Source organism: Pseudomonas capsici (assembly GCF_017165765.1).
GTDB lineage: Bacteria > Pseudomonadota > Gammaproteobacteria > Pseudomonadales > Pseudomonadaceae > Aquipseudomonas > Aquipseudomonas capsici.
Genome location: NZ_JAFGZD010000018.1, coordinates 55340 through 107733, shown reverse-complemented (window position 1 = coordinate 107733; position 52394 = coordinate 55340). Strand labels below are relative to the sequence as shown.

Below are 52394 nucleotides of genomic sequence, written 5' to 3'. Positions count from 1 at the left end.
CGTCAGGCGGGGCCGAACCGGAGCCCATGGTTTCCCCCCTTTGCCGAAACAAAGGGGGCCGCCGTAAAGGCGGAACCAGTAGAACCAACACATACCGATAATGGATATGCCCACCGGAGAGCGTTTTTACTCCCACGAAAAATACGTTTTAACTCATGGTCTTGCGTCTTGTTTGATGAGAGACGGCTTGCCAGCGACAGTTTTCAAGCCGCCAGCAAGCTGTCTTCCACAGAATGCGTTACAGCACGTAAAACCAGATGGCTACAAAGTGCATCAGGCTTCCGGCAATCACGAACAGGTGCCAGATCCCGTGCCAGTGGCGGATGTGGTCGTAGGCAAAGAAGATGATGCCCACGGTGTACAGCACGCCCCCGCCTGCCAGCCAGATGAAACCTGCCAGTCCCAGCGCGGCCAGCAACGGCTTGACCGCCACCAGCACGATCCAGCCCATGACCGCGTAGATCACGATGGACATGATCCGGGCCTCGGAGCGTGGCTTGATCTCTTGCAGGATGCCGATCAGCGCCAGCCCCCAGACCACCCCGAACAGGCTCCAGCCCCACGGGCCTCGTAAAGTCACCAGACAGAATGGCGTATAACTGCCTGCGATCATCAGGTAGATCGAAAAATGATCGACCTTCTGCATGATGACCTTCGCCCGTCCACGGACGCTGTGATACACCGTCGAAACGCTATACAGGCTCACCAGACACAGACCGTAGATGGCCACGCCGACGATTTTCCAGACATCGCCATGCAGGCTCGCCATCACCAATAACCAGATTGCACCGACAGCCGCCAACACAGCGCCCACCAGATGTGACCAGGCGTTGAATTTTTCTCCGTAGTACATCCGCACATTACCTCTGGCTGCAAGGAACACCATTTGTAGAGGCTCGCGGTTACAGATGTAAAGCGCAATGCAGATATTTGCAGCAGTCATCGTCTTCGGGGTCAGGCACAATTGCCCACACACCAACAACAAGCGCCACGACATGCAGATCGATGACGAGCTGACCCTGAAAAAACTTGAAATCTTCCTGGCCTTCATGCGCACCGGCAATCTGGCGCGGGCTGCCGCGGAGTTGCAGACCAGCAATGTCAGCGTGCATCGCGCCATTCACTCGCTGGAAAGCGCCCTGCGTTGTCCGTTGTTCAAACATGAAGGCCGTAACCTGACGCCGCTGGAAAGCGCCTATGTGCTGGAAGAGCGCGCCCAGAAGCTGATTCAGGACGTCCTGACTACCGTAGAAGTGACCCGACAGGCTGCCGGCTTTTCGGCTGCACGCTTCAAGCTCGGCGCGCTGTATTCACTGACGGTCAAGACGGTACCGCAGCTCATCATGGGCTTGAAGATCCGCCGCAGCGAACTGAATATCGACCTGATTCTGGGCTCGAACATCGACCTGTTCTACAAGCTCAAGAACATGGAGGTCGATGCGATGCTGGTATCGCTGGATGAAAGTCTCAATGACCCGGACTGCGAGCACTTGCCACTGTTTTCCGATGACATTTTCCTGGCCGTGCCTGCCGACTCCCCCCTCTCGCAGCACAGCGAAGTCGACTTGAGCGACCTGCGGGAAGAAACCTTCATCACCCTGACCCAAGGCTTCGCCACCCACCGCGACGGCATACGGGTATTTCAACAGGCGGGGTTCGAGCCCAAGGTCGCGATGCAGGTGAACGACATCTTCACCCTGTTGAGCATGGTCAGCTCCGGCGTGGGTTACGCCCTGCTGCCGGGACGCATCGCAGCGGTCTATGAAAACCGCGTGCGACTGATCCCGCTGCAGGAACGCTACCGCATGCAACAGCACATCGGCCTGGTGTTTCTCAAATCCAGAGAACGCGACCCGAACCTGCTGGCACTGATTGCCGAATGCCGGATGTATGCCAATCGCCTCTCCAATACCCCGTAAAAACGAATTTATTCGCGGAGGCGGAGCTGCAAGCTGCAAGCTGCAAGCTGCAAGCTGCAAGCTGCAAGCTGCAAGCTGCAAGCTGCAAGCTGCAAGCAAGCTTTTGACTTGAAGCTTGCAGCTTAGAGCTTGCCGCTACAACGTCTTATCCCACTATTCCACGCACAACAAAATAAAACAGCGACGGCCCGAGCAGGCAGCCGAGCCCGGTGTGGAAGGTGGCAGTCAGTGCGCCATAAGGCACCAGACGCCGGTCGGTAGCCGCAAGGCCGGCTGTCACGCCGCTGACAGTGCCGGCCAGGCCGCCGAACACCATTGCGGAGCGCGGGTTGTCCAGGCCCATCCAGCGTGCCGCCATCGGTGTGCCAACCATCACCACGATCGCCTTGATCAAGCCGGTGGCAATGGACAGAGCCATGACATCCGAGGTCGCGCCCAGTGCCGCGCCTGTCACCGGGCCGACGATGTAGGTAACTGCACCGGCACCGATGGTGGTCATACTGATGGCGTCGCGATACCCGAACAACCAGGCCACACTCGCCCCCACGATGAACGGCAGAATGGTGCCCAGCAGCAGGGCAACCGCACCGATCGTCCCGGCCTTGCGGGCCTCGGTGGCCTGCACTTCGAAGGCTGTGGCGACGATGGCGAAGTCGCGCAGCATTGCGCCGCCCATCAGGCCGATCCCGGAGAACAGCGCCATGTCGGCCAGGCCTTTCTGCCCGCCAGTCAACGTACCGCCGACCCAGGCCAGAATCAGGCCGATGACAATCGCAATGGCCGAGCCATGCACTCGCCCGAAGGTCAGTCGTCTGGACAGAATGACTGAAACCCACATGATGACGCCGACGAAGGCAAAGGCTGTAATCAGGCCGTTGTGCTCAAGACCTTTCTCGATGAGATCCCACATATCAGCGACCTCCCACAGGCGTTGCCGTCGGGATCACGCCCGGCTCTTCCTTGGGCAGCGGCTCGCCCCGATTGGTACGGCTGATCAAGGCAATGGTGCAGGCACACAACACCACCGAACCGATGGCTGCCAGCACGGCAACAGGTCCGCCCTTGAGTGCAGTCACCACATTCTGTTGAGCCGCCATGGCCACAACCACCGGAATGTACATGGCGCCCCAGAAGCCGACGCCCATCTCGCATTCCTTGCTCATGCCTCCGTTTTTCTCCATCCACAGACGGGCGCAGATCAACAGGATCATGGCGATACCGACACCGCCCACGTTGGATTTGACCCCCAGCAGAACGCCGAGCATGTCACCGAGAATCACCCCTGCAAGGGTGCAAATAGCCAGCAAAGCCACACCGTAGATAATCATTGTTGTTATTCCTCAATTGCGTTGCCGAAGTTGTTGTTTTTGTCCTTCGCAGCAGCATTGCGCTCACACTCTATGGATTGCGGGTTCCCTCCTCTCGCGACAACGCGACCAGACTGTCCAGGCGAGCGCCTTGAAAGGCGATTGCCGTTCCTTGTTCAAACACCTTGCGCGCCAGCCCCGTCAGTACGGTGCCGGGCGGTAATTCGATCTGCAGACGCACGCCACGCTCGTAGGCGGTCTGCACAGTGCTGCGCCAGTCAATGACCCGGCACATGTTGAAGGTCAGGTCATCACGCAGTTTTTCGACGTTCACGATGGGGCGTGCCGTGCTGCCGCTCAGATAACGCACCCTGGGTGTCTCAAGCCGAACGTCGGCGAATGCCCGGGCCAGCACCTGCGCCGGCTCTTCCAGCAGAGCGCAATGGGACGGCACGCTCACGGCCAGACGTTTGACGGCGGCCGCGCCTGCCTCTTTTGCCAGCCGCCCGACCTGCTCCATCGCATGGCTGCTGCCGGCAATGACGCATTGGTTATCGGCGTTGATATTGGCCAGGAAAACCGGCGTCTCATGGCTGTGAACCCGATCAATCGACGCCTCGATGCAGGCTTGATCCAGACCGATAATGGCGGTCATGCCATAGCCTTCGGGATAAGCGTTCTGCATCAACTCGCCGCGCAGGGCCACCAATCGCAACGCATCTTCGAAAGCCAGAGCCCTGGCGACGACAGCTGCCGGATAAGCGCCGATCGACAGACCGGAGACGTAATCGGGCTGACAACCGTGATGCTGTAAAACACGGGCGCAGGCTACCCCGGCAATCAACAGGCAGAGCTGAACGGATCGGGTGGATTGCAGCGCGTCGGCACAATCCAGCGCCAGTACATCCTCGCCCAGAACCTCGGCTGCTTCGTGCAGGCAATCATGCACCACGGTCGAGTCCGGCAACTGATGCAACATGCCCACTTGCTGCGCGCCCTGGCCGGGAAACACCCAGAAGCTGCTCATGCGCTCATCCCTGGCTGCTGCCATGGATCACTGACCAGTCGGGTATCTGTAGAACTCTTGAACAGAATCTGGCGGGAAGGCCCGGCCCATTCCCGCAAAGCCACCGCCCCTTCGGCCAATTGCAACTGGACATCGACCCGGCAGATGCTGGTTTCCAGCGCCTCCACCAGTTCGGCAGCCCAGCCGCGGCTCACAGGCTCCGGCGTACGCAGAATCAGATCCAGGTCGCTGCCCTGATGCAGCGCGGCAAAACCGCTGGCCAGTTCGAAGCCTGCACTGCCACTGACGCCCCAGCTCAAGTCCAGCACGTCCATCACCGGACGAACCTGAGACAGGGCCTCCAGCGCAGGCCAGCGCTGGGGATTTCTGTCGGTCAGATGAGTCAGTTGCTCAGGACGCACCTGACGCTCGATCGCCGAGCACGCCATGGTTGTGGCATAGCGCTGCTCGCGACGCGGCCCGCGAATACCGACCGCCACCTGACCCGCCGCAACAGACGCACGGCGCACCACCACAGGCTGTCCCTGACTGACCACTTCAAACACCCAGTCAGGCGCATCCCCAGGCAAATCGGACAGGCGCATGCCCCACAACAGATCATGGGGCTGCACCGCCAACGGGGTATGCATTACCACTGAGCCCGCAGCAGTTGGCGCACGTTCGACGAAGCCGCCCGATTGCCGGCCCCCAGACGACCGCTCAAATCGACACCTCCTGCCTGAACGTCCTTGATGGCGCTGCTCAACACACTCAACACCTGAGCCACATCCTCGGCTCCTGGCTGCTCGATCTGGCTGACCGACAGGGTTTCCCACAGCAGCCCCAGGCTCGCGTAATTGTCGATGTCATAAGCCATGGGCGGGATGCTGGCAGCGAGCTTTTCCAGTTCCTCGACGCTGCGCAGCGTTACACGGGCGGCGGATGCCTTGCCCATGGCATGGACCATCACCCCCGGATCGCGCAGGGCAATCAGCCGGTTGGCCTGATAACCATGAGCCAGAAAGGCACCGGACATGGCTTTGCCCACCAGCAGACCAATCACCGGATGCCCGGCCAGACGCGCCCGGGCATAACTGTCCACAGCACCAGCCAGTGCCTGATGAATTCCCAGCGCCTCTTCGCGACGGCCATAGGCCTGGCTCGGCACATCGATAACCGCAATCAGCGCACGCTTGTGTTCTGCCTCGCGATCCAGCTCGATGGCATCGTCAACGGCCTTGGCCAGCCCCCAGCCCTCCAGCAGCCCCACCTCGCCCTGGCGAGCACGAGGAAAACGGTTATCGGCATCCGCGACCACGGCCAGAAAGCGTACCGGATGATCACCAAGCACAGCGTCTGCCGCCTTGACCGAGGCAGGCAGGCCCACCACTTCCCGGGCCTGTGCGCTCAAGGCATTGAACCAGTTCAAACCACGTGGCGAATCGCTCATGACAGATCTCCTTGATAGAGGTTGCGCACGGCCTGCGGGTCGATCTGCGCCGTGGTGTCCAGGCGCGAGAGACGCTGCAGGAACAGGTCGTACTGGCTGCTGCGATGCTGGGCGGGTACGCCATCACCGAGCCAGTCACTGACCTGCTGCCGGATATCCGCCACATCGTCGGCAGCAAAGCCATCCACCAGTTCGCTGGCGAAACGTTGTTCGCCGCCGGTCAGGCTCCAGATAAAAGGCCGGTCGCGTGAGTCGTACTCTTCGATACCCGCTTCCTGCTCGATCACCTGCGGGCCATTGAGGCCCAGGCGCGCTTCTTGAGTGACCAGCAGATAACTGCACAGGCCTGCGGCGATGGACATGCCGCCGAAACACCCGACACTGCCTGCCACGACACCGATCACCGGCTGGTACTGGCGCAGATCGACAATCGCGGCATGAATCTCGGCAATCGCGGCCAGCCCCAGATTGGCCTCCTGCAAACGCACGCCACCGGTTTCCAGCAACAGAATCGCAGCGGTGGGAATACCTTTGCGGTTGTCCTCGGCAGCCAGCTCCAGCGCGCCGGCCATTTTCGCGCCGCCCACTTCACCCATGCTGCCGCCCTGAAAACTGCCTTCGATGGCCGCAATGACCACGGGGCGTCCATCGACCGTGCCTTTGGCGACCACAACACCATCGTCGGCCTGAGGCACGACACCCTGACGCGCCAGCCAGGGCGACATGACCCGAGCGAAAGGATCGAGCAGCTCGCGAAAGCTGCCCTCATCCAGCAAGGCTCGGGCGCGCTGACGGGCACCGAGTTCGATAAAGCTGTGCTGGCTCAGCAAACGGGCGGTATCAGTCATGGCCGATCTCCTCGAAACCCTGTTCCAGGCGCAGGCGCACCACGCCCGGTGTCGCACCGAAATCATGAATATCGATACTCAGCGCGGGCGGTGTCTGGCCTTCGAACATGCGCTCGAACAGATGCTGCCAGCGTGCCGACGCACCGTTGACCGAAGTCACCACCTGAATCGACAGCTTGCCCGGCAAGCCCGGCTCCAGAAGCACTTCAAGGTCGCCCGAGCCGACACAGCCCACCAGCGCACGGCCAACAGGCGGCTGACCGGCAGGAAATTCAAAAGACAGGGTTTCCATGATCAAAGATTCCTCGATAAATGGCCGAGCGCAGGCTCGAGGCCATCGATAAACAGGCAGGCGGCGAGCAGATCGGCAGCGCCACCGGGCGATGCGTTCAGGCTCAACAGTTGCTGATCCAGCGCTTGCAGATGACGGCGACCCGCCAGGCTGGCGCTGCCACCGGCATCCAGCACCCGTTGCGCGCCACGCTGCATGGCTTCCAGACCGGTCATGCCGGAGCGATGCAACACGCAGGTGTCGGCCAGGGTGGTCATGATCGCCAGCAAGGCATCCAGCCGGGCATTCTGCTCACCGCTGCCAGAGGCACGGCTGTGTTGCAGTTGCGGCAGACCGAAGCGGATTACGGCGGGGAAACCCAGTTGCGCCTGCTCCCTTGCGCCCATGACGCCATACCGGCGGGCAACTTCGCGGCCATGGCTGGGCTGAGCGACGACATGCCGGTCTTCGATCAGCGCCAGCCGTGCAGCCCGCAGACACAGCGCCGCAGGCGTGCAGTTATCCGGTTCCAGCGCAGCAGCCGTCACTAACAGACCCAATGCCCAGATCGCACCGCGATGGGTGTTCACCCCGCCGGTGGTGCGCAGCATGTCCGCTTCACCTTCACGGCCAAGGCTGCCCAGGGTTTCACGCAATGGCTGGCCTGCTTCACCGAACGCCAGAGCGGCCTCGGCCATCTGCTTGAAGGTCGGCCATAACGACAGGGCCGAGGCGTGCATCAGGCCCAGGTGCAGATCGGTATGGGCACCGCTGCCGCGCCGGTCGACCAGAGCCGGTTTGGGTGACAGGTCGGCCTCGTCGATCAAGGCCTCGACGGCAAGATCGGCCAGGTGCTCGCTGAGGGTGACAGGCGGCGAATCCAGTTTGAGTGCGCGCATCACCAGCTCCTGAATTTCGCAGGCGGGTTGTACAGGCCGCCAGACCACTGAACCAGCTCGGCAATGCTCTTGGCGGCGAGCAGTTCGCGGCTGGCGTCGGTGCGACGGATGCCCAGATCTTCCGGCAGAGCGATCAGGCCTTCGCGGCGCATGCGGGCGGTGTCCTTGGGGTTGTGGCGCATGCCGATCACGGTCACACCGGCCACGGCGGCAATCATCGCCTGACGCTCTTCCAGGCTGCGGGCCTTGTACAGATAAGCAATGCCCTCTTCGGTCAGCAGATGGGTAACGTCGTCGCCATAGATCATGATCGGCGCCAGCGGCATGCCGCTCTTCTTCGCCACGTCCACTGCATCGAGGGTTTCGACGAAGGTGGGTTTGCCGCCCTCCTGGAAGGTTTCGACCATCTGCACCACCAGCTTCTTGCCGCGCTCCAGATAGGCCTCGGGAGCATCGCCACTCTGCTGGCGCATATCGAGCCAGGCAGGTGTGGCATGACGGCGGCCACGGGGGTCGTGGCCCATATTGGGAGCGCCACCGAAGCCGGCCAGCCGTCCACGGGTGACGGTCGAGGAATGGCCATCGCCATCGACCTGCAAGGTCGCGCCGATAAACAGATCCACCGCGTACTGCCCGGCCAGCTGACACAACTGGCGGTTGGAACGCAGCGAGCCGTCGCGCCCGGTAAAGAACACATCGGGCCGGGCCGCGATGTAGTTTTCCATACCCAGCTCCGTGCCGAAGCAATGCACACTTTCGACCCAGCCGCTTTCAATGGCAGGAATCAGCGTCGGGTGCGGATTGAGGGTCCAGTTGCGGCAGATCTTGCCCTTGAGGCCCAACGACTCGCCGTAGGTCGGCAGGATCAGTTCGATGGCCGCCGTATTGAAACCGATACCGTGGTTCAGCGACTGAACATTGTGTTTTTCGTAGATACCGCGAATAGCCATCATCGCCATCAGCACATGCACCGGCTTGATATGGCGCGGATCGCGGGTGAACAGTGGTTCGATGTAGAACGGCTTGTCGGCCACCACCACAAAATCGACCCAGGAAGCCGGGATATCGACACGCGGCAGTTCGCTGACGTCGTCCACCAACTGGTTGACCTGGACGATGACAATGCCATCGCTGAAGGCAGCAGGTTCGATCAGTGCCGGGGTGTCTTCGGTGCTCGGGCCGGTGTAGATATTGCCGGCCCGGTCGGCCATGAAACCGGCAGCCAGCACCACGTTGGGAATCAGGTCCACCACCAGCCGCGAATACAGTTCGATGTAGGTATGGATGGCACCGATTTCCAGCAGCCCGTCTTCCAGCAACTGGCTGATGCGCAGGCTTTGCGTACCGGCAAAAGAGAAGTCCAGCTTGCGGGCGATGCCCTGCTCGAAAAGGTCCAGATGCTCGGCGCGCCCCACACTGGGCATGATCATGTGCAGATCGTGCACCTTGCCGGGATCGACTTTGGCCAGCGCACGGGACAGAAAGTCAGCCTGTTTCTGGTTATTGCCTTCCAGTACCACACGGTCCCCGGAAACCAGCAAGGCCTCCAGCGCCGCAACAATCTTGTCGGTCGGCAGAACCACACCATCGGCGAGGGTTCGCACCTGTTCGAGTCGCCGCTGTTTCTCACTGCGACGACGCGACCAGCGCGCGTCGGGGTTCGTTGTTGTTGTCATGATCACTCCACGAATTCGCTGTCGTGGGCCACCTTAGGAGCGAAGGGGGTGGAGCATCAATCAAGCTGGGATCAGGATTGTTACGCTCAGAGTAATGAAAGTCCGAGGCTGCCCACACCACTCACTCATCCCGTCTATCCATTCCGATAACACTGTTCCAAACCTTCGATTATCCCCAAACAGTCTACTGCCCTGGGTCCAGAACAATAACTTAACCACTAGACTGAATCAGGCAAGGAAAGCATTGATAACAAGGACCACGATAATGAACCCTGTTCAAAAACAATGGGCATATAAAACTGTCAGAACATGTCTTATATCGCTGATTACCGTATTCTTTCTGCTGGGCCTGACCGCCCACGCCGCAGATGACGCTATATATGACAATAAAGAAGAGCTGTTACCTTCGGTCAATACTGCACACAGTATAGCCAGCACTTCGACGTCTACTCGTGGAGTCCTGACTGAACTCCTTACCTGGCGAATACGGCTCGGTGAAATATATGGTACCGGCGAAAACACTTATAACGTACCTGTTCTCGAAGAACAGGAAAATGAAATGCGGCGTAAAGGTGGCTGGCAGCGCAGAGATATCTACATACCGACTCATGTCTATCTGGCGGTCGGGGACAGTATCAACCTTGACGTCAAAGACTTTCCCAGCCTGCTGACTCGTTGTTCTGCACACACCTTTTCCAACTTTGACAAGCCTTATGGCGACAATGAAACCAACAAGATGGCGTTGAGCCGAAACTCGAGCCATACCTATACGGCCGACCGCCCTGGTATATTGATGCTTGCCTGCGTAGACGCGGGCAAGAACATGAACAACTGGAACAGTTGGGGAAAAGCCGTCACGATCAGTACCTCAACGCCCACTAAACAATCGGCCCTCTATCTTTCCGGCATCACACCACCGGGCGAGTGGTCCACACTGGCAAAATCGCCCGATCCCTCGGGGCAGGTCTACCTGTTCAATGGCAGAACCGTGATGAACTTTCCTGCCGCCGTCGCCTTGTTCCATGCCGATAAAGATATAGAAAGCATGATGCAGGAACATCTGATCATCACGACCCGTTATGATCAGTTCAATGGTTTCAGCTGGCAAACCGATAATCCTCTCGATACATTGGCTCTTTCCATGTATCAGGCCAGTTTCAATACATGTTGTGTGTCTCATTATTATAATGGCCTGGTCGGCATAGACTTCGGTGGGGACCGGATAGCCAGTCACTGGGGAGACTGGCATGAATATGGTCACCAGAATCAATTGGCATGGAAATGGAACCATCTTACCGAGATCAGCAATAACCTGTTTTCACTCGAAGCCTGTCAGATGCTGACCGGCAAGAAAACCGCAAACTTCGAGCGGTGTCATCCGCGATTCGGGGCGTTCGTCACTTCTGATCCAGAAGCTGTAGGGCGCTTTCTGGCAGCGGATGGTCCACCTGAAGTTCCCGATAATCCCGCCGACAGAACATTGTTGATGCTCGCCCAGTTGTACACTTCCTTTCCTGACTGGCATGCGCAGCTCGCAAAAGACTTTCGCACTGCCTATAACCGTGGCGAGAATGCTAACGACTTTTCCACAGACCAGAAAAAGATCGACTGGTTTGCGCTCAATAGCAGCAGGATAGTTGGCAGGGATCTACGTGGTTTCTTTGACAAATGGTCGTTCACCTACAGCGACACGGCGAAGCAGGCCATCGCCGACCTCAAACTACCCGAGCCGATAAAACCGTCCGTTCAGTACTCCTCGCAATGGACCATTTCTGCCAACCCGGTCATCGAAGGAAAGATCCCCGTTCCCCTGCTCAAGCATTCCATCGGACTGGTTGCCTACGGCCATGAAGAAGGACCGACCGCACTTCAGATGGTGGAGGGGGAAAGCTACACACGATTGACCACCCTGGTCGTCGGCAGCAAAAGGGTGCCTTACCCGGTCGTCCTGCGCGGTACCCTCAGGCATGGAGAATGTCCTGGCGAAGGCCCCATGCATGGAATTTCTACCTGTCTGGGCAATGATCACAATGTCTACTGGAAGCTGAGCTATCACCAAATAGACAATATATTGCCTCTGCCCGACGATGATTACGAAGGCGTCCTACGGCTGGGCATAAGGGCAGCTTATGACCCGAACTGGGGAGGAACCCTGACGGTACCGCTCAAGCTCAATGTTGCAAAAAGCCAGTAATCTGCTTCGCGAATGAAGAGGACAAAGCCGATTCATTCGCGAAACAGGCTGATCGTTTAACCCCGACTCACCTCATACCGCGTACTGCGCCCGCCTCCCGGCAGTTTCTGTAAACAGCCTTTTGCCAGCAGGTCGGCCAGATGCCGGGTGGCCGTGGCTTTACTGACTTTGGCAACGGCCTGATATTGCGCGGCACTGATGCCGCCTTCAAAGCCCGGCTTGTCGGCCAGCAGGTTCCCGTCCAGCAAGCGGTTCAGGACTTTGACCTGCTCCGCTGCAAGGCTTTTATCCCGGTGCTGTTGCCAGAAACGTGCTTTTGCCAGAACCCGGTCGATGCGGTTTATCGCCTGCTCCAGAGTATGCAGCAAGGTCTGAAGGAACCATTGCAGCCATGGCGTGATATCCAGGCCGTCTTTCTGGCTGCGCTCCAGAATCAGGTAATACTCCTTGCGGGCGGCAAGAATGCTGGCAGACATGGCGTAAAAACGAATCGACTGGTTTTCAGCCTGAGCCAGCGCCAGATCGGTGATTGCTCGCGTCAGACGTCCGTTGCCATCGTCGAAGGAATGAAGAGTCACGAACCAGAAGTGCGCCAGCCCTGCACGCAATAGAGGATCAAGGCTGACATCGGAACGACTGGTATTGAACCAGTCCAGAAATGCCTGCAATTGTCCTTCCAGACCCTGACGTGGCGGCGCTTCAAAATGCACGGTGGGTTGATCGATGCGTCCGGAAACCACCTGCATGGGCTCTTCGCCTCGCAGGCTTCCCACCCGAATACTGTGAGTCATGAGCGATTGCGGCTCTGGAAACAACAAGGTATGCCAGTGCAATAGACGTTCAAGGCTCAGCGCGGGCTGATGTTGTTGCGTGGCATCGAGCATCAGTTCTGCCAGGCCTTCGCTACGCGGGTTGGTCTGTTGACCACCCTCAAGCCCAAGACGTCTGGCAAGCGAGGAACGCACCGAGCCTACATTCAGTTGCTCGCCCTCGATGGCCGATGAAGTGATGATGTTCTGCAGCAAGGCATCCAGCTCAGTCTGCGCGCTGGTATCCGCACCGGCTGCATTGAGCATGCCCAGCAACCGGCCCTGAGCCTGGGAGCAAGCACGCAGCAATGCCACCAGAGGCTCCGCTTGCCAGCGAAAATGCGGCCAGTCCGGGTGTTGCCAGATCCAGTTGAGGGGTTCGTTCATGGGAAAGCTCTCGGGTGTGAGCCGAATAATAGCGCTATTCGGCTCATAATATGAGCCGAATAGGCAAAATAATCGGCTCAGCTTCCCGGAAGACATTGCGTCTTCCGTGTACCGTCAAGTCCTCATAACCAATCCGCCATCAGGCGGGTTGGCTATGAGGCAGAGTGCTTACTGCCAGTTGGCCGCAATCACCGATGACAACTGCTCCTTGTAGTTATCCGGCAAGGTCAATTGACCAGCCGCAGGCGGCGAGAACGCTGCCATCGCATCCACCAGCCCCTGCACCTTGCTGTCGAGCAGTGTCTTGCCATTACTGGTCTTGAACTGTTCGACATGAGTGGCATTACCTGCGTACCAATCCTTGATTACCAGTGCATCGGAGGTTCCGATGATGCTGACTTCCAGGTTGTTGGTACCGGACACCTTGCGGAACCAGAGCTGATCGGCAGCGATGCCCTCCATGAAAGAAGCAACGTCGGTATTGCCGCTGGTCGAATCATTCTCGACCACGGTATCGACGCCATAGCCTCGTCCCAGAATATAGGTGTCGTTGCCCGCGCCACCGGTCAGGATATTGGCCGCAGCGTTGCCACTGAGGACGTTGGCAAGGGCATTGCCCGTGCCGTTGATGGCTGAAGTGCCGACCAGAGTGAGGTTTTCCAGGTTGGCGCCCAAGGTCCAGGTCACGCTGGATTCGACGGTGTCGGTTCCCTCATTGGCATTTTCGGTGATGATGTCGCCGGTATTGTCCACTACATAGGTGTCGTTACCCGCTCCTCCGATGAGCCTGTCGGCACCCGCCTTGCCGTCCAGGCGGTCGTTGCCTGCTCCCCCCGTCAGGGTGTTGACCGCACTGTTACCGGTAAGGATGTTGTCCAGGGCATTGCCTGTACCATTAAGCGCGGCAGTACCTGTCAGCGTCAGGTTTTCAAGGTTGTTGCCCAGAGTCCAGGTCACGCTGGATTCGACAGTATCGGTTCCTTCGCTGGCATTCTCGGTGATGGTGTCGCTGGTATTGTCCACCACGTAAGTGTCGTTACCCGCACCGCCGATGAGTCGGTCAGCACCGGCCTTACCGTCCAGACGGTCGTTGCCCGCGCCTCCCGTCAGGGTGTTGACTGCACTGTTACCGGTGAGGATGTTGTCCAGAGTATTCCCCGTACCGTTGATAGCCGAAGTACCGGTCAAGGTCAGGTTCTCGACATTGGCGCCCAGGGTCAAGGTCACGCTGGATTCCACGGTGTCGTTACCCTCTGCTGCGTTTTCGGTTACTACATCGGAGGCCGAATCCACCACATAGGTATCGTCGCCGGTACCTCCCCGCATCGTGTCGTTGCCCGCGCCACCATCGAGTCGGTCATTGCCCGCATTGCCGGTCAGAGTGTCGTTGCCAGCTCCCCCGCTCAAGGTATCGTTGCCCGAGCGACCGGTAAGGGTATCGGCTCCAGATGTACCGTTCAGCGTCAGGTTCTGAACGGTCACAACGATGTCCATGACATCCGAAGCGGTCAGCCCGCCCTTGTCTCTGGCAACGACTTTGACGCTCGTCGTACCGGTGGCCGAGGTCGGTGCCGTACCGCTGAACTGACGGGTAGACGCATTGAATGTCAGCCAGGAAGGCAATGCGCTGCCATCTGCCAGAGTCGCGGTGTAGGTCAACGTATCGCCGCTGTCGGGGTCGGTAAACGCGCCGCTTGGCACGGTATAAGACAAGAGCGCTCCCTCTGCCACGCTCTGGTCCGCCAGCGCGTTGGCAACTCTGGGAGCCTGGTTGGGCAGCGTAACGGTCAGGTTGGCATAGGTGCCGGCGGCATAGCCGTAGTTGTCCGTGCCCCACAGGATGAACTGCAGGCTTCCCACGTCAGATGCCGAAGGTGTGCCGGAAAGCGTCCGGGTCTTGGCATCGAATTTAAGCCAGGCGGGAACGTCGGAGCCGTCCCTCATTTTCACGCTGTAGGTGATGGAGTCCCAGGCATCAGGGTCGGTAATGGTATTTTCAGCAATGGTGTAGCTGAAAGCCGCACCCTGGCTCGCCGTCAAGGATGGGACGCTGGCGTTGACTACCGGGGCTTTGTTGCTGGCAGCCCGGCTCGCGACCTCCTGCAATCTGGCTTGATCCCAGACAACACCGTTGGCGAACTCAACCCGGTCGATCTTCTTGTCAACAGTGACGCCGTTGCTGACAGTATTGGCCGAGTAGTAACTCAACAGGGCTATCTGGTCATTGGCCCCCTTGATCTTCAGGAACAGATGTTCGCCCTGCTGGAAAGCCAGGACGTCGTTATCGCTGATCCCCGAACCGAAACGCAGCGTATCGACTGCGCCTATAACGTCGGTGTTGTCGATAGTGTCCTGACCATCGCCCAGGTTGAACACATAGACATCGTTACCTGTACCACCGGAGAGATAGTCGTTGCCCAGCAGGCCAGCCAGCACGTTGTCGCCAGCATTGCCCCACAGGCCGTTGGCCAGTTCGTTACCGGTCAGAACCAGATTCGCCGATCCATCGGAGGCCATACGTTCGACATGGGCACCGAGCGTATAGCTGACCGTGGTACGAATAAAATCATCGCCTTCGTTCGCAAGTTCGATCACCTGATCGTTGACGTTATCGACCGCGTAATAGTCGTCGCCCGCCCCGCCGAGCATGACATCCGCGCCCTGCCCTCCGATCAGCGAATCGTTACCTGTGCCGCCTTCAAGACGGTCGCTGCCGATACTTCCGTCGAGGTAGTCCGCACCGTCACCGCCCACCAGCAGGTCATTGCCCGCCTGGCCCCAGATCTGGTCATCGCCGGCACCACCATAAATGCGGTCATCCTGATTGCGATAACCCATGAGCGTGTCGTTACCGCTGGTTCCCAGGGTAATGGCGCGCGCCTCGACATCGCTGCCGCTGAGCACGGAGCCATCGGCGAACTCCAGGCGTTCCAGCTTGAAGTGCTCGCTCGGCTCCTGATACCAGTTCTGTACGGTAATGGCGTCTGTGCCGTTGCTGTGGCTGATGAGCAGATCGTTGCCGGTCCGGACGAAACTCAGGCTCTGGACGCTGATGCCTTCGCCGAAACGCAAGATGTCAAAGGACGGCGCGATATTGCTATAGGCCTGCTCGGCACGACGCTCGATCAGCAGATCCAGGCCATCACCCAGATTGAAAAGATAGGTGTCGTCACCAAAGGAGCCGTATAGCGTGTCATCTCCCGTACCGCCGGAAAGCGTGTTTGTATTGCGAATCCAGGGATTGCTGTAGGCCTCCAGAACGTCATTGCCCGCACCGCCTGACAATATGTCATTGCCCTGGCCTCGCAGAATGTCCTCTCCATCTCCGCCAAGCAGTTCGCCACTGCCTTCGATCAAGTCATTTCCGGTGCCGCCATCCAGCAGACCGTAGCCACGAAGTGTGTCGTTGCCCGCGCCGCCATGCAGTGTGTCAAAGCCTGCACCGCCGATCAGCAGGTCGTCGCCGTCGTCTCCATGCAGAGTGTCATTCCCGCCACCGGCATAGAGCGTGTCATTGCCGTCACCTCCGGCCACTACGTCATCACCTTCCGCGGCATCGACATAGTCATTGCCAGCGCCCGCCTCAATCACATCATTGTCAGCGTGGCCCAGGATGGCGTCATCCTTGTCGGAGCCTTCAATGGCCTTGAGCCTGAGCGCCTCGAAATCCCAGACCATGGCATTGTCGAAGACGAACTGCCCGACCGCTGTCGCTCCGGGCTGCCCGGCCTGATAGGAGAACTGGCCCTGGATACGGAGCCGGTCGCCAGTAACCTGATGAATGACAAGCAAATCCAGGCCATCGCGGCGTAGCAGCAGGTCAGTCGGCGCTACGCCGCTGAAATGCACGCTATCGCTACCGACGCTGTTGAAAATGATGTCATCGCCCCAGCCAGCGGCGAATAAATACTGGTCATTGCCGTCGCCACCGTCCATGCGGTCATTGCCACTGCCACCAGTGAGCACATCGTCGCCCAGACCACCCAGCAGGGTGTCGTTACCGTTGCCCCCCAGCAACGTATCGTCGCCATCACCGGCGTCGATATAATCGTTGCCCTCCCCACCATCGATGCTGTCATTACCGGCACCGGCATACACCTCATCGTCGCCACCACGTGCCTCGATCAGATCGTTACCGGAATAGGCCTGGATCAGGTCGGCAGCTTCGGTGCCCTCCAGGGTCAACAGATGCAGTTGTTCCGGGCTGATGACAGCCTCAAGCCCATCTCCGTAATGCAGGTGAATGCCACCGGAGGGCGTTTCGTTGTTGAAGAAGTATGCGAGCGACAGCAAGTCCTGCGGGCTGTCCGGGAAAGAGATATCCAGGCTGGTGCCGTTGCGACGGAACACCAGGTTTTCCAGAGGCAGGTCGGACAGGTAAATGGTGACCACATTTTCGTAGGCATCCATGATGATGTCCTGGCCACCGCCGCGGGCAAACAGGTAGCTGTTGGTGCCACTGCCCCCGTCGAGACGATCATTACCTTCACCGCCCGCCAGGAAGTCGTCCCCGGCACCGCCGTCCAGATAATCGTTACCAGCACCGCCCTGAAGCGTGTCGCGGCCAGCACCTCCACTCAGGTTGTCATCACCGGCACCGCCGAGCAAGGTATCATCACCGGCCCCCCCGTCCATTCCGTCATTGCCGTCACCACCATCCAGCAGGTCATTACCTTCACCGCCGTATAGATGGTCGTTACCGGCCTCGCCTGCCAGACTGTCGTTCCCGACACCGCCATCGATATAGTCCTGCCCGTCACCACCGAACAGGGTGTCGTTGCCGCCGTATCCGGCGATAAAGTCGTCACCGCCCAGACCATTCAGTACATCGTTCGAGGCATAGCCCAGCAGTTCGTCGTTGCCGGCTCCCGCCTCCAGAACCTTGCGCTTGATGTCGGCAATGCCCCAGAGCGTGCCGTCGTGGAAGACGACTTCATCGACTGCCGTGCCATCGCCCGCTTCGGCTGCAAAGTAACGTGTCAAGCGAATGCTGTCATTCGCGGATATCTGCAGGAGCAGGTCATCGCCTTTACGCCTGGCGATCACTGATTCCGGCTCGATACCGGCACCGAACATCAGCCGGTCACGCTTCAGCTCGGTCGAGTCGGCAGCGTTGTCGATCACATCATGACCATGACCGGTCTCGAATACATAGGTGTCGCTGCCACGTCCTCCGATCAAGACATCATTACCAATACCGCCAGTCAGGACGTCATTGCCGTCGTCGCCCATCACCACATCATCGCCAGCCCCGCCGGCTAACTGATCGTTCCCCCCCAGGCCATGGATGTTGTCATTGCCGGCAAGTGCATCAATGGTGTCATCGATCACAGTGCCAAAAACCAGATCGTTCCCCTGGGTCAACGAAGCAGAAGTCAACAGCGTCAGGATCTGCTGCTGGTTAAGACTGCTGCCATCATCGAAGCGAATGAACTCGATGGCACCAAAATCCAGCGAACCATCAAAATTGAAAAAGTTATCGATCTGCAATGAGCCAGCATCACTGCCATCGGTATTTCTGACATGAATCCAGACTGTCGTGACATTACGCGAGAACACAAGATCACTGGAGGCAATACCTTGCGCAAAGACGATCTGATCCAGGCCTCCCCGGTCCAGGATCGTGTCATTGCCATGCCCGCGCGCAAAGTGATAGCTATCGCCGTTCATGCCGCCATACAGCCTGTCATTACCTGACATGCCATAGAAAAGAGAGCCATAACCCGAGCCATAAAGCGTATCGTTTCCAGCCGTGCCTATGAGGCTGGAGAAATCAAAGAACGGCGCCAGGCCAAGGCTGGATGCAGCCACGGCCTGGAACATGGCATCGCGCTGAGCCCTGTAAGCAGGGGAGTATGTCCCCAGATCAGTCAGCACTTGGATGACCCCACGGATACGATCACTCTGCCCATTGGCAAGCAATCCATTCAGCTTGCCCTTGAGCTCATCCCAGTCGACAGAAATACCATGGGCATCCGAGCCGAACGCAGAACGGATAATGTCCAGTTCACTGGCATATTCGGTCTGGGCCAGGATCTGCGCTGCCGTGAAGCGTTTGAATTCAAGATACTCGGCCACCAGGACCGGAGCAGCCTGTCCGTGCGGGTTGGGATCGCGTTCCCCCCAGCACCAGAGCCCCATGTAGGCATGGCCCACCAGGTTTTCGAGGGTGACAAGCTGACGTGCGTCCATCACATGGGAATAGATCTTCTTGGGATCACGGCTGAAGGGATCGACATCCTGCGCTCCGGCCCAACGATAGATCAGGTTGTCCAGTAACTGGTCGCGGCTGGCCGCGTCGGTAGCGGATACGTACTGGGCGAGCAGCGTCTTCAGTTCAGGGTCGAGCACCATGGCCTGATGCAGATCTTGCACCTTGCCAAACCCCTTGGCGTTGGCCAGGAAATAGACATCGTCAGTAAGCGCGATGTCCCCGCTGTTGACGCGCTTGGAGGCGTCAACCTTGAACCAGACGTCCGCCGCAGTCGATGCCATGCCGTTGGCCAGCATGATGGTGCTGACCTGGCGGTGCTCATGTCCATGGGCGTCGACATGGCTTGAATCGGTGTAGCCTGTGCTGATCGACACCACGCCAGCATCAGTCAGGCTTTGCAACTCTCCGATATCACTGGTGCCGTTTCCGTTGAGATCGCGCCAGACCTGCAACTTGGCATAGGAGGCGTCCTGGGCGTTGATAATGCCGTCGCCATTGCTGTCGTATTCGGCCAGGGCTTGATATCCATTCCCGGCTGTCTGCCCATTGTTCAGCAGACTGTGGTTACCGAACAGTTCGGTACCGTTACTGATACGGCCGTCACCGTTGCGATCATGTACCAGCAGACCGTCGTCGGGGCTGACCCAGCCAGCCATCTCGCTCAGGCCGTCGCTATCGAGATCGAAATAACTCGCACCGACCGCAAGCGTTTCAATGCCGTCACCGTCAAGGTCGAGAACAATGGGGGAAGTACGGTTTTCAGCATCGTCAGTCTCGGGAGCTTCTTCCTCCTCTTCGTCCTCGAGTTCCAGAGCAATGCCGAGGTCATAGTTCTTGAACGCATTGACGGTCAGGCTGCCGTTGATGGTCAGGATGCCGTTCTTGAGCACATAGGTATTGCCGTCACCGTAATAGGTGTCTTCAGGATCTTCCTCTTTGCGCTTGCCGCCGGTGAGTCGGCGGTTCTCAAGATAGACGCCTCCGCTGCCATCAGAGTCGAAGATGACGTCATGGGACTGCGCCTTGTAGATATCGAAGCCTGCACCTCCGTTCAGCGTATCGGAGTCGGAACTGCCTCTGTCACCGCTTTCACTGCCTTGCAGAATGTCATTGCCATCCCCACCCTCCAGAACGTCGCTGCCATAGCCACCAATGAGTGTGTCGTTCCCGGCGCCGCCATCAATCGTATCGTTTCCGGAGTTACCCGAAATGTAATCGTTGCCGCCCTCTCCTCGCAGAACGTTACTTCCCGAGTTGCCCAGGATACGGTTGTCGAGGTTATTGCCTGTTCCATTGATGCTGGCAGTTCCTGTCAGCTCCAGATTCTCAAACTCATCGGCCAGACTGAACTCGACACTGGACTTGACGGTATCCGTACCCTCACCTGCCTTTTCGACGACGGTGTCACCCTCGTCATCCACGGTATAGGTATCGTCTCCCGATCCGCCGAGCATGCGGTCAGCACCTTTGCGACCATCGAGCTGATCGTTCCCGGCACCACCGTAGAGTTCGTCGTTTGAGTAGTTTGTTCCATAAAGGGTGTCGTTGCCGTTGCCGGCTATAACGGCTGCACCTTTACTCATGATGAGTTCGGTGACGTTATTCAGCTTGTAAGGGTCGATGACACCGTTGTTATTGATATCTCTACCGTCATAGACAACATACCGACCGTCACTGTCTTCGTAGGTAATGATATCGTTAGTTACCAGCCGTCCAAGAATGGCTGCAAACTGTGCGGCGAACCCCGGTGAACCGGTAAGAAGCAGGAGTTTATTTTCGGCCTCGACCCTTTCCTTTTCGCGACTCAATGCTTCCAGCGAAGCCCAGTCGGCACTGGTAAAACTCTGTCTATCGGTAACTGTTCCAGTGAAAACTATAGGAACCTTCCTGCCAATTCCGGAAGGGTCAATCTCACTCTCTGTCAAAGCATTAGTTATATCTGCCAGAAAACCTTTACCCTCATAATCAAAATCATCTTTTTCTGGCTTGACATAGATATTGGAAATAGACCTTGAGCCATCTTCATTAACGATAAAAACTGCGTCATCATTAATTCTATATGCACCCGTACCAAATACATAAGCTCGATCCGCATAGTCCGGCTCGTCTACACCTCGATAGTAGCCGCTAACAGATAAGCGTGATTTGTCTTCTGTGATGAAATACTCACGCAAGAGGTCTAGCGTACTGTAAACCCCGGGAGCCAGCTTTTTACCATCACTTAAGTAGGCGCTATCCTGTCCACTTAGAAAATTACGTACATATCTAAATTCCTCAACACCAACGAAGCGACCGGCTCCGATGGTCATGTATTCATTAATATCAACAGAAAACACTCTCCCCACAGCATCCTTGGGGCGGATAAGTTTTTCGTCTTTAAGATCGGCAGGAGGCGTATCCTCATCGAATAGATATCTAGATACGATTACTTCGCTGGTTGGCATACTCATCGCTTATCCCTAACAGTTATCCACGTTATTATCCGAGTAGCAATTCCATTATCACCCTCACCAGTCAGAACCTCCCCACAGTTAGATGAGGCAGCAACAGCCGTGCGAGTCATAGAACCTTTTTCGATAGAACTCATCGCATCCTTGTAAAAAAACTCCTTTCTGTCGCTATACATCTCTTCAGTCTGACTGTATCTATTATTCCCACAACACTCGACACTCAACATACTAAATGTAACTTCGTAAAACTTAGTCCCGAACCCACGAAAACGATCATATAAACCTATCTTCTCACGCAACCCACGCCAATCTTTTAGCACGACTACATCTTGGGAAGAAACGAATGTAGACGAACCACTTTGCGCATCAAAATAGGTCACTAACACAAAAGGCTCATGAGGATACTCAAACTCAGACTTGCCGCTAACAGGGGCTATCGTTTTTATTCCAAAATTTTCCTCAAACGACTTACCATTTCCTTTTGAAGAACGAACAGTCCGAATAAGATCATAGGATTTACCATCATAGATAATTCCCGCCTTCAAATGCGTATTGCCATCATGCTCTTTATATATATAAGCATTATCAACACCTCGCCTGACCAGACTCTCAAGAAAACGCTGCCGATGCTCTTCATCACTGAGTACCTTTCCCTCTGCCAGACAAAGCGTCGCATCGGTCCATATAAGCCGGTAAGCCGCAAAGCTGCCGGGGACGGCTATCAGTAAAAAGATGACGGCCAGCACAATGAATTTCACGTCGCCCCACAATGTTCTTTTGCGCGCAGCCATACCTGGATTTCCTGTTGAACATTCACAGCGATGCCCGGGACATTCTGATCCCGGGCCAATAATGGATAGGTGTATTACTACCGAGCTTATGCCTGCCTGCTGAGGCTGCGCTCACCTCGCAAGACTTCCAGCGCCTCGCAGGGCGTGCGGGTCCAGTATGCTACTCGGTCCCTGAGCAGGTCGGTGGCCTCGCGATGCTTGTCCTGGCTGTCGGCGACAAATGCCCGGGCTGGCTGTTTGGCGTGCTGGCGTGCGGCTGAAAGCGCCTTGCTGCGTTGCGCAACATCAAGTCCGAAGAAATCAGCCAGATGGCCGTCCATCGCGCCGGGCAATTCACGGTAATTCAGCGGCAGGCCATTGAGGGCACGGCAGTGTTCAAGGCCAAGCTCGAGCGTTCGGCCCAGGCGCTGGGCGATATAGTCTTCGCGGGAATCGGTCAGGCCTTCTCCGTCCAGCGCGCAGGGGCCGATGATCACCGGCACCATGTGCATACCTGCCATGCGCAGATGGGAAACGGCGATTTCCAGAGGGTCGCGATACACGAACAGCCACGGGACCTCAGGAAAGCAGGCGTGCAGCAGCGGCAGCTCGCCGATGTTCCACGCATCCAGCTTGATCACCAGCGACTGCTCACAGCCAAGTCGCCGTTGGCCGTAAGCCGCGAGCAAACCGCGCAGGGCGGCGCGCCGGACAGCGGGATCAAGCGCACCTCGCAACAGCGTATCCAGAGGCGGCGGCTCGGAGATCACGATCATCTCGTCGAGTTGCGCCAGCATCTGGCCGATCAGGGTCGAGCCGCAGCGTGAAGCGTGATAGATGAACGCACCGGGTTCGACTGCTGGCAGTTGCCAGTCGCACAGCACCGCCAGCGAGGTTTCGCGCCGAAAGGCCTGATTGAACGGCAAGCGCAGGGCATCCTCGACAGCATCGCGAAAGAAGGGTTGATCGAGCTTGCGGTCGCCAAACCAGCACCAGTCCACCCGCCATTCTTCGGCGTCCTGCCAGATGCGGATCGGCAACCAGTCCTTCAGGCTGTCCATTGCCGGTTCCACTGATTGCGGCCCAGCCGCATCGCGGCGCGCACGTCTTCACGGCCAAACGGCAGGTCATGCCTGGCACCCAGCGTCAGGGTCAGAGCGATGAAGGTTTCGGTGTCCTGCTCGGCCTGCAAGGCACGGCACAGTTCGGGCTCTCGCTGCAGCAAGGCACGGAACTGTGCAAAAGCTTCGGCTGCCCGGCCTTGGCCTGCAGGCGGGGTTGTGGATAAGCCGGCTTCGATCTGCTGTTGCAGCCAGGCATTCGGGCGGCAGTCGAGCACCAGATGAATCCGTTCCTGCTGTCCCCAGTTATCGACGCTGTGAGGTCGGGCCAGATCGAGAAACCAGCACTCGCCCGCATTCATCGGGATACGCTGGCGGTCCAGCATGAAATCCACGTCCGGCGAGCTGAGCAAGGGGATGTGCAAGCGAAGGTCCGCCTGCGGTCCGCCCAGATCGTAATCGCGGTGTTCGTGAATCCGGCTGCCCGGTCCGAGTCGCAGCAGGCGGGCGCTACGAATCTCCAGCGGCAAGTCGCGCAGGGCTTTGGCCCAACACTCGTCGGCTCGCCACGGATCGCGGGTGATGGGGTCGCCTGCACCTGAGGACAATTCGGTCAAGGCATCGGCAGCGGAAATCAGCGCGACACCCGACCACTGCCCTTCGTAGTAACCGGCATTGAAGTGCGCGGCCCAGGCCGTATCGGCAATACGCGAAAGCGCCTGTAACAGCAGAGGCAAATCTACTGTTACAGGCAGGCGGGAACAGGCCGGAAGCATGAATCCGGTTACTTGGCCTGCACTGGAGCTGTTTTTACAGGCTCGGCGATATTACCCGCCGACCATTGGTTTTCACGCGAAGCCAGAGCACCTGCGATCACTTGAACATCGGTCGAAGGCAATTGCTGCGGCAGTGGGTCAAGCCCGGCACTGGCGAAGATCTGACCATAGGCATTGCGCAGGTCGGCGTAAGCCAGGTCACGGCGCAGGTCGGCTTGCAGGGTATTGAGTTCGCCCTGGATCAGATCCAGTTCGCCAATGCCGGCAGCCTTGTAGCGGTTGCGCAGTTGGCCAACGATTTCGCCGTCGATGTCCGACAGTTGCTGGCTGGTCTTGAACTGACGCATGGCTTCGCGATAGTTGGCGTTGGCCACGTAGAGCTGGGCCAGCACGGCAATCGACATGGCCTGACGACGCGCGGCGGCGACTTCTTCACCGGCCTTGGCCACATCGATGGCCGCTGGCGCTGAAATCACGTTGAACAGGTTCCAGGTGACCTTGACGCCCATGTCGGCCCATTTGTCATTGACCAGGAAGGAGTTGCTGTCGTAATGACCACCGGCAGAGAACTCCAGGCCCGGCAACAGGCGCAGCATGGCCTTGCGGGTTTCGGCAGAGCTGATGCGGGTCTGGTAATCCTGCTCGCGCAATTCCGGGCGGCTGGCCAGCGCTTCGTGTTCCAGCACGCTCATGTCGACCTTGAGCTCCGGAATCGAGTAATCGTCCGGGGTTGCCAGGGTCAGCTCACTGCCCAGAGGCAGGTTGATCAGGGTGGCCAGTTCGGTCTTGGCCAGCGACAGCGCCTTGCGCTGTTCTTCAAGCTGGCGGGTCGCCTGGATCAATGAACGCTGGTAGCTCAGCGCCTGAACCGGATCACCCACGCGCTGCGCGCTCATTTTCTCGCTGTTGCCTTGAGCCTGTTCGACGCGGGCCATCAGGCTGTCGATCTGTTTCAGCAGGCGTTCTGCGGCCACTGCACGCCAATAGGCCGAGCGCACGTCCTGAACGATGGTATTGACGACCTTGCGACGGCGCTCCTGAACGATCAGACGCTGGTCGCCCTGCTGCTTGGCACTGATGTAGCTGACACCGAAGTCGAGAACATTCCAGACCATGGTCAGGTCGGCGACACGGCGGCTGCGATCCTGGGAAGTCGAAGGTTCCAGAGACTGGGTACCGGTCTCGACACTTTCACTGCTGGACGCACTGACGTTGCTGCGTCCGGCATAACCTGCAGACAGGGCCATGCGTGGCAGCATGTCGAAGCTGGCAAGGTCCAGCTGACGCTTGGCCAAGGCTTCTTCCATGATTTTCAGACGCGCTTCAAGGTTGTACTTGACTGCGCGGGCCATGGCCTGGTGCAGGGTCAAGGGACCGTTCAGCGGCTCCTGGTCCTTGTACATCTGTTGCAGATCGTTTTTGGCACGCTGCTCACTGACGCTACGGTCGATCGGTTGGCTGGTGACGGCACAACCACTGATTACCAGCGCCAGCAGGCTGACGCTGAACAACTTCTGACTTCTTTTCATCCTTCCGACCGCCCCTGACTACCCATTCTTTTTTATAAGCGCCGACACTGGCCGACGCACAACTCAAACCTTGTCTCAGGCCTGCACTTCACTGATACCGGCTTTCCCCAAAGCCCATGCTAGTTCATGCAGCTGTTTTTGCTCGCTGTCCTTGAGCTGTTGCAATTGCTGATCCAGCGTCAGCGCGCCAAAACCGTTGCGTATGCCTTGTGACGAATCACTCGGCCCACGACCGCCTGCGTTGTCGAAAGAGCCTGTCGTCGACGTGTCCGCAGCGCTTTCGCGACTGAACAGTGTCGAGAAGGTGCTGTTGCCGAACACGCTGCCCTCGCCATTGCCAAAGCCCAGGAAACCGGCACCCGAACCGGCACCGTTGACGCTGGTGGACGTGAAGACTTGAGCAATGAAGCTGGGTGCCAGCGCACCGTTAGTGATAAAGATATTGCCCACTGGCGGCAGGTCACCGCCCGTGGTGCGCTGCTCGAACAGCGGCGCGAAACTCAATGGCGAGCCCAGATTGCCGGTAGGCGGGCCGAACAATTGCGGTTGCAATGGCAGGTTAGGCTGGCTGATCAACGGGACCGAATCGGCAATCCGGAACTGCGGATCGCCGCCCTGGGACTGCGTGGTAACCGCGTAGTTGGCGGAGTTGACGATGCCAACGCCAGTGTTACCCGCCAGATCGGTCACCGTACTGCTGTCGAGGGTGATGAAGTTGCTCGGATCGTTGGTATTGGCGTTCGGCGTCAGGGTTGCGGTCCAGGTCTGGCCGCCATCGCTGGTGGCCAGGTTGGACAGCGTGCCGTTGGCCACACTCAGGTTGGAAAGATCGAAGTTGCTGACCCGCTCGCTGAAAGTGAACGTCACCTGAGAAGTCTGGCCCGTAGTCAGGTTCGGGTTGGCCACCACGATGCTGGAAACCGTCGGACGCGTCCCGTCGATGCTGTAATTGGCAGAGTTGGCCACACCAGTGCCAGCGTTGCCTGCCAGGTCCGTGACGTTGCTGCTGTCCATGACGATGAAGTTGCTGGCATCGGAAATGTTGGCAGTCGGGGTCAGGGTCGCGGTCCAGGTCTGGCCGCCATCGCTGGTGACCAGGTTGGACAGCGTGCCATTGGCCACGCTGAGGTCCGAAAGATCGAAGTTGGTGACCGGCTCACTGAAGGTGAAAGTCACCTGTGTGGTCTGGCCGATCCCCAGATTCGGGTTGGCAATCACAATGCTCGACGTCGGACGTGTGGAGTCGATGACATAATTGCCGGATGTGCTGGTACCGCTGCCTGCGTTACCAGCAGCGTCGGACACGCCCGAAGTATCGAGGATGATGGCGTTACTGGCTGCGTTGACACCGGCTGTCGGCGTCAGGGTCGCGGTCCAGGTGATGCCGCCGTCGCTGCTGCTGAGGGCGCTCAAGGTGCCGTTGGCCACGGTCAGGTCGGCATTGGTGAAACCGCTCACCGCCTCGCTGAAGGTAATGGTCACCAGCGAACTTTGGCCAATGCCAAGCACGTTGTCGGCGACCACGATCGTGGCAGTCGGGCGCTGGGTATCGATGGCGTAGTTGTTCGAGACGGTGGTCCCGCTGCCGGTGTTGCCCGAAGCGTTCGCAAAGCCGGTGTTGTCCAGGCTGATCAGGTTGCTGCTGTCGGTGATACCCGTGGTCGGCGTAAAGGTCGCCGTCCAGGTGATACCGCCATCGCTGCTGCTCACGGCACTCAAGGTACCGTTTTCCACCGTCAGGTCGGCGTTGGTGAAACCGCTCACTGCTTCGCTGAACGTGATGGTCACCAGCGAGGTTTCACCAATGGCCAGAGCACTGTCGGCGACCACGATGGTGGCGGTCGGCTGCATGGTATCGATGGTGAAGTTGCCCGAGTTGGTCGTGCCGGTCCCGGTGTTACCCGCCAGGTCAGTCACGCCGGTGTTGTTCAAGGTAATCAGGTTGGTATTGTCTGCCACATTGATGTTCGGCGTGTAGGTGGCGGTCCAGGTGATACCACCATCACTGCTGCTCACAGCACTCAGAGTGCCATTGGGCACACTCAGGTCGGCATTGGTGAAACCGCTCACCGCTTCGCTGAAGGTGATGGTCACCTGTGAGGTTTCACCGACCGAAAGGACAGTGTCCGACATTACAATGGTGGCGGTTGGACGCAGGGTGTCGATGGCGTAGTTGTTCGACGTGGTAACGCCCTGGCCAGCGTTGCCGGACAGGTCGATCACACCCGAGTTATCCAGCGAAATGACATTGCTGGTATCGGAGAGACTGGCTGTCGGCGTCAGGGTCGCAGTCCATGTGATGCCGCCGTCGCTGCTGCTGACCGCACTCAGGGTGCCATTGGCAATGGTCAGGTCGGCGTTGGTGAAACCGCTTACCGCTTCGCTGAAGGTGATGGTCACCAGCGAGGTTTCGCCAATGGCCAGCGCATTGTCGGCGACCACGATGGTGGCGGTTGGACGCAGGGTATCGATGGCATAGTTGTTCGAGACGGTAGTCCCGCTGCCGGTGTTGCCCGAAATGTTCGCGAAGCCGGTATTGTCCAGAGTGATCAGGTTGCTGCTGTCGGCGATACCGGTGGTTGGCGTAAAGGTCGCCGTCCAGGTAACACCGCCATCGCTGCTGCTCACCGCGCTCAAGGTGCCGTTTTCCACCGCCAGGTCGGCGTTGGTGAAGCCGGTCACCGCCTCGCTGAAGGTGATGGTCACCAGCGAGGTTTCACCGATTGCCAGAGCACTGTCGGCGACCACAATGGTGGCGGTCGGCTGAATGGTATCGATGGTGAAGTTGCCCGAACTGGTCGTGCCGGTCCCGGTGTTGCCCGCCAGGTCAGCCACGCCGGTGTTGTTCAAGATAATCAGGTTGGTACTGTCTGCCACATTGATGTTCGGCGTGTAGGTGGCGGTCCAGGTGATGCCGCCATCGCTGCTGCTTACCGTGCTCAGGGTGCCGTTGGGCACCGTCAGGTCGGCATTGGTGAAGCCGGTCACCGCCTCGCTGAAGGTGATGGTCACCAGCGAGGTTTCACCGATGGACAGTGCGTTGTCGGCCACTACGATAGTGGCGGTCGGGCGCACCGTATCGACGACGTAGTTGTTTGATGTGGTAGTACCCTGGCCAGCGTTGCCAGCCAGATCGGTAAAGCCCGAGTTATTCAGCGAGATGACATTGCTGGTATCGGTGATCCCTGTTACCGGCGTAAAGGTCGTGATCCAGGTGATGCCGCCGTCGCTGCTGCTCACCGCGCTCAGGGTACCGTTTTCCACCGTCAGGTCGGCGTTGCTGAAACCGCTCACCGCTTCGCTGAACGTGATGGTCACCAGCGAGGTTTCGCCGATGGCCAGCGCGTTGTCGGTGACCACGATGGTGGCTGTTGGACGCAGGGTGTCGATGGCATAGTTGTTCGAGACGGTGGTCCCGCTGCCGGTGTTGCCCGAAATGTTCGCGAAGCCGGTATTGTCCAGGGTAATCAGGTTGCTGCTGTCGGTAATACCCGTGGTCGGCGTAAAGGTCGCGGTCCAGGTAACACCGCCATCGCTGCTGCTGACCGCACTCAGGGTACCGTTTTCCACCGTCAGGTCGGCGTTGGTGAAACCGGTCACCGCCTCGCTGAAGGTAATGGTCACCAGCGAGGTTTCACCGATAGTCAGAGCACTGTCGGCGACCACGATGGTGGCGGTCGGCTGCGTGGTATCGATGGTGAAGTTGCCCGAGTTGGTCGTGCCTGTCCCGACGTTGCCCGCCAGATCGGTTATACCGGAGTTGCTCAGGCTGATGATGTTGGTGTTGTCCACCACATTGATATTCGGCGTATAGGTGGCGGTCCAGGTGGTGCCGCCATCGCTGCTGCTGACCGGGCTCAAGGTGCCGTTGGGCACGATCAGGTCGGCATTGGTGAAGCCGGTCACCGCTTCGCTGAAGGTGATGGTCACCAGCGAAGTTTCACCGACCGAAAGGGCCGTATCGGCCAGTACGATCGTAGCGGTTGGTCGCTGGGTGTCGATAGCGTAATTGTTGGAGTCAGTCGTACCTGCACCGGTATTGCCTGCCGCATCGGTAACCCCGGTGTTGTCCAGGGTAATCAGGTTGGTGGCGTCTGTAATGTTGTTGATCGGGGTGAACATCCCGGTCCAGACGATGTTGTTGCTGGTGGTCATCGAGCTCAACGAGCCATTGGCAACCGTCAGGTCGGCATTGTTGAAACCGGTGACCGCTTCGCTGAAGGTGATGGTCACCAGCGCAGTATCGCCGATGGACAGGACCGTATCGGAAACCACGATGGTTGCAGTCGGACGTGCCGTGTCGATCGCGTAGTTGTTGGAGGTGGTCGTACCCACACCCGCGTTGCCGGACAGATCCTGTACACCGGCCCGATTCAGAGTGATCTGGTTGGTGTTACTGGTGAGGTTGGCCGTTGGTGTAAAAGTCGCAGTCCAGGTGGTACCGCCATCACTGCTGGAAACCGGGCTCAGAGTGCCGCTGCCAACCGTCAGGTCGGCATTGGTGAAACCGGTGACCGCTTCGCTGAAGGTAATGGTCACCAGCGAGGTTTCACCGACTGCCAGGGCGTTGTCGGCCACCACGATAGTCGCCGTGGGAGGCGTGGTATCCGAAACCGTGTAGTTGTTGGACGTCCCCGTACCGGTGCCGATGTTGCCCGACGAGTCGCGCACTGCCGAACCAGCCAGGGTAATCGCATTGCTGGAATCGGAAATATTGCCGGCCGCGGTCAGGGTGGCGGTCCACGTAATGTTGTTGGTGGTCACCAGATTGGTCAGCGTGCCGTTCGGCACAACGACTTCGGAAATATCCAGACCGAAGACCGGCTCGCTGAAGGTGAAGGTCACGGTCGACGTACTGCCCGAACTCAGGGACGGGTTGGCAATCACGATGCTGGAAACCGTAGGCGCCGTAGTGTCTGCACTGAAACTGGTATTGAGCGTGCCGCCATCGTTGAGGATGGAGTTGACCGCAGTTGGCGATACACCAGTAGGCCCACCGTTAAGGGCCAGACCACCTGCACCGCTGGCCCCCACGTTGCCGCTCATGATCGCGAAGTTGGAGGCGGTGATCAGGACCGTCCCCTTGCTCCAGATACCGCCCACGCCCTGACCGCCTTCACCGCCACCGGCGGCATTGCCACCACCACCGCCGCCACCGGCACCGAGGTTGTTGGTGATGGACGTCGTGCCGACGATGGTCAGAACACCGGTGCTGGCATTGTAGACACCACCCACAGCCGATCCACCATCGCCACCACGAGTGTTCCAGCCGGCACCGCCACCGCCACCGCCGATGGAAATCGTGCCGTTGTTCGCAGTACGACCCGCACCACCATCGCTGTAGCCAAAGGTATTGCCGATACCGCCTGCGCCACCGGTTGAACTACCGCCGCGCCCACCGAAATAGACCGTACTGAATGCGCCACCGTTGCCGCCGGTGTTGGCAGAAGGTGCCGTACCGGTGTAAGGCGCACCCTGTACGCCGACACGACCTGCAGTACCACCGTTCTGGCCACCGAGAGCACCGCCGCCACCACCACCGCCGCCGTAATACCCACCGGTTGCACCGCCGCCACCGCCGCCACCCGAAGCAGCGTTCGAGGTCACGGTGACGTTGAGCAATGTCAGGTTACCGGCGTTGGAAATACCGGCCCCCATTGAGTCGCTCGCCGACGAACCACCATTGGCACCTGCACCGGCAATCAGACCACGAGTGATGACCAGGCCGTCAAAGGTTGTGGTCACACCGGAGTTGACCCTGATGACACTGGTACGGTACTGACCGTCCAGCGTGACATCGGCCACACCGTCGTTATTGAGGTCGCCGTCGATGGTGATGTTGCGAGTGACTTGCAACTGACTGGTCAGCAGCACCGTCATGTTGCTGTTGAAGGTGACGATATCGCCGTTCTGGGCGTTGGTCAGTGCCTCACGCAGACTGCCCACGCCGGTGTTGGCGCTGGAGGTCACGGTAAAGGTCGCCAGACCCCACTGGTAGGAGTCCATGGCCTGACGCGACAGGGCACTGACACTTTCGATGCTGCCGGTCGCGATCTCCAGATCCCAGTCGCCGCCCACACCGGTACGGTTGGTCGAAGCCGCGATGTCACGACCGGTAAGGCCGGCCAGCGAATCGATGAAACTCAGGCCCTGATCGCCTTCCGCCGTATTACAGGCGTAGATCAGGATATCGCCGCCTTCGGCCATGTCATTGCCGATCTCGGCCAGCAAGGCACTGCGCTGGGCGATGTTGTCGGCAGACAGGTAGCTGTTGCCCAGCCACAGATCGCCTGAGTTACCGTGGGCAATGATCTGTACCGAACTCACGCCCTGATGGGAATCCAGATAGTCGGCAATCTGCTGCAGGCCGTCACGAGTGGCATCTAGCATGACCACCTGAGCGCCCGGCGCGACACCGGTGAGCAGGCTGTCGGCATCCTTGACCCGCGAGTCGACGAACACCACGGTCGTGCCCGGCACCGCCGCCGGGGTCGTGGTGACATCGGCCGTGGCGGCCGACTGCGCATGGCTGCTGTCACTGCTGTCTTTGGCAGCCGCGTGATCGGTGGCCTTGGCAGCCTCGGCCGTCGCCGCGCTGTCGGCCTGGGCCGTATCGGCAACGGTGGCAGCCACCGCGCCGTCGAACAACATTCGCGGTTCCAGGAACATGATCATGGGGGAAGCGGAGGATTTCGCACCCGAGGATGCCCGCTGTACGGTCGGCGACTTCTTCTTGTTCCACCACATGTTGCTCACCAGAGATCGAACGTTGTAACTCGGATATGGAAAACCGCGGTCAGTGGGCCGCGGCGTCGGATTTCATGCGGATGACGTTGGCGGCGCTGGCCGAACCGTCATTCCAGAACGACAGCTTTGAATACTGCTCAAACAGGTCCGGCGGCAGGATCGTGCGCCGGGGTTCAAAAGCGACCCGGGGCTTGACCTTGTGCAGACCGGAAACACCCAGGGCATCGTCGAACTGCGGCGCGTCGTAAGAGAGGTTATTGAAATCGTGCTCGAACCAGGGTTCGCCGATGAAGTCATACACCAGCCGCATGACGCGGTCCGGGGCCTGGGACAGCAGGTCGTAATCGATCAGCAACAGCGACTCGGCATGCTCGCCGTAATAGGCTTCTTTCAGCGAAGCCCAGGCAAACCCCACCAAGCGGTTGCGCTGAGCCAGCGTCTCGACCCGGCTGTAGACGGTGTTACGTTCGACATCGTCGACGAACAGCTTGGTGTTCTCGAAAGGATTGCCGCGATAGACACGCTCGATGCTGTCCATGATCCAGGCCACGTTGCGCACGCAGGCAATGACCTTGGATTGCGGGAACAGATCCATCAATGCGGGCAGACGCGAGCACCAGCTACGGCTGGTATCGAAGACAATGGATTTGTCGAGTTTGTCGGCGTAGTAGGAATCGAAGATCCCGCGCAGCAGCCGACGACGCATGGCGGTATCGATTACCGAAGAAAACTCGCTGCCGGCACTGCACTGGCCCAGCACACTGGAAAACAGAGTGGCGACCGGGCTGCTCATGCCGGCATGAAAGCGGGGGTTCTGCAAGAGAATGGCTGACAGCAGGGTAGAACCCGAACGTGGCAGACCCGATATGAAATGAAAGTCTTGCATCCTTTTCCCTGCCTGAGCGCCCAATCCATCTGGAGGAGTGTCAGCCTAACGTAACAAAATGTACTCGAATAGTAGTACTTCGACATCAGTTCCCTGAACTTGAGCTGTACAAGCCGGAAAAAACGCTTGCATATGACGATAGTCCGCTGTTCCGGGCCTTCCAGCCTTTTACAGATGATAACTATCAGATGAACGGTCTGAGGACGCTCCGAAATCACGGCCAGCCTTTTCCGAGGACAAGCGCCTTCCATGGGTCGCATGAACGTCATCTGCACAGGGGATTGTTTCAATTGCGACATGAATGTGTAAAACCGCAGCAACTCCCTCCACAGCGTCTACGCTCTCACCTGCCAGCAACCGGGCAGGCGCCCGGGCATATCGCATGGCACCCCATGACATATGAAGGATGAGGGTTTATGGAAGTTTTTATGGGTTCGATCATGACGTTCGCCTTTCCCTTTGCGCCCTATGGCTGGGCGCAATGCAACGGCCAGACAATGAACGTCAACCAGTACAACGCCTTGTACGCATTGCTGGGAAACATCTATGGAGGAACCGCACCGCAGAACTTCATGCTGCCCAACCTGCAAGGCCGGGTACCGGTCAACCAGGGCCAGGGACTCAACCTCACCAACCGGACAATCGGTACATCGGCAGGCGTTGAAAAAGTAACGGTCGCCATTGCCAACATGCCGGCCCACGTCCACCCGATGACCACACTGGCAGCGACCACAACCATCAATCTGGGCGCCCAGCCGAGTGCCACAGGTTCTATCGTGCCAACCGCCACCAACTGTTATCTCGGCGGCTCGACGGCCGGCCCGACCTCCGCCAACATCTTTGCCCCTGACCTGGGAACCAATGCCCCGATCGTACAGAAGGGCGTCACCACCGCCATCAGCGGCACCATGGGCTCGGTCGGTGGCAGCCTGCCTCTGGACAGCATGAACCCTTTCCTGGTCGTGAACTTCAGCATTGCCTTGCAGGGCCTGTTCCCTACTCGCAACTGACAAACCCGGGCCCAGGGAAGGGCTCATCCGTCACCACTGCTGGAGTCGTTCCATGCTGCAACACGTTACTGCCGAACATTTCCGGGCACTCAAGGGTAGCCAGTGCGTCCTGCAACTGAGCGATGGCAGCCAGTTGCCGATTGCCATTTCCGCCATCGACGAAAAACCCCTGGCGCGCCTGTCCGACAACCAGCGCCTGCCTTTCAGCGTCAGCCTCGATTCACTGGCACCCAGCGACTTCGTCGATGGCCTGTGCAGCATCGACCTGCCAGAACTGGGCAGACTGGAAGAAGTGTTTGTTTCCCGCGTACCGCCCATGGGACGCGATGCAAACCTTGCCTACTACTGCATCAGCTTCAACTGATCAGAACGCCGCCGGCTGGCCCGGATACCAGACCAGCCGTTCAGCCGCCACATCCCGTTCTTCGACCTGAAACCCGAGCGCCAGATAATGCTGGCGCGCATGGGGATTATTGGCCCAGACCACCGTCGCCACCGGGCAGCAAACCTTTTCGGCAGCCTGCTGCACGCCTCTCAATACGGTCCGTCCGTAGCCCTTGCCCCGCGCTGCCGGGATGAACGCCAGGTACAGCACACGAATCTCATTGGGACCGAAGTCGGTCACCAGCGCACCGATCAACGTGCCAAGCTTCTCGATCACGTAATGCATGGCGTTGGGAAACTCGCCGCCCATACCGGTTTCCTGCACCCGGAATTGCTGGGCGATGACCTCATCGACAAACTCGCGCTCACCATCGATGAACTGCAAATCCGGTCGGGCCGAACGGTAGAGCGACTGAATGAAAGGAGCATCCGAGTCCCGGGATGGACGCACTTCAAGTCCATCTGCATTGTTCAGCATCAGCGTTGCCCTCTTTCCCTAGAAACCACTTTCGCGCACACCCAGCGCCGCCAGTCGCCGCCATACTGCGCCCAGCAGCGACTCGCTGCGCCCCTGCAAGACCGCCACGCCGCGCAACGGCTGAGTCGGAGCCTCGATATCTTCCAGCACTTTCAGGCGCACGCCATATTGGCCCTGCACCGGCTCTGCACGCTGATTTTCGTCGCGGCGCACGGCAATCGGTCCGCGGTGATCGGAAGTCAGCGCTTCCTGGTCCAGATAGGAGACGCCGTTGGCATCCACCTCCAGCAACTCGACTGGCAGCGATCCACGCATGGGATCGTCAGCGATAAAACGACCCTTGTCGCCCGGAGCGATACGCCACAAGGCGTCTTCAGCCAGATAGCCGCGTATCCGCGTACCACCTTCGACGATACGCGCCAGCGGCGTCTGGGTCGAAACCCAGCGCCCCGGACTCAACTTGGGCATCAGATCGCGCACCTGACCGGCCTGGGGCGCCCGCACCAGTAAACGCTCGCGCTGGGCCGCCAGACCGCGATACTCGGCCACGGCGCTGGCCAGACGCTGCTCGATCACGCCGACATCCGCGACGGTTTCGCTACGTCCGGCCTGACGACGTATCTGCAATTGCAGGATTTCGATTTCCCGACGCACGATGGCCTGGCGCGAATCCACGTCCGGCGACTCCAGTTCCACCAGCACTGCGCCCTGCTCCACCGTCTGGCCGTCCTGCACATTCACCTGCCTGACCCTGGCCGCGACCGGCGCATGCAGAGCGGTCACCCTGCCGGCTTCAAGCATCACCGGAAGCTCGACACTGCTGCGCCAGGGCACCGCCAGAAGCAATACCAGCGCCAACAGCCCGGCAGCGCTGAGCAGCACCCGCGGGGTATGTGCCTGTTCACGATTGGCCCACCAGTGGCGCGTTTCCTTGAAGATAGGCAGAAAGATGAACCAACCCAGCTCCACCAACATCAGGAAAATCCCCAGCAACTTGAAGAACAGGTGATAGACCGCCAGCGCGATCCCGAAAAACAGTGCCGCACGCCACAGCCAGGACAGATACCCCCACCACAACAGACGCCGCTGCATGGTCGGTGTCCACGGCTCGGGCGCTGGCTGGCCATAACCGAACAGCACTTCGCGCAAACGCCAGCGGCACAAGGCAAAGGCCCGACCTTGAAGGTTATCCACCTCCCACAGGTCACTGACCAGAAAGTAACCATCGAAGCGCATGAACGGGTTGAGGTTGACCACCACCGTGGTGATCCAGGTTGCGCTGGCCAGCATGAACGCTGCCGTACGCGCCGGCCCGTCGGGCAACAGCGACCAGGCCAGCAGCGCAATGCAGGCCAGCAGCATTTCAGCCAGCACACCACCCGCACCGATCAACAAGCGGGCACGTCGGTCGTTCACTCGCCAAGCATCACTGACATCGGTGTAGAACAGCGGCAACAGCACCATGAACGCGACACCCATGCTCTGCACCCGGCAGCCGGCCCGCTTGGCCATGAAAGCATGACCGAACTCATGGCAGAGCTTGGCGAAAAACAGTGCAGCACCGAACGCCATTGCACCACCCAGGCTGAACAGATGCGGGAAGGTACCGATGAAACGCTGCCAGTCCCGCGCCACCAGAAACACTCCGAGCATCAACGTGGCAGGCAAGCCATAGCGCAGAATGCCGGGACCAAAGCGCTTCATCCAGGGCCAGGCGCGGTTGAGAAATGCATCCGGACGCCACAGGGGAATACGGAAGAACAGGTATTGATGCAGCAGCATCTGCCACAAGCCTTGACGCGAAGCCTCGGCCTTGTAGGTATAGCTGGCGCGCTGATCCGGGTCGGTCGAAGCGATCAGGTCATGGCTGCGCAGAAAGATCAGCAGCTCTTGCACTTCGTCATCGCCCAGCGGCAAACCGGGTTCACGATTGGCGGCCTGCAGGACCTGCACAGGATCACCCAGCGACCAATGCCGCAACAGGCGGATCGCCTGGGCACCCAGCTTGAAATAGCGACCTCGTATGGGGTCGGCCAATGTCCAGCGCGGCGATCCGTCGAGTGCCGGGGCCGCAGAGGTGAGTTGCAGATCCGCCCGCAGGCTGGGCAGCGCCATTTACAGGCCTACGCTCTGACGCAGACCTGCCAGAGGCCGACGCAGCAGATACAACGCCAGAGGCGCACGCTCGCCAAAGACCTTGGCGGTGCCGCGCAGACCGATACGCGGAGGCGGTGAATCCAGGAAAGTGGCGTCCAGACGATAGGCCAGTTGGCCGCCGGGCGTCGGTTGGGCTTCATAGGCCGCACGCTCCAGACGGGCGGAGTGCCTATGCAAAGGATCGCTGTCCAGAAACAGAGCAATTTCCGCATCCGGTTCAAGAGCAATGGCATCACCCACCGCCAACTCGATACGCAGCTCGGCCTGGGACGGATCGGCGATTTCCAGCAGACGCTCGCCGGTCTGGACCGGTTTGCCTGTCCAGCGCTGGGCATCGGCGAAAACCGCAATCCCGTCACGCTCGGCGCGGACTTCGCTACGCTTGAGCAATTCACGAGCGTAATCGCGCTCTGCCCGCTTCTGTTCGACGCGCGCGGCCAGCAGATCGACCTTCGAGCCTGACTCGGCATCGGCAAACGCCCGCTGCGAGTTGGCCTTCAACTCGGCCTCGGCAACGCCCAGAGTGCGCTCTGCAACGTCGGCCTGGGCCTTGAGAGTCGTGTTTTCAAAACGCACCAACAGGTCGCCGGTCTTGACGGGCTGGTTGGGCTTGATCAGAAATTCGGCAATCACACCATCCAGCGGCGCAGCCACCACACGACCGGCCAGCGGCACGACTTCGGCGGGAGCCAGAACCGACTGGCGAACCGGAATCAGCAGGCTCAGCAGGGCAATAGCCAGCAACGCCATCTGGCGCTTGCGATTCCAGCGCAGACGCCAGTGTTTGCGCGGTTGCAATGCCAGCCAGGCGTGGCTGTAGGTATCGCCCAGTTGCGAGAGCAGAACCTGTTCGGGCGCAGCCCAGGGTTTGTCGCGGGCCAGCCACAGGCCGCCGAACACCTCCCCCTTGCGATCCAGCAAAGGCAGCCAGAACACATGGGTGGCCGACAGACTTTGCCAGTCCTCACGCACGGAAGCGCTGAGCGAATCCATCGTCACAACGCTGGCCGGGCTGGCTTTCTGCTGTTTGAACAACTGCGCGACCGCATGCTCGACGAACGCGACAAAGGGCGCATTGGGATCAATCACGCTGACACCGGTTACCGCTCGCACCTTGCCTGCAATGACCAGCGCGGCATGACGAAAACCAAACAGCGGCTGACCGTCATTGACCAGACTGTAAGCCAGCTGGTCGGTCGTGCGGGCGGCGCGGGTCAGGCGTTCGAGATCGAGAAACTGGGCAAAGACCCGCTCCAGCGCACCCGGCACTGAAGCGTTCACTTAAGCTCCGGGAAACGTGCGGTTCCGCTCATGCCCGCCAGCAGACCTTCGGATTTGGGCAGACCGGCCACCAGCAGCAGGGTCTGGCTGCCTTCATCGATCCGCGCACCAAAACGCTTGATGGTGGCGGTCAGTGGCTTGCCGGTTTCGTCAGGCACGAAGCTGAATGTCTGCCCGGCCTTGAGCTTGCCCATCCAGCGGGAGGGCACCAGAAGATGAATTTCCAGAGTACGGTTATCGACGATTTCCAGCAGCGGCGTGCCGGGGGAAACGCTTTCATAACGCTGGACCTTGCGCTCCACGACCTGCCCGTCATACGGGGCAATTACGCTGCAACGCTTGACCTGAACCTGAAAGACACTGGATTGCGCCTGGGTTTCGGCGACCCGGGCTTCTGCACGTGCGACTTCGAAACGCCCCACCGAGTTGAGCGCGGCCAGTTGTCGGTTGTGGGCCAGCTCTTCGCTGGCACCGCGACTGGCAGCCTGGGAAGCATTGAGCTGGGCCTGATAGGCCGAGCAATCGAAACGCGCCAGGATATCGCCCTTGTTGAAGGTTTCCCCTTCACGCAATGGCAGATCGACGACCCGCCCGGCCAGTTCACTGGCCAGCACAGCCTGATCCTGAGCTCGCAAGACACCCCGCGCCTCGCTGGAAGCCGCTGACTGAGCGCCAGTCGCCGCATTATCCAACAACGGATCGACCTCGGTCGGGGTTTGCGCCTGAGCCACACACACCACACCGAACAACCCGAAAAACAAACCGTGCAAACACCGCATACCGCAGACTCCTTGTCGGACGAGTTCAGTCTACGGCAGCAACGATTAGCGTCAAGCCAGTTGCCAGTATCTTTGCGCGGCGGTTTGTTCGACTCAGGAAAACAGGACAGTTTTTCGCGAATGAATTCGTTCCTGCCGCTGTGTATTTTGTTGCCAGTAATGGAGCTGTCGCGAGCAAGGTGCCGAGAAGCGGCTAACCGCTTCTCAAACCAGCCCGGCGTCCACTACCCATTGTTCCAGCGCCACCAGGTCCGGGATGCGTGCCACATTTTCGCCTGCCTGCACCGCGGCCAGTTCCAGTTCGGCCAGGGGCACGTCCACGTAACTCAACTGACTGTCGACCTTGAATGAGCGCGGGATGCCCTGGGTCAGCAGGGCAATGAACCGGACTTCATTGCGGCCACCCAAGGCGTTGAGAACGACGATACGCGCACGACCTCCCACGCGGGGACGACCGCCGCAAGCCGCTTCGAAGCTGATCAGGGGCAGTTTCAGGTCACGCCAGCTGATCGGGCCCAGATACCACTCGGGCGCGTCAGGTTCGGCGGTGCAGTCCTGATAATCGATCAGTTCCGCCACCGCGACATTGGGCAGCAACAGGGAACGGTCGCTCAATGGCAGGACCAGCCCGGTCAGCGTGGTGAGACGGCTGCTCTGGAAGGTTCTTTCAGGCATTGACCTGGCTCCAATGGGCAATGCTCTGCAGCAGTACCGACTCTTGATAAGGCTTGCTCAGGTAGTCATTGACCCCGATAGCCATGGCCCGGTCGCGGTGTTTCTGGCCGGAGCGGGAAGTGATCATGATGATGGGCAGATCCTTGAGCCGTTGATCCTGACGAATCTGACTGGCGACCTCGAAGCCGTCCATGCGCGGCATTTCGATATCCAGCAGCATCACGTCCGGCGTGTGCTCCTGCAGCAGACTCATGGCGTCGATACCGTCCTTGGCAGTCAGCACATGCATGCCATGGCGCTCCAGCAAACGGCTGGTGACTTTGCGTACGGTCACCGAATCGTCCACCACCATGACCAGCAGAGGCCGGGTGTGTTCGATTTCGCTGAAGACCGGCACAGCCACTCCTTGTGCCTGCTGCATCGGTGAGCGGCCTTGCAAGGCGCGGATCTGTGCCAGCAGGTCGAGAATGAAGATCACCCGGCCATCCCCCAGAATGGTCGCGCCGGAAATCCCCTGAACCCTTGAGAATTGCGGCCCCAGGTTCTTGACCACGATTTCCCGGGACCCCGCCAGCGCATCGACCTGGACCGCCAGCCACTGCTCCTGCAAATGCACCAGCAACACCGGTACAGACTGCAACTGACCGGCAAACCCGGGCTTGCCGATATTGAGCAGTTCCCCCAGATAACGCAGTTCATAACTGCGTCCGCCGTAGTGATAGCGTGGCGGGCTGCTCTGGTAACAGGCTTCCAGGTCGGTGGACATGACCTGCACGATACCGTCGACGGTGTTGAGCGGCACCGCATACTGCTCTTCGGCGCACTGCACCATCAGGGCACGGTTCACCGACACCGAGAAAGGCAGACGAATCCGGAAGCGCGTGCCCTGCCCCGGCACCGAGTCGATGACGATCGAGCCGCCCAGTTGCTTGACCTCGGCATGCACCACATCCATTCCGACACCACGCCCGGAAATCTGAGTGATGATTTCGGTCGTGGAAAACCCGGCCTGAAGAATGAAGGGCAGGACTTCGTCATCGGAAAGCTGCGCATCTTCCTGAATCATGCCGCGCTTGATGGCCTTGCGGCGCACGGCAGCGATATCGACGCCGGAACCGTCATCGCTCAGCTCAATGACGATATCGCTGCCTTCATGCATCAGGTTCAGCTGGATATGGCCCTGCTCCGGCTTGCCGGCAGCGAGACGTCTTTCCGTGCTTTCCAGACCGTGATCCACCGCATTGCGCAGCATGTGCTCCAGCGGCGCGACCATACGTTCCAGAATCGTGCGATCCACTTCGCCATCGGCATTGCCCACGTCGAACCCGACTTTCTTGTGCAGTTGCGAAGCAACCTGACGCACCACCCGGCGCAAGCGCGGAACAAGCCGCTCGAAAGGCACCATGCGGGTCCGCATCAGGCCTTCCTGCAATTGCGTGTTGACCTTGGCCTGCTGCTGCAACAGGGTTTTCGCATCCCGGGCACGACTGCCCAGGGTTTCCTTGAGATCCAGCAGGTCGGAGGCAGACTCGAACAAGGCCCGCGACAGTTGCTGAAGCTGCGAATGCCGGTCCATTTCCAGCGGGTCGAACTCTTCATAACCCAGGCGCTCGGCATGTACCTGATCACGGCTGAGAATCCGGCCCTGGGTTTCCATGTCCAGACGTCGTAACTGATCGCGCATGCGTTCGATGGTGGTTTCCATCTCGGCCAGGGTGATTTGCGTATCGATGATCTGCTGCTCGATACGCCCCCGGAAAATCGAGGTTTCACCGGCCAGATTGACCAGTGTCTCCAGTTGTTCGGCACCCACCTTGACCATTTCCGGGCCACTGCGCTCGGCTTCCGGTTCGGTATTGCCAGGCGTTGCGGGCACGGGCTCCGGGGCCTCGATAATCGGCGTTTGAACCACAGGCTCGAGGCTGGCCAGTTTCTGGATGTTCTCGATCAACAAGGCAGCGCTGGGCAAAGGCTTGTCCGCACGCACGGCGTCGAGCATGTCGACCAGCAGGTCATGGCCGCTTTGCAGCAGGCTGATCATCAACGGGCCTGGCTGCAGGTCACCCCGTGAAAGCCCTTCGTAAAGGGATTCAAGTTCGTGGGCCAGATCACCGATGGGGACAATCTCGACCATGCGCGCACCACCTTTCAAGGTGTGCAGATCGCGCAACAGGTTTTCCACTTCCAGCAGATTCTGCGGGTCGGCCTGCCAGCGCGCCAGGGCTGCGCCAGAGCTTTCACTGAGGTCGTAGCCTTCTTCGAGGAAGATTTCCAGCAGTTCCGGGTCGCGCTCCGCTGCATCCTCGGCCTTGGGCCCGACCGGCCCGTCAACCACCTCGGCCTCACTGCCTGTCGCAACAAAGGTGCCCTGGCGAAAACTGCCTATGGCTTCGATCAGCGGCGCCGGATCGGTCAGCCGGTGATGGTCCTGCAACTGCTCCAGCATGCGCGCCAGATGGTTGTGACTGGCGCGCAGCAGACCGGCCAGTTCAGGCGAATAACTGTAACGTCGGTCGATCAGGCCTTCGTACAGAATTTCCAGCTCATGCCCCAAAGCGGCCACCGGCACGATACCGGCCATCCGTGCGCCGCCCTTGAGGGTGTGCAGATCGCGCTGCAACGACGGCAGCGGCACCGGACTCTCGGGATCTTCCAGCCAGCGCTGCAATGAATGCGCGGCGCTATCGAGAATATCGACCGCTTCTTCGAGAAAGATTTCGACGATCTCATCGTCAGGGTCCGCCAGCCCGGTTTCCGGCTCTTCGCTGGCCAGTTGGGCGGTAGCGGCATTGAATTCCGTGATACTCGGAGCCTGAACTCCGTCGCTCTTGATCAGCCCCATGGCGGACGGGTCAAGCGCCTCGTCGAGCAATTCGTGCAGGGCGCGAATGCATTCGGGGCGCGGGTCGACATTCTGACCGGCAGCAACCTGATCGAGCATGTTGATCAAGGCTTCATGGGCATTTTCGGCTTCGCTGAAAAAGCGCTCACTGACCGCGAGACTGCTTTCTTCCACGGCGCCATAAAGATCCAGCAAGGCCTCGCACAGTTCATCGACCTGAGGCAGGTCGGCCAGATGGGCGCCATGGCCAAGGGTGGTCAACTCATCGAGCAACGCACTCAGTTCCTGTCGCTCGCCGGGATGCTCACGCCAGCGCTGCAACAGGTTCTCGGCATCCAGAACAATGTCCATGCCTTCGGCCAGGAAGGTGGCAATCAGCTTGGGGTTGTGTTTGATGCGCAGACCGCTGTCCGACTCACGCAGCGCCATGGTCAGCCGCTCGTTGAGCAACGTATGGGCCGCCTCGATCAATCTGGCAGCCCCGGGAATCTCGGCCAGCGGCTTGCTCTCCAGTTGCTCGAGGCCCTTGCGCAGCAAAGGCTCGGCATTGCGCAGCAACTTGAGTTCAGGCGCGCCGATGGCGATCAGGTTGGCCTTGTACTCGCGCACCAGTTGGTCCAGCGGGCTCGCCAGTTCGGCAATCGGCAATACGCCTGCCATGTGCGCGCTACCCTTGAGGGTATGCAACGAGCGCAACAAGGCATCCGTGATGGAGGGAGAATCACTTTGTGCAGCCTGATCGAGAAAGCGGTTGAGCGCCCCCAGATGCCCATAGGCTTCCTGACGGAAAATCTCCAGCAACTGCGGGTCCAGCGCTTCTGCGCCATGGCGTGCAGTCGGGATGCTTTTTGGAGGCTCAAGACCGTTGGCCAAGGCATGGGCGCGGGCGGCCAGCACATCCACATCATTGCGCTGGCGCTGTGCATCACCGGCAAAGTCCTCGATTACCGAAGGCAGCAAGGCAAGCACTTCAGTCAGCAATTGCTGCACTTCCAGGCCCGGAAGGACATCGCCTTCCAGTACCCGGTTAAGCAGGTTTTCCACCGACCAGGCCAGCTCACTCAAGACCAGGGCACGAACCATCCGCCCGCTGCCCTTGAGGGTATGGAACGCCCGGCGCACTTCGGTCAATGCGGCGCTATCGGCATTGCCGGGAGTGCCAAGCGACGCAAACCAGCGTGGCAGGTATTCGCGCAGTGCATCCAGCACTTCCTCGGTTTCTTCAAGGAAGACTTCGCACAACTCCTGGTCCACAGCCTCCTCGCCCACAGGCGGAGGCAACAGGCTGGCGGGGATATGACGGGCTGGCGGGTTGACCGCGGAAACCGGACTGGCCAGGACCTGAGCGATGGTCTGCGTCGGGCTGACCAGCACCTGCCGGTCATCCAGCTCCAGCAATTCGTCCTGGGTGATGACTTCGTCCAGCAGCGGTACGTCCAGAGTGTCTACTGCCGGCGAATAACCCAGCCGGGCGAGACTTTGCTGGGCCAGGTCCAGAATCTGGTTACCCGGAGCCTCGTGGTCCTCGCCCATGCGCTCCAGGTAATACTCGACTCCGGTCAGGGTATCGGCCAGACAATCGAGTTGAGTCCATGAAGGACGGTTTTCATCTACCAGCAAGTGCTCGACGATGTATTCGTTGCAGGCGGCCAGCAGGCTCGCCGCCCTGGCCAGAGGAATCATCGCCAGAGCGCCACGTACCTGGATCAGCAAGGCACACAGCGGCTCAAGCCGCTGGCGATCCCATTCGCCGTCGATGTAATCGAGCACCACATCCTTGGCCTGCTGCAGGACAATCCGCGCTTCGCGAATCACCAGTTGATGAATCTGCATCAGGTCAGTGGTGGGCAGGCGACTGTCTTCCTGGCTGGTCTGCTCGGTGGGACCGATCATTCCGGCCAGTGTCGACTCCACGTACAGCAAGGCACCCGCCACATCCATCAGCGCGGCATCATTGGGCTCACGCTGCCCTTGAGCGAGCCCCTGAACCACCGCCAGTTGATCGATGATGACCTTGCGCGGCTGGCCAAACCCCAGCACCGCCAGGGTATCGGCAATCTGGCGCAATGGCGGCAGCAGCGGATTGAGTTCACTGACGTGCTGACGGTCACCGCGCACGAACACATCAAGTCGTTCCTTGACCCGCACCAGCCCTTCGCACAGCGCAACGATCACCGAACGCATGGCATCGCGATCAGGCCCGGCCATGCGGGCGCGTTCCTCGTTGACCACGTCATTGCCGGGCAAGGCTTCCGCAAGGGCGTATTGATCCTTGAGATCCTGCATCTTCGGTGCCTGGCTGTCGGACTTGGCGATATAGAACAACAGACTTTTCAGCAATTCTTCAGGCGCGGGCTGGTTGATACCGTCGATGCCCTGCTCCAGCAGGCGTTTGAGCTCCTTGTCCGCATCTTTCAGCAGACTGCGTAACGCCGGGCTGTTGGTGAAGTTACCGTTGAGCATGGTTTCGACCAGCGCCGAAGCGATTCGCCACAGCGGACCGAGAGGCGCGTCTTCACATAAAAGCTCCAGACGAGCGAACACCTTGGCCATGAAACCCAGTTGAGCCTTGACGTCCTGCTCACGCATCAGGCCCACCAGCGCAGCTTGCAGGGTATGGCGCAGCTTGCGCAGCAACTCGGGCAATTCCGGGGTATTGCGCCGGGCCCGTGTCTCGGCGTCGAGCGGCGGGACGATGACCAGTTGCGGGGCAAACAGGCTGGTTTCAGAGAGCAGGCTTTCACCACGGGCGCTACGCAGGTCGTTGAGCAGCGGCAGAACCACCAGCGGCAAATCACGCCGGGCGGAATGGACCCGCTCCAGATAGACCGGCAACTGAGTCATGGCTTGATCCAGCAGTTGCATGGACTCGGCTTGCTGAGTAACCCGATGCTGTTGCAGAGCCAGAACCAGTTGCTCGATTTCCTCGGCGAGCAGGGCTGCGCCATAGAATTCGATCATCTGCAGGCTGCCATGCACCTGATGCACAAGATTCAGGCATTCATCCAGGGCAGCCGTGTTCGCCGGCTCGCTGGCGAATGTTTCCAGCGCCTGACGGGCCTGCCTGAGAGTTTCGGCTATCTCGCCCTTGAGCCATTCCAGAGCGACATAATCGCGGCGATCAGCCATGAGTCCTGCCTCTTACCCGATCAAGACTGTTCATTTGCAGGACATCATCCGATTTCTCTGGATGGCGGCAAGGTGAACCCCGACACCGAGCGGCGCATTTCACTGGCCATTTTCGCCAGGTTGCCGATGCTCTCTGCAGTCGCGGCAGTACCGGAAGTCGTTTGTGTGGTGGTTTGCTGGATCACGGTCATGGTCTGTGATATCTGCCCGGCCGAGGAGGCCTGCTGGCGAGCCGCATCGGTGATACTTTCGATCAGTTCGGCAAGCACTCTGGAAACACCCTCGATCTCCTCCAGCGCCACGCCGGCGTCCTGCGCCAGACGTGCGCCGCGTACCACCTCACTGGTGGTCTGCTCCATGGAAATGACTGCTTCGTTGGTGTCATTCTGAATCGCCCGTACCAGCGTCTCGATCTGCTTGGTGGCGGACGACGAACGCTCGGCCAGACGCTGTACTTCGTCGGCGACCACCGCAAAGCCGCGCCCGGCATCACCCGCCATGGACGCCTGGATGGCAGCATTGAGCGCCAGGATATTGGTCTGATCGGCAATGTCATCGATCAGGCTGACAATATCGCCAATCTCCTGAGAAGACTCGCCCAGACGCTTGATGCGCTTGGAGGTGTCCTGAATCTGCTCGCGAATGTTATCCATGCCATGGATGGTGTTATGCACCACCTCGTTACCCTTGTTGGCGATGGTGACCGAGCGCTCTGCCACCGCAGAGGATTCCGAGGCGTTGGCAGAAACCTGATCGATGGAAACCGCGATATCGGTGATTGCTGCCGAAGCTGCGCTGATCTGCAACGCCTGATGCTCGGAGGCCGCCGCCAGTTGCGCGGCAGTGGCCTGGGTGTCCTGCACCGCTGCAGCGACCTGCTCGGCGGTGAGGTTGATGGTGACCACCAGTTCGCGCAGTTGATCGATGGAGTAATTGATGGAGTCGGCAATCGCACCGGTGAAATCCTCGGTCACTGACGCGGTCACGGTCAGGTCGCCGTCGGCCAGGTTCTCGATTTCATCCAGCAGCCGCATGATCGCGTTCTGGTTGCGCTCGTTTTTCTGGGCAGTTTCGCGCAACTGACGATTGGTTTCGCGCACCATCACCAGACCGATCAGGATGATGGACATCAGCGCCAGCAGACCCAGCACATATTCGCCGATGGAGTTGGCCGAGCGGGTGGTGGCAAGACTTTCCAGGCCGTTGGCCAACGCCGAGGCTTCTTCCAGCAGGGTCTGCGACGTATTGAAGATATTGCCGGACGCCTCGCGCACCTGGAAAAGCTCGGAAGACGTTTCGAGGATTTCGTCGACCGAACCGGACACAAACTCGAACAGCTCGGCGATTTCTCCCAGACGCGCCCGGGCATCGCGGTCCTCGACCTGGGCGATACGCATGCTCGAATTGCCTTCGAGCATGCCATTGAGCACTCGCCCGAACTGACTGGCATCACGGCCAAAGGCATCGGCGGCCTGCACGGCGGTTTCGTCACCGGACAGCACGATATTCACCGCACCGAGGATTCTTTCCGCCAACAGGGCCTGACGCTGCGCCAGCACGACCTGGCTGGCCGGAGCATGGCTCTTGAGCAGGATTTCAACGACCTTTTCGTACTCGACCTGCAATTGCGGAATGGTTTCGGACAGGGTTGCAGCCACCTGATGCAGAGACAGCACCGTCTGCTCGCTGGCCAGAATCACATCGGCACTCTTGCGCAGGACTTCCCAATCGGTCTGCACGGCTCGCAACTCATCACGAACGGCCGAAGGCGCAGCGGGCAGGCCGGTGGCCGGATCGCCCTTCTTGAGATATCCCCAGCGCAGGTCGAAATCGTTGCGTGCATCGGTCAGCAACTTGAACGCCTGGGCCTTGCCGGCCGCAGCTTCGGTGGCGTTCTTGGCAATGCGCTGGGACAAGACCCGCAACTCACCGGCATGACCGATGTACTGCTTGTCGTAGTTCGACTGGGTATTGAGATAAGTGAAGTTGGCGAACAACAAAATGATGAAAACGATGAGCGCAACGAACAACAGAATGATCTGCGCCCGGCTCTGTGCGCCTTCCAGTGACCTGCCAGTCTTACTCATTAATCAGGCCCCCGCCTGGACCAACCGCGATTCGTGAAACAAACACACCCGACCAGGCCGGGCGGAACGACCTGCCACTTACAATGCCACGTCCATGAAATCAGGAGATTGTGTCAGTGCCCACGGGCTGAATACCAGCCAGGCCTGTTCACGCAGAAACTGCCCGCGCAGGAACGGCACCACTGCCATTTCAGGCGCAACAAGGGTTTCGGGCATCAGGCTCAACTGACTGAAATGCTGCATACCAAAGACTTCATCCACCACCAGACCCGCAAACACGTCCTGATGCTCGACGACCAGCACTCGCCGCTGCTTGCGGACCGTGGACAATTCGTGACCGAAGAAACCGCACAGATCCATGAGCGGCAACAGCCGCCCGCGCAGGTTGGCCATGCCGACCACCCATGGCTTTACGCCAGGCATCACGGCATAACGTGGTTCATGCAGAATTTCGGCGATTTCACCCATGGGTGCCACAAACCGCTGCTCGCCCATGCGAAAGCCGATGCCGCTCCAGTCCTGCTGGTGGGTTTCCTGCAAAGGCAGACCTGCCGCCAGAGAGCGACACCGCTGATCGATATCGAGCAGCAGTTCAAAGGCAGTACGTGGCTCGACCATGGAAAGCCCGGCTGTCAGCCGGCCAGCACCGCGTTCAGGGTTTTCATCAGGGTCTCTTCATCCACTGGCTTGGTCAGGTAATCCCTCGCGCCCTGGCGCTTGCCCCAGACCTTGTCGGTTTCCTGATCCTTGGTGGTGATCATGATCACCGGGATCATGTTGGTGTCGGCATCCTTGGTCAGCTGGCGCGTGGCCTGAAAACCGTTGAGCCCCGGCATGACGATATCCATCAGCACGGCATCGGGTTTTTCCTGACGGGCCAGGGCAACGCCATCGGCACCATTTTCAGCCTTCAGCACCTCATGGCCATGCTTTTCCAGCATGCCGGTGAGTTTGTACATTTCGGTCGGCGAATCATCGACGATCAATATTCGAGCCATGGTGTTCCCCATCAGGTGCGAACCCGCGATCGGACGCGGGCATCACGAAATTTGTTGTTCTACCGCAACGAAACCGGGCACATGGGCCTTGATGGCGTTCAGTAGTTCTTCCTTGCTGAAAGGCTTGGTCAGAAACTGGTCGGAGCCGACGATCCGCCCCTTGGCCTTGTCGAACAACCCATCCTTGGAGGAAAGCATGATGACTGGAGTCGACTTGAAAGCCCTGTTGTTCTTGATCAGTGCACAGGTCTGATAACCGTCCAGACGCGGCATCATGATATCGACGAATATGATTCGCGGATGATTATCGGCAATCTTTGCCAGCGCATCGAAACCGTCTATTGCCGTGATGACTTCACAGCCGACGTTCTTGAGTAGCGTCTCGGCGGTACGGCGAACGGTCTTCGAGTCATCGATGACCATGACCTTCAATGCTGTGGCGTACTGTTCCATATCTGTTCTTCCGTTGCCGCAGCGATTTTCTGCGTGTTCTGCGTGGTCTGGCGCCGTATCGTCGCCTTTGGCCGACCCAGGGGGCAGAAGAGCGGATGTCGAGCCTTTTTAGCACACTCTCCAGACTCAATCCATAAAGCGCTGCCCCTTGACCCGAAGCAATCGGAGCGCCACCCTGACGCCTATTTCAAGGCCATCATGGCCGCTATCGATCAGAGGATATTACCCATGAGCGTTCGCTTAGGGATTGTCATGGACCCCATTGAGCGCATCTCCTATAAAAAGGACAGCTCGCTGGCCATGCTGCTTGCCGCACAGGAACGTGGCTGGTCACTGTTCTACATGGAACAGCAGGACCTGTACCAGAACGCTGGCCAGGCTCGCGCCCGGATGAAACCGCTGAAGGTCTTCGCCGACCCGGCACACTGGTTTGAACTGCAGGACGAAATCGACACCGGCCTTGAGGATCTGGACGTGATCCTGATGCGCAAGGACCCGCCGTTCGACATGGAATTCGTCTACACCACGTACCTGCTGGAACAGGCCGAGCGCGCCGGCGTACTGATCGTCAACAAGCCACAGAGCCTGCGTGACTGCAACGAAAAGCTGTTCGCCACGCTGTTCCCGCAATGCACACCGCCAACGCTCGTCAGCCGTCGTCCGGACATCATTCGTGAATTTGCCGCGCAGCACGGCGATGTGATCCTCAAGCCGCTGGATGGCATGGGCGGCGCGTCGATCTTCCGTCATCGCGCAGGCGATCCGAACCTGTCGGTGATCCTGGAAACCCTGACCGCCCACGGCACCCAGCAAATCATGGCCCAAGGTTATCTGCCGGCAATCAAGGACGGCGACAAGCGTATCCTGATGGTCGACGGCGAACCCGTTCCCTACTGCCTGGCTCGTATTCCGGCAGCAGGCGAAACCCGTGGCAACCTGGCCGCTGGCGGTCGTGGCGAAGCGCGCCCGCTGACCGAAAAGGATCGCTGGATCGCGGAACAGATCGGCCCTACCCTGCGCGAAAAAGGCCTGATCTTCGTAGGTCTGGATGTGATTGGTGAGCATCTCACCGAAATCAACGTCACCAGCCCGACCTGCATCCGCGAAATCGACAATGCCTTCGGCACCAACATCGGCGGCTTGCTGATGGACGTGATCGAGAAGAAACTGCAGGCGCGGTAAACCTTTCGCGGATGAGTCCGCTCCCACACAATCTGTGGGAGCGGACTCATCCGCGAAACGATCATGAGAAAACGGATTTTGAACGAGACACTGAACCGCCAATGACATCCATGGCCAGAAACGACCTGCCCCTCGAACTCTCGTCAGTTGGGGTGCGTCCAGCGGATCGCCTGGGCTTCACCATGATGATCGCCGCGCTGATCCATGCTGCGGTGATTCTTGGCGTGGGCTTCACCTACGTAAAACCCGAACAGATCTCCCAGACGCTGGAAATCACCCTCGCCACCTTCAAAAGCGAGGAAAAGCCCAAGCAGGCGGACTTTCTGGCCCAGGACGATCAACAGGGCAGCGGCACCCTGGACAAGGCAGAAACCCTCAAGACCACGGAAATCGCGCCTTATCAGGACACCAAGGTCAACAAGGTGACACCGCCACCGGCCAACAAGCCCGTGGAAAAACAGGAAGCGCCGAAAACCGCGGTAGCCACCGTCGCCCCTTCGCAGCAGCACACGACCGCCAAGCGCGAGGAAGTCAAACCGGAGCCCGCCACCAGACAGTCGCCCTCCTTCGACAGCTCCCAGTTGAGCAATGAAATCGCCAGCCTGGAAGCCGAACTCTCGGCCGAGCAGCAACTTTATGCCAAGCGACCGAAGATCCATCGCCTCAATGCGGCTTCGACCATGCGCGACAAGGGTGCCTGGTACAAGGATGACTGGCGCAAGAAAGTCGAGCGGGTCGGCAACCTGAATTACCCGGAAGAAGCGCGCCGCCAGCAGATCTACGGCAATCTGCGACTATTGGTCTCGATCAATCACGATGGCTCGCTGTATGAAGTGCTGGTGCTGGAATCATCGGGCCACCCACTACTGGATCAGGCCGCGCAGCGAATTGTGCGCCTGGCAGCGCCATTTTCGCCGTTCACCGGCGATCTGGCCGACATCGACCGACTTGAAATCATCCGCACCTGGAAGTTTTCGCGGGGCGACAAGCTGTCCAGTAACTGACGGTTTCTTCACAAATCGCAAGGCTGCCATAACTGACAGTTGTCAGGTCTGCCCGGCAGCGCCACACTAAGGCTCATGAAAAATCTATCTCCGAGCTATCTCAAGCATCAGTTTCTGATCGCCATGCCCCACATGCACGATCAGAACTTCGCGCAAACCTTGACGTATATCGTCGAGCACAACGCCAATGGTGCCATGGGCCTGGTGATAAACCGCCCACAAAGCCTGAGCCTGGCCGATGTGCTGGAGCAGTTGCGACCGGAATTGCCCGCTCCTGTGCGCTGCCAGCACATCCCCATCCATTCGGGCGGCCCGGTACAGACCGACCGCGGGTTCGTCCTGCATCCGAGCGGTCAGATATTTCAGGCAACTGTCGAGCTGGGTGGCATTTCGCTCTCCACTTCACAGGACGTGCTGTTTTCCATCGCCGACGGCTACGGCCCCGATCAGAATGTGATCGCCCTGGGCTACGCAGGCTGGGATGCGGGTCAGCTGGACGCCGAAATGGCTGCCAATGCCTGGCTGACCTGCCCTTTCGACCCCGCCATCCTGTTCGATGTCGACAGTGAACTGCGACTCGACGCGGCGGCAGCACGCCTGGGCATCAATCTGAATCTGCTCTCGACCCAGGCAGGTCACGCCTGATGGCTGCATTGCGCCTGCTCCTGGGTTTCGATTACGGCACCAAACAGATCGGCATCTCGGTCGGCCAGGCCATTACCGGTCAGGCTCGCGA

The 52394-nt window shown here is 59.3% G+C and carries 35 protein-coding genes and 2 pseudogenes (1 of these 37 cut by a window edge); 8 read left to right on the top strand and 29 right to left on the bottom strand.

Going from position 1 to position 52394, the window contains the following annotated elements; translation table 11 throughout:
* Positions 1 to 238: 238 nt before the first annotated feature.
* Complete coding sequence (gene trhA / locus JSY17_RS20420) at positions 239 to 853, bottom strand: PAQR family membrane homeostasis protein TrhA (RefSeq protein ID WP_117182565.1); 615 nt, start codon at positions 851 to 853, stop codon at positions 239 to 241.
* Positions 854 to 995: 142 nt separating this feature from the next.
* Between trhA and JSY17_RS20415 the strand changes: the two genes are divergently transcribed.
* Positions 996 to 1919: a LysR family transcriptional regulator gene (locus JSY17_RS20415; RefSeq protein WP_117182570.1), complete on the top strand. Its 924-nt coding sequence runs from the start codon at positions 996 to 998 to the stop codon at positions 1917 to 1919.
* Between the two features lie 145 nt (positions 1920 to 2064).
* On the opposite strand, the gene madM is transcribed toward JSY17_RS20415, so the two are convergent.
* The 9 genes from madM to mdcA form a co-directional block, all read right to left on the bottom strand.
* Positions 2065 to 2829 (bottom strand): malonate transporter subunit MadM, encoded by a 765-nt coding sequence (gene madM, locus JSY17_RS20410; RefSeq protein WP_206402816.1) that lies wholly within the window; start codon positions 2827 to 2829, stop codon positions 2065 to 2067.
* 1 nt (position 2830) lies between these two features.
* Complete coding sequence (madL, locus tag JSY17_RS20405; protein WP_117185342.1) at positions 2831 to 3247, bottom strand: malonate transporter subunit MadL; 417 nt, start codon at positions 3245 to 3247, stop codon at positions 2831 to 2833.
* Positions 3248 to 3317: 70 nt separating this feature from the next.
* Positions 3318 to 4253, bottom strand: a complete 936-nt coding sequence (mdcH, locus tag JSY17_RS20400) for a malonate decarboxylase subunit epsilon (RefSeq protein WP_206402814.1) — start codon at positions 4251 to 4253, stop codon at positions 3318 to 3320.
* The gene (locus JSY17_RS20395) at positions 4250 to 4888 is read right to left on the bottom strand and encodes a malonate decarboxylase holo-ACP synthase (protein WP_206402812.1); all 639 of its coding nucleotides are present in this window, start codon (positions 4886 to 4888) and stop codon (positions 4250 to 4252) included. The genes mdcH and JSY17_RS20395 overlap by 4 nt, the downstream gene beginning before the upstream one ends.
* On the bottom strand, positions 4882 to 5682 hold the full coding sequence (mdcE, locus tag JSY17_RS20390; RefSeq protein ID WP_206402810.1) for a biotin-independent malonate decarboxylase subunit gamma: 801 nt from the start codon (positions 5680 to 5682) through the stop codon (positions 4882 to 4884). Before mdcE ends, JSY17_RS20395 begins: the two co-directional genes overlap by 7 nt.
* Positions 5679 to 6530 (bottom strand): biotin-independent malonate decarboxylase subunit beta, encoded by an 852-nt coding sequence (locus JSY17_RS20385; RefSeq protein WP_117182559.1) that lies wholly within the window; start codon positions 6528 to 6530, stop codon positions 5679 to 5681. The genes mdcE and JSY17_RS20385 overlap by 4 nt, the downstream gene beginning before the upstream one ends.
* Positions 6523 to 6822 (bottom strand): malonate decarboxylase subunit delta, encoded by a 300-nt coding sequence (locus tag JSY17_RS20380; protein ID WP_117165437.1) that lies wholly within the window; start codon positions 6820 to 6822, stop codon positions 6523 to 6525. The genes JSY17_RS20385 and JSY17_RS20380 overlap by 8 nt, the downstream gene beginning before the upstream one ends.
* A 2-nt stretch (positions 6823 to 6824) precedes the next feature.
* Complete coding sequence (locus JSY17_RS20375) at positions 6825 to 7700, bottom strand: triphosphoribosyl-dephospho-CoA synthase (RefSeq protein WP_206402808.1); 876 nt, start codon at positions 7698 to 7700, stop codon at positions 6825 to 6827.
* Entirely contained in the window at positions 7700 to 9376 is a 1677-nt protein-coding gene (gene mdcA, locus JSY17_RS20370; protein ID WP_025262242.1) for a malonate decarboxylase subunit alpha, read from the bottom strand. Before mdcA ends, JSY17_RS20375 begins: the two co-directional genes overlap by 1 nt.
* A 265-nt stretch (positions 9377 to 9641) precedes the next feature.
* Here mdcA and JSY17_RS20365 point away from each other — a divergent pair, with 265 nt between their 5' ends.
* Positions 9642 to 11570 (top strand): M60 family metallopeptidase, encoded by a 1929-nt coding sequence (locus tag JSY17_RS20365; protein WP_206402806.1) that lies wholly within the window; start codon positions 9642 to 9644, stop codon positions 11568 to 11570.
* 56 nt (positions 11571 to 11626) lie between these two features.
* On the opposite strand, the gene JSY17_RS20360 is transcribed toward JSY17_RS20365, so the two are convergent.
* The 8 genes from JSY17_RS20360 to JSY17_RS20325 form a co-directional block, all read right to left on the bottom strand.
* A complete protein-coding gene (locus tag JSY17_RS20360; protein WP_206402804.1) occupies positions 11627 to 12766 on the bottom strand; it encodes a Fic family protein in 1140 nt (379 codons plus the stop codon).
* Positions 12767 to 12934: 168 nt separating this feature from the next.
* Positions 12935 to 20905 (bottom strand): calcium-binding protein, encoded by a 7971-nt coding sequence (locus tag JSY17_RS20355; protein ID WP_206402802.1) that lies wholly within the window; start codon positions 20903 to 20905, stop codon positions 12935 to 12937.
* A gap of 521 nt (positions 20906 to 21426) precedes the next feature.
* Complete coding sequence (locus JSY17_RS20350) at positions 21427 to 22221, bottom strand: hypothetical protein (RefSeq protein WP_232849565.1); 795 nt, start codon at positions 22219 to 22221, stop codon at positions 21427 to 21429.
* An 86-nt stretch (positions 22222 to 22307) separates the two neighbouring features.
* Complete coding sequence (locus JSY17_RS20345) at positions 22308 to 23261, bottom strand: sulfotransferase family protein (RefSeq protein ID WP_206402800.1); 954 nt, start codon at positions 23259 to 23261, stop codon at positions 22308 to 22310.
* On the bottom strand, positions 23249 to 24037 hold the full coding sequence (locus tag JSY17_RS20340; protein WP_206402798.1) for an aspartyl/asparaginyl beta-hydroxylase domain-containing protein: 789 nt from the start codon (positions 24035 to 24037) through the stop codon (positions 23249 to 23251). Before JSY17_RS20340 ends, JSY17_RS20345 begins: the two co-directional genes overlap by 13 nt.
* A gap of 8 nt (positions 24038 to 24045) precedes the next feature.
* The gene (locus tag JSY17_RS20335) at positions 24046 to 25548 is read right to left on the bottom strand and encodes a TolC family protein (protein ID WP_206402818.1); all 1503 of its coding nucleotides are present in this window, start codon (positions 25546 to 25548) and stop codon (positions 24046 to 24048) included.
* Positions 25549 to 25641: 93 nt separating this feature from the next.
* Positions 25642 to 32217 (bottom strand): Ig-like domain-containing protein, encoded by a 6576-nt coding sequence (locus JSY17_RS20330; RefSeq protein WP_232849570.1) that lies wholly within the window; start codon positions 32215 to 32217, stop codon positions 25642 to 25644.
* Between the two features lie 145 nt (positions 32218 to 32362).
* Positions 32363 to 33199 (bottom strand): sulfotransferase family protein, encoded by an 837-nt coding sequence (locus JSY17_RS20325; RefSeq protein WP_117166416.1) that lies wholly within the window; start codon positions 33197 to 33199, stop codon positions 32363 to 32365.
* A 416-nt stretch (positions 33200 to 33615) separates the two neighbouring features.
* Between JSY17_RS20325 and JSY17_RS20320 the strand changes: the two genes are divergently transcribed.
* Together JSY17_RS20320 and JSY17_RS20315 are read left to right on the top strand one after the other, a co-directional pair.
* A complete protein-coding gene (locus JSY17_RS20320; protein WP_117182550.1) occupies positions 33616 to 34209 on the top strand; it encodes a phage tail protein in 594 nt (197 codons plus the stop codon).
* A gap of 52 nt (positions 34210 to 34261) precedes the next feature.
* Positions 34262 to 34573: a DUF6916 family protein gene (locus tag JSY17_RS20315; RefSeq protein WP_117166418.1), complete on the top strand. Its 312-nt coding sequence runs from the start codon at positions 34262 to 34264 to the stop codon at positions 34571 to 34573.
* On the opposite strand, the gene JSY17_RS20310 is transcribed toward JSY17_RS20315, so the two are convergent.
* The 11 genes and pseudogenes from JSY17_RS20310 to pilG all read right to left on the bottom strand — a co-directional run bounded on the left by JSY17_RS20310 (position 34574) and on the right by pilG (position 49472).
* Positions 34574 to 35071 carry a GNAT family N-acetyltransferase gene (locus JSY17_RS20310; RefSeq protein ID WP_117166419.1) on the bottom strand — a complete coding sequence of 166 codons (498 nt, stop codon included), beginning with the start codon at positions 35069 to 35071 and terminating at the stop codon, positions 34574 to 34576.
* Positions 35072 to 35089: 18 nt separating this feature from the next.
* Entirely contained in the window at positions 35090 to 37186 is a 2097-nt protein-coding gene (locus JSY17_RS20305) for an HlyD family efflux transporter periplasmic adaptor subunit (protein WP_206402796.1), read from the bottom strand.
* Entirely contained in the window at positions 37187 to 38509 is a 1323-nt protein-coding gene (locus JSY17_RS20300; protein WP_206402795.1) for an efflux RND transporter periplasmic adaptor subunit, read from the bottom strand. It abuts the gene before it with no gap.
* Positions 38506 to 39288 carry an efflux RND transporter periplasmic adaptor subunit gene (locus tag JSY17_RS20295; RefSeq protein WP_206402794.1) on the bottom strand — a complete coding sequence of 261 codons (783 nt, stop codon included), beginning with the start codon at positions 39286 to 39288 and terminating at the stop codon, positions 38506 to 38508. Before JSY17_RS20295 ends, JSY17_RS20300 begins: the two co-directional genes overlap by 4 nt.
* Positions 39289 to 39492: 204 nt before the next feature.
* A complete protein-coding gene (locus JSY17_RS20290) occupies positions 39493 to 39963 on the bottom strand; it encodes a chemotaxis protein CheW (RefSeq protein WP_117182544.1) in 471 nt (156 codons plus the stop codon).
* Positions 39956 to 41809: pseudogene (locus JSY17_RS26140) on the bottom strand (response regulator); the annotation flags it as partial. The pseudogene JSY17_RS26140 and the gene JSY17_RS20290, both read right to left, overlap by 8 nt.
* A gap of 189 nt (positions 41810 to 41998) precedes the next feature.
* A pseudogene (locus tag JSY17_RS20285) lies at positions 41999 to 45934 on the bottom strand (Hpt domain-containing protein); the annotation flags it as partial.
* Between the two features lie 44 nt (positions 45935 to 45978).
* Positions 45979 to 48021, bottom strand: a complete 2043-nt coding sequence (locus JSY17_RS20280; protein ID WP_117182542.1) for a methyl-accepting chemotaxis protein — start codon at positions 48019 to 48021, stop codon at positions 45979 to 45981.
* Positions 48022 to 48099: 78 nt separating this feature from the next.
* Positions 48100 to 48639: a chemotaxis protein CheW gene (locus JSY17_RS20275; RefSeq protein ID WP_117166426.1), complete on the bottom strand. Its 540-nt coding sequence runs from the start codon at positions 48637 to 48639 to the stop codon at positions 48100 to 48102.
* Positions 48640 to 48653: 14 nt separating this feature from the next.
* Entirely contained in the window at positions 48654 to 49019 is a 366-nt protein-coding gene (pilH, locus tag JSY17_RS20270) for a twitching motility response regulator PilH (protein ID WP_002551739.1), read from the bottom strand.
* A 42-nt stretch (positions 49020 to 49061) separates the two neighbouring features.
* A complete protein-coding gene (pilG, locus tag JSY17_RS20265; RefSeq protein ID WP_025262261.1) occupies positions 49062 to 49472 on the bottom strand; it encodes a twitching motility response regulator PilG in 411 nt (136 codons plus the stop codon).
* Positions 49473 to 49700: 228 nt separating this feature from the next.
* Between pilG and gshB the strand changes: the two genes are divergently transcribed.
* The 4 genes from gshB to ruvX form a co-directional block, all read left to right on the top strand.
* Positions 49701 to 50654 (top strand): glutathione synthase, encoded by a 954-nt coding sequence (gene gshB / locus JSY17_RS20260; protein ID WP_117182540.1) that lies wholly within the window; start codon positions 49701 to 49703, stop codon positions 50652 to 50654.
* Between the two features lie 101 nt (positions 50655 to 50755).
* Positions 50756 to 51658, top strand: a complete 903-nt coding sequence (locus JSY17_RS20255) for an energy transducer TonB (protein WP_117182539.1) — start codon at positions 50756 to 50758, stop codon at positions 51656 to 51658.
* A gap of 75 nt (positions 51659 to 51733) precedes the next feature.
* Positions 51734 to 52303 (top strand): YqgE/AlgH family protein, encoded by a 570-nt coding sequence (locus tag JSY17_RS20250; protein WP_117166429.1) that lies wholly within the window; start codon positions 51734 to 51736, stop codon positions 52301 to 52303.
* On the top strand, positions 52303 to 52394 hold the 5' end (the start) of the coding sequence (gene ruvX / locus JSY17_RS20245; RefSeq protein ID WP_206402792.1) for a Holliday junction resolvase RuvX. Its footprint extends 352 nt past the window's final position; 92 of the gene's 444 nt are visible here — the first part of the coding sequence; its start codon is at positions 52303 to 52305; the stop codon falls past the right edge of the window. Before JSY17_RS20250 ends, ruvX begins: the two co-directional genes overlap by 1 nt.

Coding starts and splice junctions, on each gene's coding strand:
- trhA (WP_117182565.1), bottom strand. CDS start 853: ATGTACTACGGAGAAAAATTCAACGCCTGGTCACATCTGGTGGGCGCT.
- JSY17_RS20415 (WP_117182570.1), top strand. CDS start 996: ATGCAGATCGATGACGAGCTGACCCTGAAAAAACTTGAAATCTTCCTG.
- madM (WP_206402816.1), bottom strand. CDS start 2,829: ATGTGGGATCTCATCGAGAAAGGTCTTGAGCACAACGGCCTGATTACA.
- madL (WP_117185342.1), bottom strand. CDS start 3,247: ATGATTATCTACGGTGTGGCTTTGCTGGCTATTTGCACCCTTGCAGGG.
- mdcH (WP_206402814.1), bottom strand. CDS start 4,253: ATGAGCAGCTTCTGGGTGTTTCCCGGCCAGGGCGCGCAGCAAGTGGGC.
- mdcE (WP_206402810.1), bottom strand. CDS start 5,682: ATGAGCGATTCGCCACGTGGTTTGAACTGGTTCAATGCCTTGAGCGCA.
- JSY17_RS20385 (WP_117182559.1), bottom strand. CDS start 6,530: ATGACTGATACCGCCCGTTTGCTGAGCCAGCACAGCTTTATCGAACTC.
- JSY17_RS20380 (WP_117165437.1), bottom strand. CDS start 6,822: ATGGAAACCCTGTCTTTTGAATTTCCTGCCGGTCAGCCGCCTGTTGGC.
- JSY17_RS20375 (WP_206402808.1), bottom strand. CDS start 7,700: ATGCGCGCACTCAAACTGGATTCGCCGCCTGTCACCCTCAGCGAGCAC.
- mdcA (WP_025262242.1), bottom strand. CDS start 9,376: ATGACAACAACAACGAACCCCGACGCGCGCTGGTCGCGTCGTCGCAGT.
- JSY17_RS20365 (WP_206402806.1), top strand. CDS start 9,642: ATGAACCCTGTTCAAAAACAATGGGCATATAAAACTGTCAGAACATGT.
- JSY17_RS20360 (WP_206402804.1), bottom strand. CDS start 12,766: ATGAACGAACCCCTCAACTGGATCTGGCAACACCCGGACTGGCCGCAT.
- JSY17_RS20350 (WP_232849565.1), bottom strand. CDS start 22,221: ATGGCTGCGCGCAAAAGAACATTGTGGGGCGACGTGAAATTCATTGTG.
- JSY17_RS20345 (WP_206402800.1), bottom strand. CDS start 23,261: ATGGACAGCCTGAAGGACTGGTTGCCGATCCGCATCTGGCAGGACGCC.
- JSY17_RS20340 (WP_206402798.1), bottom strand. CDS start 24,037: ATGCTTCCGGCCTGTTCCCGCCTGCCTGTAACAGTAGATTTGCCTCTG.
- JSY17_RS20330 (WP_232849570.1), bottom strand. CDS start 32,217: ATGTTGTTCGACGGCGCGGTGGCTGCCACCGTTGCCGATACGGCCCAG.
- JSY17_RS20325 (WP_117166416.1), bottom strand. CDS start 33,199: ATGCAAGACTTTCATTTCATATCGGGTCTGCCACGTTCGGGTTCTACC.
- JSY17_RS20320 (WP_117182550.1), top strand. CDS start 33,616: ATGGAAGTTTTTATGGGTTCGATCATGACGTTCGCCTTTCCCTTTGCG.
- JSY17_RS20315 (WP_117166418.1), top strand. CDS start 34,262: ATGCTGCAACACGTTACTGCCGAACATTTCCGGGCACTCAAGGGTAGC.
- JSY17_RS20310 (WP_117166419.1), bottom strand. CDS start 35,071: ATGCTGAACAATGCAGATGGACTTGAAGTGCGTCCATCCCGGGACTCG.
- JSY17_RS20305 (WP_206402796.1), bottom strand. CDS start 37,186: ATGGCGCTGCCCAGCCTGCGGGCGGATCTGCAACTCACCTCTGCGGCC.
- JSY17_RS20295 (WP_206402794.1), bottom strand. CDS start 39,288: ATGCGGTGTTTGCACGGTTTGTTTTTCGGGTTGTTCGGTGTGGTGTGT.
- JSY17_RS20290 (WP_117182544.1), bottom strand. CDS start 39,963: ATGCCTGAAAGAACCTTCCAGAGCAGCCGTCTCACCACGCTGACCGGG.
- JSY17_RS20280 (WP_117182542.1), bottom strand. CDS start 48,021: ATGAGTAAGACTGGCAGGTCACTGGAAGGCGCACAGAGCCGGGCGCAG.
- JSY17_RS20275 (WP_117166426.1), bottom strand. CDS start 48,639: ATGGTCGAGCCACGTACTGCCTTTGAACTGCTGCTCGATATCGATCAG.
- pilH (WP_002551739.1), bottom strand. CDS start 49,019: ATGGCTCGAATATTGATCGTCGATGATTCGCCGACCGAAATGTACAAA.
- pilG (WP_025262261.1), bottom strand. CDS start 49,472: ATGGAACAGTACGCCACAGCATTGAAGGTCATGGTCATCGATGACTCG.
- gshB (WP_117182540.1), top strand. CDS start 49,701: ATGAGCGTTCGCTTAGGGATTGTCATGGACCCCATTGAGCGCATCTCC.
- JSY17_RS20255 (WP_117182539.1), top strand. CDS start 50,756: ATGACATCCATGGCCAGAAACGACCTGCCCCTCGAACTCTCGTCAGTT.
- JSY17_RS20250 (WP_117166429.1), top strand. CDS start 51,734: ATGAAAAATCTATCTCCGAGCTATCTCAAGCATCAGTTTCTGATCGCC.